This window comes from Burkholderia sp. BCC1208, assembly GCF_902833095.1.
Taxonomy (GTDB): domain Bacteria; phylum Pseudomonadota; class Gammaproteobacteria; order Burkholderiales; family Burkholderiaceae; genus Burkholderia.
In genome coordinates, this window is the sequence record NZ_CADFDY010000018.1 from 1 (window position 1) to 56,130 (window position 56,130).

A 56,130-nucleotide genomic window follows, 5' to 3' on the forward strand; every position below is an offset into this window, starting at 1 on the left:
CATGGTCGGCTCCCGTGCTTGCTCAACGAGCCGTCCAGCATGCCAGCAGTCAAAAACACGACATCTGTAAATAGCCAGAACACGACATTAGGATATGGCTGCTACAACCAAAACCATCGATAATGTTGATTATGTCAAATTAGAAATTTACCGAGCAGCCGTCCTCGAATCGTCGCCATACAACACCTACTCGCCGCCTCACCAGCCGCCCGCGACCATCCATTTCCCCGGGCAACCGGCCCGCATCAGGACAACATCATCCCCTGCATCCTGTGCGAGAAATGCGCGCGCTCGGCGGTCTCCATCAGCATCAGGAATTCGTCCTGCGTCATGTGAATCAGCGCTTCGTGATCGCCGGCCTCGAAATAGACTTCCGGCTGCTGCGCGAGGCGTTCCTCGAGGAACGTCTTCATCCCGTACGCCATGCAGACCGGCGGCAGCGCGCCCATGTCGCAATCCTTGAACAGCTCGCGCAATTCGACCTCCCGGGCGAGCACGAGATGGCGTCCCGTCTTCACCCAGAGATCCGACAGGCGCACGGCGTGCGTCGTCGGTAATACGGCGGCGACGTAACCTTCAGCGTCCTCGAGGAGCACCGTTTTCGCGAGCCGATCGCCGGGAATGTGCGCGGCGGCGGCCGTCTCCATGCTCGTATGGCTATAGGGGTGGTACACGACTTCGTACCGCGATGACTTCTGGCGCAGGCAATCCTGCAGGGTGGCTGAGACTGGCATGGCGCACCTCGTCTGGGCGAATCGGGCGAACGGAGTTCGCTCCGGATTCGTTCAGCATAGGTCGCATTCCGGCCCAATGGAAACGCCCTCGCGCGACGCCGATCCAGATGCGCCGGCAACCGGCTCCCGGCATTTTTCATTCGGCCGCCTGCTCTCGCTGGCGTGCGGGATCCAGCCCCGCAATATGCTTGAAAAGCCCCTCATTTCTGTAGACGAATTTCAGGAAGTGCCTACGTAGAAGCGAATGAGCTTCCAATTTGCCGATGTAGAGAAACTAGACCGTTAGTTGCATTTTTAGGAAAACGGCAGGACTCCCTCGAGGATGAGTTATTCAAAAAAGCGAACCCTCGAATGCCCGCCGTCACGCGGGCAAACCCCGCCGCCAAAGCCTTTCCCGGTGCCCTATACTGAGCCGGCCGCCCACCATCACGCGGCGGAAACCGACTCCCGGAGCGATCATGCATTACCAGTTGATCTACGAACTCGTCGACGATTACCTGTCGCGGCGCGAGCCGTTCCGTGCGCAACATCTCGCACTCGCGCAGGCCGCGACCGAGCGCGGCGAACTCATGCTCGCCGGCGCGCTGGCGGACCCGGCCGACCAGGCCGTGCTCGTGTTCGAAGGCGATTCGCCGGAAGCGGCCGAATCGTTCGCGCGCGCCGATCCGTACGTGCAGAACGGCCTCGTGAAATCATGGCGCGTGCGGCCTTGGCGCGTCGTGGTCGGCAAGCACGCGCCGCGTCCCGCGTGAAATCGGGCTACAGCCACCCTGCCCGCTTGAAACGCCACCACAGCGCGAGATCGGCGATGGCCATCACCGCGATGCAGCCGTAGAACCCGTATTTCAGGTGCAGCTCGGGCATGTTCGCGAAGTTCATCCCGTAGATGCCGGCGATCATCGTCGGTATCGCGAACAGCGCGGCGAACGAGCCGAGCCGCTTGGTCACCTCGTTCTCCGCGAGCGAAATCATCCCGAGATTGACCTGGATCGCCGTGACGACCATCTCGCGGCGCCCTTCGATCGTCTTCACGATCCGCTGCAGATGGTCGTACACATCGCGGAAGTAGGCGGCCATCCCGCTGCAGACCTGCGGAACGCGTCCGCCGGTGAGCTTCGCGAGCGGCTCCATCAACGGCGCCGTGTGCTGGTACAGCAGCACGAGCCGGCGTTTCAGCGAATAGAGATCCTCGATGATCGCGCGCGACGACGCGGGCGTCGCCTTCGCGAAGATGCGATCCTCGAGTTCCTCGAGCTCGGTGCCGAGCGTTTCGAGGATCGGGAAATACCGGTCGACGACCTGGTCCATCAACGCGTAGAACACGAACGCCGAACCCTCTCGCAGCAGATGCGGCTCGCGCTCGCAACGCTTGCGCACATCGCGAAAATCCTGCTCGGTATGGTTGCGGATCGAGAGCACGTAATTCGGGCCGACGAACACGTTCAGTTCGCCGACCTTGAATTCGCCGTCCTCGTCGAGTTCGACCGTATGCAGCACCGCGAACAGCGAATCGCCGTATTCCTCGATCTTCGGCCGCTGATGGCCCTTGCGGGCATCCTCGAGCGCCAGCTCGTGCAATCCGAACTCCTCGCCCATCAGATCGATTTCCTCGGGCGTCGGATCCTTCAGCGCGACCCACACGAAGCATTCGGGCTTCGACACGTAATCGCTGATGGCGTCGATGTCGATATCGGCCAGCTTGCGGCCGTCTTGGTAAGCAGCACAGTTGATCAGCATGTTGTCCCACGATGTTGCGGTTTGCGCATCAGTTTACCGGTTTGCTGCACGGACGGCCCGGCTTGCGCGGTACGTCGATATTGGTCATGATCGGGCTGAGTGCGCCGCAGCACGCAGCCTCGGGGCACGTCGACAAGCCCGCCGGGCCTGCGTTGCGCGCCGCGCAACGGCCGTGCGGCCCCATCGTCAAGGAGACGGACCTATGTGGTATTTCTCGTGGATACTCGGCATCGGCGTGGCACTCGGCTTCGGCATCATCAACGCGATGTGGCTGGAAGCGGAAGTGTTCTCGCGCGGCGACACGTCGCGCCAGAAGGCGGGGAGCCGGTATTCGTGACGCATCTCGTGTTCTTCTGCGGTCACGCCGGCACCGGCAAGACCACGCTCGCGAAGCGGCTCATCGGGCCGCTGATGCGCGCGACCGGCGAAGCGTTCTGCCTGCTCGACAAGGACACGCTGTACGGCCGCTACAGCGCCGCCGCGATGGGCGCGCTCACGGACGATCCGAACGACCGCGACAGCCCGCTCTACCTCAAACATCTTCGCGATCCCGAATACCAGGGCCTACTCGACACGGCCCGTGAGAATCTCTCGCTCGGCATCGGCGCGCTCGTCGTCGGCCCGCTGTCGCGTGAAGTGCGCGACCGGCGCATCCTCGACCGCGTGTGGCTCGGCATCGCGCCCGACGTCACGCTGACGGTCGTCTGGGTCCACACGTCGGAAGACGTCGCGCACCAGCGGATCGTCGCGCGCGCCAACCCGAACGATGCATACAAGCTCGCGCACTGGGACGAATACCGGCAGCGCCGCTTCGTGCCGACCGGCCGCGAATGCGACGGCATCGTGATGTTCGACAACACCGCACCGTCCGATGCGGACATCGACGCGCTGCTGTACCGCATCGTGCCGCCGCCGCAACCAGCGACGATCGTCCCGCCGCTGCCGGCCTGATCGCGGCGCCGGGCGCCCTTCCCGCTTCCTCGACTCGACAAAAGACAACGCCGGAAGCGCTGCTGCGCTTCCGGCGTCGTACGGCCCTCGTGCCCCTCGTGCCAGAGGCTGGCGAATGCTGACAACCGCGCTCAGGCAACCGCGTGCATGCGCTCCATCGTGCCGCCGTCGTACAGCTTGCCGAAACGGTTTGACAGGAACGCCTTCAGCGACACCTTTTCCTGCGGGATGAAACCGCTCTGCGGCAGCTTCTTTTCGCGGAACAGATCCAGCACCGCGCACATCGCGCCGGCCGTCGTGATCTGGATTGCGCTCATGTGCATCCCGCACACGTCCTTCGCGAAGATCTTGCGCGTGAACACGTCCTGCACCAGTTGGCCGTCCTTCACGCCCGTCACCGTGACGAACACGAGCACGACGTCCTGCTTCGTCGACGGCACCGCACGGCGCATGATCGACTTCAGCGTATCGCGGTCGCTCGACAGGCGCAGGTCTTCCAGCAGGAACTGGACGAGCTCGCGGTGGCCCGGGTAGCGCACCGACTTGTAGTCGAGCGTCTCGACCTTGCCCGACAGCGTTTCGCACAGCGTGCCGAGGCCGCCCGACGTGTTGAACGCTTCGTATTCGGTGCCGTCGAGCGAGAAGTGTTCGAGGCCTTCGAGCGGCTGCACCCACTGCTTGCGGCCGTCGCGGATCGCTTCGCACGGCTGGCAGTATTCGTTGATCAGGCCGTCGACGCTCCACGTCAGGTTGTATTTCAGCGCGTTGGTCGGATATTCGGGCAGCGCACCGACGCGCATCTTCACGTCGCGCACTTCGCTGAAGCCGTTCACGAGTTCGTGCGCGGCGATGCCGATGAAGCCCGGCGCGAGGCCGCACTGCGGCATGAACGCGCGATCGGAGCCATCGGCCAGTTCGCGGATCGCGTGCGTGGCGCGCACGTCTTCGGTCAGGTCGAAGTAGTGAACGCCGGCAGCCTTCGCGGCGGCGGCCACGTTGACCGCGAGGTAGTAAGGCAGCGCGTTGACGAGCGCATCGAAGCCCTTCACTGCTTCGCGAATCGCATTCGCGTCGGCCGAATCGACCCGCTGCGTCACGATGCCTTCGCGCGACAGCTTCGCGAGCGCATCCGCGTCGCGGTCGAACGCGACGACTTCGTAGTCGCCCGTTTCGCGCAGCATGTGAGCAATGGTGTGGCCGATCAGACCTGCGCCGACGATGGCGATTTTCATGCGCTTATCTCCTGATGATGGGTTGGTGTTGTGGACGGCGTTGAGCCATGAACACAGTGTAGGGACGCTCAAAATCAGTTCCAAGACGAAGAATGATGCGAAACGACCAATAATTTCGACGTTCTGACGTTACATTTCGCCGAAATGACCTATTCGTCTAAAAATCGCGTAGAGAAGCTGTCGCAAAGCGGTCGTTGGCGGTCGCGCATCGCAACGACGAAAACGAGGACGCACGGCGCGTCGCCGGACGCACGAACTGCCCATGCATCAGGTGCGGCACGCCGGTCGAAACGGAATAGGAAAGGAGATTCGGGAGAGATGCGCGAAGTGCGCGGGAGGACGATGGCGAATGCCCCGTGCCGATCACGATGTACGACGAAGGCCAATACGAATGCGTGCGGGCATGCACGCGGCGCCAATCCGGGCGCCGGTGACGCACCGAAGTCCGCGCCGCGCATGCGCATGCGCCGTCATGCGCGGCGCAGCGTGCAAAGGTCAGCCGCCGATCGTCCCGCGATCGATCTTGCGCGACAAGATGATCGACGTCGTCGTGCGCTCGACGCCTTCGAGCGTGCCGATCTGGTCGAGCAGATCGTTGAGCCGTTCGGGCGAATCGGCGCGCAGCCACGCGACGTAGTCGTACTCGCCGCTCACCGCGCACAGCAGCTGGACTTCCGGCATCCGGTCGAGCTTGCGCAAGACGTCCTTGCCGAACTTCGGCGTGAGGATGATGCCGACGTACGCATAGATGCTGGCGTCGAGCACGTCCTGTCCGAGTCGCACGCTGTACCCGGCGATCACGTTGGTGCGCTCGAGCCGCGCGATGCGTGCGACGACCGTCGTGCGCGCCACGTCGAGCTGGCGCGCGAGATCCGCGACGCTGGCGCGCGCATCGGCTTGCAGCAGCGCGACGAGTTGCCGGTCGAGATCGTCGAGTTGGTCGAGGCGGGGTGGACGCATGACGCTGGGCCGGTACGCACGTGCCGGCGGAGTGGAAAGTGACGCGATGATAGCGCCGAACGCCGGCGCGCCCAACCGGCATGGCCCGGATTCGAACCTTTCGATTTCGATTCGTATCGGATGTAAGCAAGTGTCGCATTCACTGCCGCGCCGCATGCGACGTGCTACTAATAGCGTGCGACGCGAGATGCGCACTGGCGGCAATGGCCGCCGCGCCCGCTCGCAAGACACCACCCCGGAGAGCCAATCATGAAGAAAATCTCGCTCACCCTCGCTACGCTCGTCGTTGCAGCCAGCGCATTCGCGCAAACCCCGGCACAGCCGCAAGCGCCCTCCCAGGCGCCGGCCACGACGGCCGGGGCATCGGCCCCGAGCGCCGAGCAGCGCGCGGCACGCCACGAAGCGCGCATCGAGCAGCGCATCAAGTACCTGCACGACCAGTTGAAGATCACGTCGGCGCAGGAGCCGCAATGGAAGACGTTCGCCGATACGATGCGCGACAATGGCGCGACGATGGGCCGCCTCTACAGCGAACGGATGGCCAAGCACGACGTGTCCGCTCTCGACGACATGAAGCAGTACGCGGAACTGTCGCAGGCGAACGCCGACGGCGCGAAGAAACTCGCCGACGCCTTCGCGCCGCTCTACGAGAGCTTCCCGGCCGAACAGAAGACCTTGGCCGACACGACCTTCCGCAGCTGGCTGCACCACGGCGGCGAGCACCGCGGCAAGGGCAAGACGAAGAGCAAGGAAGGCACGGCAGCAGCCGCGCCGGCCGCGAGCGCACCCGCGCAGCCCTGACGCCTTCCCCGCCGGCGCCGTGCTGCCCGTCGGGCCGAACGGCGCCGCGCCGCGAGCGGCGACCGGCGCGTCACACGGCGCGCCGAATTCGGGATAAGCTCCCGGCTTTTCCCGCTTTCCCGCCCTTCCCCGCCATGCTCGAACTCAAGCAACTCGATCTGCGTACCGATCCGCAGGCCCGTCGCGTCGTCAAGGACGAAACCGTCACCGTCTCCTTCGCGGAGGCCGACGGCGAACTGATGAGCCTCGAAGGCCCGAACCGTTATGGTGCGGGCGACGCGCTGATCACCGGCTCGACCGGCGACCGCTGGGTCGTGTCGCGCGCGCGTTTCGACGCCAAATACCTGCCCGCCGATCCCGCGCTCGCGCACGGCGCGCCGGGCGCTTACCGCAACCGGCCGGCCGTCGTGCTCGCGCGCCGGATGGACGAACCGTTTACGATCGCCCGCTCGGAAAACGGCGACACGCTGCGCGGCGTCGCCGGCGACTGGGTGATGCAATACGCGCCCGGCGACTACGGCGTCGTGCAGGCGCAGCGCTTCGCGCAGGTCTATCGCGACGCGTAACGCACCGCGACCACGCCGGCCCAAAGCCGGCGCCGCTGCTCACGCAAAGTCTTCGTCGAGTTCGAGTTCCGCGTCGCGCTCGACGGCCTCGCCGGCCGCGTGCCGCTCCTCGAGCGACCCGAGCATCGCTTCCGTATACGCATGCAGCACCGCGTGGCTGCGCGCGCGCTGCATCGGCTTGAGCGCCAGGTAGCGCGCGAGCGCGGCCGGCACGATCCGGATGTCGAGCGTCATCCGCTTCGGCGTCGCGCCGAAACGCATCGCCAGCCAGTGCACGGACAGGAAGCGCCCGCGCGTGTCGCTGCTTTCTGCGAAGCGCGTCTGCTCCGGAAACAGATCGCAGATCACGCGCGCGAGCGCGTCGAATTCCGCGCTCTGGCATTCGATCAGATAGTCGTCCATTCCGTCTCTCCCGTCAGGCCGCCGCACGCGACGGCCGGCACGTCTTCACCAGCACGGCCACCAGGATCGCGGCCAGCACGAAATACGCGACCTCGACCCACGCGGCCGGCAGCACGCGCACCTGGTACAACAGCGTCGGCGTCGCCGCGAGCGCGTGCAGCACGATCGCGAGCGGCAGCACGGCCATTCGGCCGGCCCGCACGCCGCGCCACACCAGCACCGACAGCGCCAGTTGCACCGCGAACGCCGCGCAGCGTTCGAGCAGCAACAGCAGGATCGACTGGGGCGACAGCGTCGCGAGCATCATGTGCAGCCGCACGACGGTATCGACCGGCAGGCCGGACAACTGCGTCTCGAGCTGGCCGCGGCTCGCGAGCCACGCGAGATACGACCACTGGCCCCACACGAGCACGCCGACGAACCACGCTTCGGCGCCTGCGTGGCCGATTCCGTAGCCGATCCCGCGATCGTCACCGGCCGATGCGCCATAGCGGCGGTTCAGGACACGCATCCCGAGATAGCGGCCGACTTCCTCGAACACGGCGGTCGCGAGCGCGCCGTACGCGACGAAGGCGAGCGGCTGCGTCAGCCAGCCGTCTTCGGGCGTGTGGCTCAGCACGAGCCCGTGGAACGCGCGCTCGAGGATCATCGCGAACAGCGTGAAGACGGCGACGCCGACGATCGTGTCGCGGCGATTGAGCGCAAGCGGCTTGCGCAGGATGCGATAGAGGACGAGCGGCAGCAGCGCGATGATCAGCGTGGCGGCGATCAGCGCCGCCAGCGTGACGGGAGCGACAGTCATGTATTTCCTTGGTTCGAGGCAACGCACGTGGCGCGCTGCGTGCCCCGAATGATACTCAGCTTGCGGTCGACGCGCGCGCAATCAACTCGCCGGGCAGCATCGCGACGCGCACGTCGCCCGCCGCGCCGTCGATCCGCTCGTGCACGAATTCGACGGCCTTGTAGCCGATTTCGTAGGTGGGCTGACGGATCGTCGTGATGCCGATCAGCTCGGCCCACTCCGGATCGTCGATCGACAGCAGCGCCGCCTGTTGCTGCCATGCGGCGCCGAAACGCGCGCGCAAGTGGCGCGCGATCGCCAGCGCGACCGGCGCATTCGCGGCGAACAGCGCCGCGCGCACGCCGCGCCGGGCCGCGTCGTCGATGCGGGCATCGACGTCGGCGAGCGCCGCCGCGGCGGCATCGGGTTCGTTCAGGTCGAGCACGACCGTCGACGGCACCGCCAGCCCGCGCGCCGCCAGCGCCGCGCGGAACGCGGCCTCGCGCACGCGCCGCGAGCTGACGCGCTCGAACGGCTGCACGACGAAATGGATCGCGTCGAAACCGTGTTCGACCAGGTGCGCGAGCGCCGTCTCGATCGCGTCGTCGTTGTCGAGGCCGATCAGGTCGGCCTCGAAGCCCTCGACCGTGCGGTCGACGAGCACGGCCGGAATGCCCGCGCCGCGCAGCGGGCGCAGCACGTCTTCGTCGGCGCCGAGCGCGTTGACGATCAGCCCTTCGACGCGGTAGGTCGTGAGCAGTTGCAGGAAGCGGCGCTCCATCTCGACTTCGTTCGCCGCGTGACAGATGAGCGGCATGTAGCCGAGCGCATGGCACGCGGCCTCGACGCCCTGCAGCACTTCGACGGTGTAAGGATTGGTCAGGTCGGCCGCGAGCATGCCGAGCAGCCGGTTGCGGCCGCGCTTGAGCCCGCGCGCCATCTGGTTCGGCCGGTAGTTGAGCCGCGCGATGGCCGCTTCGATCCGCTGGCGCAGATCGACGGACAGCACGTGCGTCTCGCCGTTCAGATAGCGCGAAACGCTGGTCTTGCCCGTGCCGGCCTCGCGCGCGACATCGCTGATCGTCGCCGGACGCGTCGTGGAAGGTTGCGAATCGGTCACTGTCGTGCCTCGCGACGTACGATCCGCGCCGCTTCGTGAGCAGACGGACCATTGTTGTTGGAAACGTAAGCCAACCGGCGGCCTCCCCTGTCCTGGCGCGTCGGCGCCTGCGCTGGCCCGGTGCTGCGCGCTCGAGCAGCGCCCGCCAGTCGCGTGCTACGGCAGTCGGCCGCACCGGAGCCGGCGCGGATGCCCTTCGCCCGACGCCGCCGGCTGAGTGGCCGGCCGTCGATGCGACGAGAGCGGGCGATCATAACGCAGCCGGCCCGCCGGCACCAAGACCATCGACTCTAACGGCGCCGGCGCCGCGCCAGCCGGTTGCCGCAGGCGGCTCAGGCGTGCGCCAGCGCATCCGGATTGACGAGATTCGTGCGCAGCGTGCCGGCCAGCGCGCCGACCAGGTTTTCCGCGGCGCAGCGCGCCATCGCATGGCGCGTCTCGTGCGTCGCCGAGCCGATATGCGGCAGCGCGACGACGTTCTTCATCTGCAGCAGCGGCGAATCCGCCGGCAGCGGCTCCTTCTCGAACACGTCAAGCCCCGCGCCCCGGATCGTCCCCGCGCGCAGCGCGTCGACCAGCGCGGCTTCGTCGACGACGGGCCCGCGCGACGCATTGATCAGGATCGCGCTGCGCTTCATCTTCGCGAATTCGGGCGCGCCGATCAGGTGGCGCGTGTCGGGCGATAGCGGCACCTGCAGACACACGAAATCCGACTGCGCGAGCAGCGCGTCGAGCGTCACGCGCCGGGCGCCGTACTGCGTCTCGGCCTCGGCATGCGCGGACCGGTTCGCGTACAGCACCTGCATCCGGAAGCCGAGCGCCGCGCGCCGCGCGACCGCGCCGCCGATCCGCCCGAGCCCGACGATGCCGAGCGTCTTGCCCTGCACGTCGGTGCCGTACAGGTCCGGGCCGATGCTGCGATCCCAGTGGCCGGCCTTCACCCATTCGGCCAGTTCGACCACGCGCCGTGCGGACGCCAGGATCAGCGAGAACACCGTATCGGCCGTCGACTCGGTCAGCACGTCCGGCGTATGCGCGAGCACGATGCCGCGCCGCGTGAGATCGGCGACGTCGAAGTTGTCGTAGCCGACCGAGATCGTCGACCACGCCTTCAGCCGCGGGGCGCGGTCGAGCATCTGCGGCGTGACCTTCAGGCTCGCGCCGATCGCGCCGTCCGCGTCGCCGAGCGCAGCGGCGAGCGCGTCGGCGCCGTCGGCCCGCACGACCTCCGCATGCTCGCGCAGGTACGCGAGAACGTCATCGGGCAGCGGCTTGTACGCGACGATACGGGGCTTCATCGTTTCATTTTCCTTGCAGCGGCGCGGCGAGCGGATGCGCATCGCGCGCCTGGGGTTTGACGGACAGCGTGAGGATCACCGCGGCGACCAGCGCGGCGCTCATGAATGCGTACGACGCGACGGGCGACCCGGTCGCACCGTTCAGATAGCCGACGAAATACGAGCCGACGAACGAGCCGAGCGCGCCCATGCTGTTGATCAGCGCCATCGCGCCGCCGGCGACGTTCTTCGGCAGCAGCTCCGGCACGATCGCGAAGAACGGGCCGTACGGTGCGTACATCGCGGCGCCCGCGACGACCAGCAGCGCATACGAGATCCAGAAGTGCGACGAGCCGAGCGCGTACGACGCGGCGAACGCGGCCGCGCCGACCAGCAGGAACGGCCACACGAAGCCGCGGCGCGAACCGACCTTGTCGGACGCCCACGACGCGGCGAGCATCGCGATCGTCGCCGCGAGGTACGGCAGCGCGGACAGCCAGCCGGTGGCGACCATCCCGAGCTCGGAACCGTTCTTCACGATCGACGGCAGCCACAGCACGAAGCCGTACACGCCGATGCTCCAGCAGAAATACTGCGCGCACAGCTTGATCACGGCCGGCGAGCGGAACGCCTCGCCATAGTTGCGTACCGGCTTGATCGCCGCCTGCTCGGCCGCGAGCGCGGCGTCGAGGTCGCGCTTTTCCTGCGCGCTGAGCCACGGCGAATCGGCCGGCTTGTCCTGCACGAGGAACCACCAGCACACGGCCCAGACGACGGCCGGGACGCCTTCGGCGATGAACATGTGGCGCCAGCCGAATTCATGCACGAGATAACCGGACACGATCGACATCCACAGCACGGTGACCGGGTTGCCGAGGATCAGGAACGTATTCGCGCGCGAGCGCTCGTTCTTCGTGAACCAGTTGCTGATGTAGATCAGCATCGCCGGCATCACGGCCGCCTCGACGATGCCCAGCACGAAGCGGATCGCCATCAGCGAGGGGATGTTGCTGACCACGCCGGTCAGTGCCGCGCAGCCGCCCCACAGCACGAGGCTGACGAACACGAGCTTCTTCACGCTGCGGCGTTCCGCGTAGATCGCGCCGGGGATCTGGAAGAAGAAGTAGCCGAGGAAGAACAGCGCGCCGATCAGCGACGACAGGCCCTTGCTGATCCCGAGATCCTGGTTGATGCCGGCCGCCGCCGCGAACCCGTAGTTCGCGCGATCGAGGTAAGCGAGGCTGTACGTGATGAAGACGATCGGCATGATCGTCCACCAGCGACGGGCTGCGAGATTGGCTGCCATGAGAGTGTCTCCGTATATGGACCGGAGGGGGCGCGCTAGCGCCTGGCCGGCCTCGAACAAAACTACCGTGCGTCGCGCACGAAATGGATCCGCGGATTGTGCCGTGTCCGGCCTCTCATTGCGCGGTGACGGTTTCCTCTAAGCGATCGGCGCGATTGCTGACACTTTCGAGCCGGTCGAGCGCGTCGCGCGTCGGCAGCCCTTCCGAATCGCCGATCACTTGGATCGCGAGCGCACCGATCCGGTTGCCGCGCGCGACCGCCTGCTCGACGCTCCGGCCTTCGAGCAGCGCGCTGACCACGCCGACCGCGAAGCCGTCGCCGGCGCCGACCGTATCGACGACGCGCTCGACGCGCTCGCCGGCGACCGTGCCTTCGCGGCCGTCGGCCGTGCGGAAATACGCACCTTGCTCGCCGAGCTTGATCACGACGCCGCGCGCGCCCTGCGCAAGATAGAAGCCCGCGATGTCGGCCGGCGTGTCGTGCCCGGTGAGTTGCCGACCTTCGGCGAGGCCCGGCAGCACCCAGTCGGCGAGCGCCGCGAGTGCATTCAGGGTCTTCGCCATCGCCTCGGCGGACGGCCACAGCGTCGGGCGCAGGTTCGGGTCGAACGAGATCGTCTTGCCGGCCGCACGCATCTCGCGCGCGAGCCGGAACGCGAGTTCGCACGACGTCGCCGAAATCGCCGGCGCGACGCCCGTCAGGTGCAGGTGGCGCGCGCCGAGCACGTAGTCGGCCACGTAGTCGTCACATGACAGGTGGCTCGCCGCCGAGCCCTTGCGGAAATATTCGACGGTCGGGTCGCTGCCGTCGTCGTTGCGCGACTTCAGCTGGAAGCCGGTCGGGTAGCGCGGATCGACGGTCACGCACGACGCGTCGATTCCCTCGCGCGCCAGCGTGTCGAGCACGTAGCGGCCGAACGAATCGCGGCCGACGCGGCTCATCCAGCCGACCCGGAAGCCGAGCCGCGACAGGCCGATCGCGACATTGAGATCGGCACCCGCAATCCGCTTCGCGAATTGCCCGGCGTGGGCGAGATGGCCCGGCTCCGTCGCGACGAACATCGCCATCGCTTCGCCATAGGTCACGACATCGAGTGCTGCTTTCATGACTGAACTCCTCAGGATCCTTCTGCGATCACGCGGTCGCAAGCCACGCGACGCGCCGGCAGGCATCGCCGGCCAGGTCGGCCGCGTCGAACGGGAACTCGATGCCGCGCGGCGCATGCCGCGGCAGCGCGGCGAGTACGCCGGTCACGAGCGGATCGTTCGGCGCCGGCGCGGCGGTGAAACGACGCGCGCCCTCGCCTTCGATGATCTTGCAATGAATGTATTCCACATGCGGCGCGAGCACCTGCGCGCAGTCGAGCGGCGCTTCGCCGCGCCACTGCCAGTTGCCGATGTCGAACGTCATGCCGAGTGCATCGGGCATGCCGGCGTCGGACAGCGCGTCGAACAGCCCGCGGAACTGCGCGAACGCGCCGCCCGCCTCGAGCTGACCGTTCTCGACCACCACCCGGGCCCGCGCGCCGCGCGACAGCGCGACGATCTCGGCCGCGTGCGCGTCGCCGGCGAAGCCGCCGAGCTGGAATTTCACGAAGCGCGCGCCGAGCGCGTCGGCTTGCGCGAGCGCGTCGCGCAGTGCGTCGGCATCGAGCGCACCCGCTTCCATGTACAGCGAGTCCGGGGTCGAATAGACCGACCACAGTCCGTGGCCGCTGATCTGCACCCCGAGCGCAGCCAGCGCGCCGGGCGCCGTGTCGTCGTCCGACGCGAACAACTCGCGCCGTACCTCGAAACCGGCCGCGCCGGATTCCGCCACGGTGGTGATGAATGCACTGTGGCCCTCCTGGCGCACCCGGTCCATCCCGAATGCGCTCGCCACGATCACGATGTCTGCCATGTTGCCCTTTTCAACCGGAATGGAACCGGTTCCATTTGCTTGAGACGGATGGTGCGCCTCGCTTCAGACCCACGCCATAGAGGAAATCCCTAAGGCCGATTTGTCGCACGAATACGCGCCCAATCGCATGCAATTCGTGTTCCCGGCGCGGCTGCTAGCGCCTACGCGAGATCCTGCGCGAGACTCATTTCGAGGAATTGCGCGGCGACCCGCGACGGTGCGCCGCCGTGCGGTACGAGAATGGAGAAATGCCGCGTGAGCGGCTCGGGCGCCAGCGAGCGCGGCACGAGCGCGGCATCCTCGTGACGCAGCGACATCGCGGAGACGAACCCGACGCCCATCCCTGCGCGCACGGCTTCCTTCACCGCCTCGACCCCCGCGATCTCGAACGCGACGCGCATCGGCGCGCCGCCATGCGCGAACGCGCGCTCGACGAGTTGCCGCACGGCGGAGCCCTCCTCGCGCAGCACGAGCGGATGCGCGGCGAGCGCGTCGAGCGTCAGGCCCGCGTCGTAGCCGGGTGCCGCGAGCGGATGGCCGGCCGGCACGATCGCGACGATCTCGTCGTCGTGCCACGCGTGGACGGCCGTGCCCGGCGGCAACGCCTCGCCGGGCGGCCCTTCGATCAGCGCGATGTCGAGCGACGGGAGCGCCGCGACCACGTCGGCCGTATTACCGCTCATCGTCTGGATCGACACGCGCGGGGCGTGCGGCTGGAACGCCGCGATCAGATACGGCAGCAGGTAGCTCGCCGGCGTCGTGCTCGCGCCGATGCGCAGCGTGCCGGCTTCCAGCCCGCGTACCGCGTCGCGAAACGCTCGCGCCTGCGCGAACGTGTCGCGCTGCGCCTTCGCGTACCGCGCAAGTTGTTCGCCGACCGGCGTGAGGCGAATGCCGCGGCCGTCGCGCTGGTACAGCGGCTCGCCGAACTCGTCCTGCAGCAGCCGCAACTGGCCCGACACGGCCGGCTGCGACAGATGCAGCGCCACGGCGGCGCGGCTGATGTTCAGATGCTCGGCGACGGCGGCGAAAGTTATCAGTTGATCCGGGGTCATGAGGATGAATTATCGGATTTCCGGATAGCTTACATCACAAATCACAATTTTTCATATCGATATAACGAAATTAGGATTACAGCATCGCCACACGCTCCATCACGGTGCTTCCATGTCCACTGCTCCGACTCCCCATCTCAGCCATGCCGCGCCGTCGATGCGCGGCCAGTTGAACGGCGTGCTGTTCGTCGCGCTGTTCGCCGCCGCCGTCACGAGCCTGTCCGAGCTTCCCGCAATCGCGGGGCTCGGCCTGTCGCCGCTGATCGTCGGCATCGTCGCCGGGGCGTTGTACGGCAACGGCCTGCGCGACGGCATGCCGGCCAGCTGGGCGGCCGGTGTCAATTTCTCCGCACGCAGGCTGCTGCGCATCGCGGTCGCGTTCTTCGGGTTGCGCGTGAGCCTGCAGGAAATCGCGCAGGTCGGGCTGCCGGGCCTCGCGGTGTCGGTGCTGGTCGTCGTCAGCACGCTCGCGATCGGCACCTGGGTCGGCATGAAGCTGATGAAGCTCGACCGCGACGCCGCGCTGCTGACCGCCGCCGGCAGCGCGATCTGCGGCGCGGCCGCCGTGCTCGCGTTCGAGTCGACGCTGCAGTCGAAGCCGCACCAGAGCGCGATGGCGGTGGGCAGCGTCGTGCTGTTCGGCACGCTGTCGATGTTCCTGTATCCGGTCGCCTATCACGCCGGGCTGCTGAACCTCGACCCGGCCGGCCTCGGCCTGTTCTTCGGCGGCACGATCCACGAAGTCGCGCAGGTGGTCGGCGCGGCGAGCGACATCAGCCCGCAGGTCGCGCACGTCGCGACGATCGTGAAGATGACGCGCGTGATGCTGCTGGTGCCGGTGCTGCTCGTGCTCGGCTGGTGGCTCGCCCGTTCGGCGCGCACGGCTCACGACGCGGCCGGCGGCGCGCAAGGCAAGCGCAAGGTGGCGGTTCCCTGGTTCGCGCTCGGCTTCCTCGCCTTCGTGATCGTCAATTCGCTGAACGTGCTGCCCGCGGACGTCACGCATACGCTGAACGTGCTCGACACCTTCGCGCTGACGATGGCCATGACCGCACTCGGCATCGAAACGCGTGTCGCGCAGATCCGCGCAGCCGGCCCGCGTGCGCTGATGACCGGCCTGATCCTGTACGTATGGCTGATCGCCGGCGGCTACGGAATCACCTGGGCCGTGCAGCACTGTCTTGGCTGAGCCGCATGTCCGTGGCGGTTCTCGCGCCGCGCCCGACGGGAAGGTCCCGCGGGCGCGGCGCAGTGCTATGCTTCGCGTCGTTTTCCATCGCCCCCTTTCAGCCGTGCTCTCGTTCCTGCTGAAGCTGCGCACTCGCGCCCAAACGCTGTTCCGCCTGTCGGACGCCCACACGATGCTGATCTGGTCGGCCATCGTCGGCGTCGGCGGCGCCTTTGCCACGATGGCGTTCCGCGAGGGCATCGATCTGATGCAGCGGCTGATCTCGGGGCACAGCGGCAGCTTCGTGCAGATGGCGAAGAGCCTGCCGTGGTACCTGCGGTTCTGGATGCCGGCCGCGGGCGGCTTCCTCGCCGGTTGCGTGCTGCTGCTCGCGACGCGCGGGGACCAGCAGGCCGCCAAGACCGACTACATGGAATCGGTCGCGCTCGGCAACGGTATCGTACCGGTGCGGCAGAGCCTGTGGCGCAGCGTGTCGTCGCTGCTGACGATCGGCAGCGGCGGCTCGATCGGCCGCGAAGGCCCGATGGTGCAGCTCGCGGCGCTCGCGGCGTCGCTCGTCGGCCGCTTCGTGCACTTCGACCCGCCGCGCCTGCGCCTGCTGGTCGCCTGCGGGGCGGCGGCCGGTATCACGTCCGCGTACAACGCGCCGATCGCCGGCGCCTTTTTCGTGTCGGAGATCGTGCTCGGCACGATCGCGATGGAGAGCTTCGGGCCGATGGTCGTCGCGTCGGTCGTCGCGAACATCGTGATGCGCGAATTCGCCGGTTACCGGCCGCCGTACGAGATGCCGGTGTTTCCGGCCGTGACGGGCCCCGAAGTGCTGCTGTTCGTCGTGCTCGGCGCGCTGTGCGGCGTGCTCGCCCCCCAGTTCCTGCATCTGCTCGACGCGTCGAAGGCGCAGTTCAAGCGGCTGCCTGTACCGCTGCCCGTGCGGCTCGCGCTCGGCGGCCTCGTCGTCGGCGTGATCTCGGTGTGGATTCCGGACGTGTGGGGCAACGGCTACAGCGTCGTGAACCACATCCTCCATTCGCCGTGGACGTGGCAGGCGCTCGTCGCGGTACTCGTGTTCAAGGTGATCGCGACCGCCGCGACGGCCGGCTCGGGCGCGATCGGCGGCGTGTTCACGCCGACGCTGTTCGTCGGCGCCGTGTTCGGCTCGCTGTTCGGGCTCGCGATGGACGCGCTGTGGCCGGGCCATACGTCCGCGTATTTCGCGTACGCGATCGTCGGGATGGGCGCGTTCATGGCGGGCGCCACGCAGGCGCCGCTGATGGCGATCCTGATGATCTTCGAGATGACGCTGAGCTATCAGGTCGTGCTGCCGCTGCTGGTGTCGTGCGTGTTCGCGTATTTCGTCGCGCGCGCGACGGGCACGACGTCGATGTACGAGATCACGCTGCACCACTACCAGGACGCGCAGGAGCGGCAGCGGTTGCGCACCACGCAGATGCGCGAGCTGATCCAGCCCGCGCAGACAGTCGTGCCGCTCACCGCGAGCGTCGCCGACATGACGCGCGTGTTTCTCGAATATCCGGTGAAGTACCTGTACGTGACCGACGACGCCGGGCGCTTTCGCGGCGCGGTCGCGCTGAAGGACATCACGTCGGACCTGCTCGACAAGCGTGACACGACCGACAAGACGGCCGCGCATTACGCGCATACGCCGTTTCCGCTGCTCACGCCCGACATGCCGCTCGCGACCGCGCTCGAACGCTTCATGGCGTTCCAGGGCGAACGATTGCCGGTGATCGAGAGCGAAGCCGAGCCGACGCTCGCGGGCGTCGTCTACAAGACGTCGCTGCTCGACGCCTATCGGCGGATGACCGGCGAGCGCTGACGCGCGCGGCCGCGCCCCGCTCCTTCATCCCGCGCAACGCTTCCCGCCTCTTCCCGTTCGCTTCGGCCGGCGCGCACCGACGTCGCGCCGCCTCTCCCGCTGCACGTGTTTCAAAATATTTGCACAAGCGGAATTTCCGTTTTCTCGTCCGGAAAATCCCCGCATGGAAAATCAACACTCCATTATTTCATTTCATCGAAATCAATAGAGTCGATTGCCTAGAAAATAAAAAATAAATTACCTACCCTTCGTCGTTGCAGCGTTTGAAAACCAGTCAGACATTTAAAAATTACAAAAACCAAACTTCCGCTGCAAAACAATCGCTTCAAAACCGCTACGAGGGAAAAATGGAAATCGGTTCCAGCTATTCAAGCATGCCCGCAATCTATGTGATTCCGGGCCAGGGAGATAGTCCGTCCGCCGCGTTGAAATCGCTTTACGAGCGAAGTCCGCCGGCCCGCGAATGCATCGACGGGACGCTCGACGACATCGAAGCCACGCTGCGCGAGGAGCCCTACGATCACGAGCCGCGGTTGCTGCGCGACGTGCTGCTCGGAAATGCCCCGGCCGCCGTTCCCGTCGGCATCCCGCAACTGTCGGCATTCGCCACCGCGGTCTGCGTGCACCGCTTCCTCGAACGCCAGCAGGTGCGGCCTGTCGCGATCGTCGGCCAGAGCCTCGGCGAAATCGCATCGCTCGTCTGCTCGGGCGTGTGGTCCGTAGCCGACGGCGTGCGTGCCGTCCTCGCGCTCAACGATGCGTTCCGGCCGTTCGCGGGACGCGGCGGCATGACGGCGATCGCGGCGTCGGAAACCGACACGCTGGCGCTCCTCGACGAAATTGCCCATGAGCGGCTGGTGCTTGCGTGCGTCAACGCGCCGCGACAGACGGTCGTCAGCGGCCCGCATACGGCGCTCGACACCTTGGCCGCATTCGCGAGCCGCCGCGGTATCAAGCTGCACGCGCTGCCGATTCCGTATCCGGCTCACCATCCCGCGCTGTGGACGGCCGCGGATCGGTTCCACGATGCGATCGCGCGATTGCCGCGCAACCGTTTCCGCATACCCGTCTATTCGGCCGTCTCGTGCCGGCGCTACACGGATACCGACGATATCGCCCGCTCGTTGGCGGATTGTTTCACCAAACCGTATTACATGCCGACCGTTCTCAAGCACAGCCAGGTCGGGCAGGATTCGATCTATATCGACCTGAGCATGACAGGCATCATGAATCGCAGCATTAAAGCAGTGCTGCCGGATGCACGAACTTATTCGCCGACTCGCGAAACGGATTCCTTTCCATTCAATTTAAATCTTACGGGGGCCCTGCAATGAATGCATACCAGATGGAAAATGGCGGAATATCCGGATCATCGCCGGCCCGACCGACTATTGCCCCCGAAATCGATGAAATCCGCGATACGCTTTCCGGCCTCGCGAAACCGGACCATCGCCGTCTGCTGATCCAGTTGCTGTCGAGCGCGGACTTCGACAAGCCGCTCGATCGGCATTCGGTCGACCTGCATCGCTCGACCTACGATCGCCTCGTCAAACTCGCCGGCCGGTTGCCGGCCGCGGCCGGCAACCTGTCCGACCCGTCGCTGCTGTCGGCGATCGCCGAATGGACCGCCGTCAACGATCCGTCGCTATGCATCGCCGCGCTGATCCACTACGGGCTCTGCATCGGTTCGCTCGTCGAACTCGGCAAGGACAACGCCCGCGCGCAGGAATACGCGGGCTAACTGGCTGCGGGCCGCAAGGTCGGCGCGTTCATGATCACCGAAATCGGCGGCGGCAACAGCCAGCTCGCGACCCGCACCGAAGCGCGCTTCGACGCGGCCAGCAAGACCTTCGTGCTGCATACGCCGGATGATGGCGCGCTGAAGTTCACCAACGTCGGCGTCAACGATCTCGACAAGCTCGGCATCGTCTGCGCGCGCGTCATCGTCGACGAACGCGACTGCGGCGTTTTCGCGTTCGCCGTCGACTTGTCCACCCGCGAGGGCCCGCTGCCGGGCGTGCGCCTGTCCGCGCCCGCCGAAATCCCGCTGGTGCCGTTCGATTACGGCCTCGCCGGCTTCGATCGCGTGACGGTCCCGTTCGATGCGTGGCTGTCCGACGGCGCGTCGATCGACACCGACGGACGGTTCCACGATCCGCTCGGCGACCCGAACGGCCGCCTGGTACGCACGCTGACCGCGCCGGAAAACGTGTGGGCGATGGGCGCGATCGGGCTGGCCGCCGTATCGCGCACCTGCGTCGCCCAGGCGCTGCACTACTCGACGCATCGCTCGAGCATGGCCCGCATCGCGCCCGAAACGTCGCTCATGCGCTACAGCACGCAGCAGCGTGCGCTGTTACGCGCGCTCGCGACGTCGTACGTGATGACCTGCTTCGCGAACGAAGCCGCGCGCGAATGGGCGCAGGCGCTGCATGGTCGCGCACAGCCGGACCGTACGGTCTCGTCGTTCATGATGTGGGCGCCTTGGAGTTCCACCAATCGCAAGCTCGCGCTCGTCAAGGCTCTGACCGCGTGGGCCGCTGAGGAAGTGGCAGCCGAATGCCGGCTGCGTTGCGGGGTGGCCGGCGATCTTCTCGTCAACCGGTATCTCGACTATCAGGGGCTCGGCCACGTGTTCAACGATGCGGGCGGCAACAACTTCCTGATTCTGCTCGACACGGCGCGCACGCTCGCAGCGGCGCCTGCCGCGTCGGCCGGACCGGATGAAGCCGGAAGCAACTGGCCCGAGGCAGCGCGCGATGCAATCGCCGCACTGCGGGCGCGCGAACGCCGACTGATCCGCTCGCTCGCCGATCAGGTCGACGACCGGACGGCAAGCGGTGTCGATTCGCTGGACGTCTGGAATCCGCTGTTGCCGAGTGCGCGCGATGCGGCGGAGGCATACGGATTGAATCTCGCGCTGGATGCCGCGCTGGCCGCGGCCGATGCGGTCGCGAGCGAGCCGGCGCGCGCCTTGCTGCGGGATCTCGCTGCGCTGTTCGCGCTCGATCGTGCGCAGCGGCACGGCGGCTGGCTGATCAGCGAAGGCGTGCTGGACCCGTCAGGCTACCGGCAACTCGATGCGGCAACCGACGCGTTGTGCGCGCGCCTCGTTCCGCACGTCGACACCTTCGTCGAAGCATTCGGGCATCCGCACCCGGTCGTCCGGTCGCCGATCTCGGACCGGGCGCACGACTATGCGGCGTCGCTGGCCCGCATGCTGCGCGTACCGCCCGGCGATGCACGCTGAACGCAGCGCAGCGACGAAGGAAACGCGTGCGCCGGCCGTCAGTCCGGCGCACGCCCCAGCACGACCCGCGCGAAGAACCCCCCGAGCACCGCTTCGGCCGAGTCGGCCGACACGTGCTGCGGATCGGCCGTGTAGTACGACTGCACGCCGTCGCACAGGCACATCAGCCCGAACGCGAGCGTATCGGCCGGCAACAGCAGCGGCGTGCCGGCCCGCTCGGAGAAGCGCTCGATGAATTCGGCCATCTGCACGCGCTTGCCGTGCAGGAACTGGTTGAAGCGCACGCGGAACTTCGCGTCGCGCGCGGCCTGCAGTTTCGCCTCGCCCCACAGCAGCGAGTATTCGTCGTCGCGAAACAGCGTCCGGTAATACGCGAGCGCCATCGATTCCATCTGCTCGCGCGTGCCGCCGCCTTCGAAAATCGCCTCGAGGTCGGCCTCCACCTCTGCGTGATCGCGCTCCAGCAATGCCAGCAGCAGATCGGACTTACTGCGGAAATTCGAGTAGAACGCACCGCGCGTATAGCCGGCCGCCGCCGCGATGTCCTCGACGCTCGCGGCCACATAGCCTTTCTTCAGAAAAATTCGATGCGCGGCTTTCAGCAGACGTTCGCGCGTCTGGTCCCTGCTCTGCTCGCGAGTTAAGCGCTGTGGTTTCATGACGCGCAGTCTAGCATCCCCTCCCCTTCGGATTCATCTTTGCATTCAGATACAGGTGTGTATTAGAATTCGCCACAGTTTCCGAAGATGTCGTCCGTCTGTCCGTGTGCGCCGGTACCGGCGCCGCTTGGGGCAAGCGCCCGCCGCGCTTGCCGGCTTCGTTCCGCTCCACCTCACCTGGGGGTTTCGTGAATCGCTCCGGTTCCCGCGCCGCGCTGCTGATCGGCGCCGCGCTCGTCCTTGCCGCCTGTCATCCGAAAGAATCCGCGCCGCCCGCCCCGCGCCCCGTCGTCGCGCTGCCCGCACGGGCCGACAGCCTCGCGGCCGCGCGCACGCTGCCCGGCGACATCCAGCCGCGCTACGCCACCCCGCTGTCGTTCCGCATCGCCGGCAAGATCATCGAGCGCCGGGTGCGGCTCGGCGATACGGTGAAGGTCGGCCAGGTCGTCGCGCTGCTCGATCCGTCCGACGTCGAGAAGAACGCCGCGAGCGCGCAGGCGCAACTCGATGCCGCGACGCACAGCCTCGCGTTCGCGAAACAGCAGCTCGACCGCGATCGCGCGCAGGCCCGCGAAAACCTGATCGCGACCGCGCAGCTCGAACAGACCCAGAACAGCTACACGTCGGCGCTCGCGCAGCGCGACCAGGCGCAGCAGCAACTCGCGCTCGCGAAGAACCAGCTCCGCTACGCGACGCTCGTCGCCGATCATGCGGGCACCATCACCGCCGAGCAGGCCGATACGGGCCAGAACGTGTCGGCCGGCCAGCCGGTCTACCAGCTCGCGTGGTCGGGCGACGTCGACGTGGTCAGCGACGTGCCCGAGGCCGCGCTCGCATCGCTCGCGCCCGGTCATGCGGCCACCGTCACGCTGCCGTCGCTGCCGGGCCGCCGGTTCGCCGCGAAGGTGCGCGAAATCGCGCCGGCCGCCGATCCGCAAAGCCGCACCTACCGCGTGAAGCTCACGCTCGGCGCGCCCGATCCGGCGATCCGGCTCGGGATGACCGCGGACGTCGCGTTCGACGGCGCGCCGGCCGCCGGCGACACGCAGCCGATCACGCTGCCTGCGACCGCGCTGTTCCACGACGGCGCGCAACCGGCCGTATGGGTCGTGCGCACGAAGGACGACACGCTCGAACTGCGCCGCGTCGACGTCGCGCGCTTCAACGAGCGCACCGTGACGGTGTCGCACGGGCTGCAGCCGGGCGAGCGCGTCGTGCTGCAGGGCGTGCATACGGTCAGCGCGGGCGAGAAGGTGCGCGCGATCGCGCCGCTGCATCCGGAGGACTTCGCATCGTGAGCGTCTCCCACGAAGAAGGCCGGTTCAACCTATCCGCATGGGCGCTGCGCCACCAGGCGCTGGTCGTCTACCTGATCGCGCTCGCGACGCTCGCGGGCATCCTCGCGTACACGCGGCTCGCGCAATCCGAAGACCCGCCGTTCACGTTCCGCGTGATGGTGATCCGTACCTTCTGGCCCGGCGCGAGCGCGCGGCAGGTACAGGAACAGGTGACCGACCGGATCGGCCGCAAGCTGCAGGAAACTCCCGCCATCGACTTCCTGCGCAGCTATTCGCGCCCCGGCGAATCGCTGATCTTCTTCACGATGAAGGATTCGGCGCCGGTGAAGGACGTGCCCGAGACCTGGTACCAGATCCGCAAGAAAGTGGGCGACATCGGCTATACGCTGCCGCCCGGCGTGCAGGGCCCGTTCTTCAACGACGAATTCGGCGACGTCTACACCAACATCTGGACGCTAGAGGGCGACGGCTTCACGCCCGCGCAACTGCACGACTACGCGGATCAATTGCGCACCGTGCTGCTGCGCGTACCGGGCGTCGGCAAGGTCGACTATTTCGGCGACCCCGACCAGCGGATCTTCATCGAGGTCAACAATGCGCAGCTCACGCGCCTCGGCATCTCGCCGCAGCAGCTCGGGCAGGCGATCAACGCGCAGAACGACATTTCGTCGGCCGGCGTGCTGACGACCGCCGACGATCGCGTGTTCGTGCGGCCGAGCGGCCAGTTCGACAACGTCGGCGCGATCGCCGATACGCTGCTGCGCATCAACGGCCGCACGTTCCGGCTCGGCGATCTCGCCACGGTCAGGCGCGGCTACGACGATCCGGCCGTCACGCAAATGCGGAGCAACGGGAAGGCCGTGCTCGGCATCGGCGTCACGATGCAGCCGGGCGGCGACGTGATCCGGCTCGGCAAGGCGCTCGACGCCGAATCGAAGGATCTGCAGGCGCAACTGCCGGCCGGCCTCAAGCTGACGCTGGTGTCGAGCATGCCGCACGCGGTCTCGCATTCGGTCGACGACTTCCTCGAAGCCGTCGCCGAAGCCATCGCGATCGTGCTGGTCGTGAGCCTCGTGTCGCTTGGCCTGCGCACCGGGATGGTCGTCGTGATCTCGATTCCGGTCGTGCTCGCGGTCACCGCGCTCTTCATGTACATGTTCGACATCGGGTTGCACAAGGTGTCGCTCGGCACGCTCGTGCTCGCGCTCGGGCTGCTCGTCGACGACGCGATCATCGCGGTCGAGATGATGGCCGTGAAGCTCGAACAGGGCTACAGCCGCGCGCGCGCCGCCGCGTTCGCGTACACCAGCACCGCATTCCCGATGCTGACGGGCACGCTCGTCACGGTATCGGGCTTCCTGCCGATCGCACTCGCGAAATCGAGTACCGGCGAATACACGCGCTCGATCTTCGAGGTGTCGGCGATCGCGCTGATCGCGTCGTGGTTCGCCGCCGTCGTGCTGATCCCGCTGCTGGGCTTCCACATGCTGCCCGAGCGCAAGCGGCACGCACACGAAGCGCATCTGCCCGACGATCACGAGCACGACATCTACGACACCCGCTTCTACCGGCGGCTGCGCGGCTGGATCGACTGGTGCATCGAGCGGCGCTTCGTCGTGCTGCTGATCACGGGCGTCCTCTTCGTCGTGGCGATGATGGGCTTCTCGCTGGTGCCGCAGCAGTTCTTCCCGAGCTCCGACCGGCCCGAGCTGCTGGTCGACCTGCGGTTGCCCGAAGGCGCGTCGTTCGCGGCGACGCTGCGCGAGACCGAGCGTCTCGAGAAAGCGATCGACAAGCGTCCCGAGATCGATCATTCGGTGAACTTCGTCGGCAGCGGCGCGCCGCGCTTCTACCTGCCGCTCGACCAGCAGCTGCAACTGCCGAACTTCGCGCAGTTCGTGATCACCGCGAAATCGGTCGAGGATCGCGAGAAGCTCGCGATCTGGCTCGAAACCACGCTGCGCGACAAGTTTCCTGCCGTGCGCTGGCGGCTGTCGCGGCTCGAGAACGGGCCGCCGGTCGGCTATCCGGTGCAGTTCCGCGTGAGCGGCGACAGTATCGCGACGGTCCGCTCGATCGCCGAGAAGGTCGCGGCGACGATGCGCGGCGATGCGCGCACGGTCAACGTACAGTTCGACTGGGACGAGCCGGCGGAACGCTCGGTGCGCTTCGAGCTCGACCAGAAGAAGGCACGCGAGCTGAACGTCACGTCGCAGGACGTGTCGAGCTTCCTCGCGATGACGCTGTCCGGCACGACCGTCACGCAGTATCGCGAACGCGACAAGCTGATCGCCGTCGACCTGCGCGCGCCGCAGGCCGACCGCGTCGATCCGGCGAAACTCGCGGGCCTCGCGCTGCCGACGCCGAACGGCCCCGTGCCGCTCGGCTCGCTCGGCCGCTTCACGCCGACGCTCGAATACGGCGTCGTGTGGGAACGCGACCGCCAGCCGACCATCACCGTGCAGTCGGACGTGCGCGCCGGCGCACAGGGCATCGACGTCACGCATGCGGTCGACGCGAAGCTGAACGCGCTGCGCGCGCAGTTGCCGGTCGGCTATCAGATCAACATCGGCGGTTCGGTCGAGGAAAGCGCGAAGGCGCAGACGTCGATCAACGCGCAGATGCCGCTGATGGCGATCGCCGTGTTCACGCTGCTGATGATCCAGCTGCAGAGCTTCTCGCGCGTGCTGATGGTCGTGCTGACCGCACCGCTCGGGCTGATCGGCGTGGTCGCGACGCTGCTGCTGTTCGGCCAGCCGTTCGGCTTCGTCGCGACGCTCGGCGTGATCGCGATGTTCGGGATCATCATGCGCAACTCGGTGATCCTGGTCGATCAGATCGAGCAGGACATCGCGGTCGGTCACGGCCGCATCGACGCGATCATCGGCGCGACCGTGCGGCGTTTCCGGCCGATCACGCTGACGGCCGCGGCCGCCGTGCTCGCGCTGATCCCGCTGTTGCGCTCGAACTTCTTCGGGCCGATGGCGACCGCGCTGATGGGCGGCATCACGAGCGCAACCGTGCTGACGCTGTTCTATCTGCCTGCGCTGTACGCGACGTGGTTCCGCGTGAAGCGCGACGAACGCGACCCGCAGGACGGTCCGCCGCCAGGCGGCAGCACGCCGGCCGCGGCGTCGGGAGCCTGACCATGGATCGATCGATGACCCTGAAAACGAAAGCCGTGCGGGCGCTCGCGATCGCGAGCGTCGCCGGCCCGCTCGCGGGCTGCGCATGGTTCGCGCCGAGCGGCGAGCCGCCCGCGATGCCGTCGCCCGCGCATTACGGCGCCGCGCCGCAAGTCGAGCAGACCGTGTCCGCGCAAGGCGTCGCGCAGCAGTTCGAGGTCGGCGCGCAGCCGGTGCCGGACTGGTGGAAGCAGTACCGGTCCGATGCGCTGAACGCGCTCGTCGACGAAGGGCTGCACAACAGCCCGACGCTGAGTGCGGCGTCGCATTCGCTGGATGCCGCGCGCGAACAGCTGCGCGGGCAGATCGGCAGTTCGATGCTGCCGTCGATCGACGCGGTCGGTCAGGCCACGCGCCAGCGCGCGCTCGGCGTACCGATTCCCGCGCTCGGCGCGCCGACGCTGCTGTACGACACGTTCGTCGGGCAACTGCAGGCGAGCTACACGGTCGACCTGTTCGGCGTGTCGCGCTTCGCGAACCGCGCGCTCGCGAAACGCGTCGACGTCAGCGCATTCCAGCTCGAATCCGCGCGGCGCGCGCTGGCCGCGAACATCGTGACCGCGTCGATCACCGTGTCGGTGCTCAATGCGCAGATCGAGACGACCGAGCGGCTCGTCGCGCTCGCGAACGACCAGGCGCACGACGCCGAGCGCCGCCATGCGCTCGGTTCGGCATCGCGCGGCGACGCGCTGAATGCGCGGCAAAGCGCCGACACGTTCGCGGCGAGCCTGCCCGCGCTGCGCCAGCAGCGCGACTCGGCGCGCCATGCGCTCGCGGTGCTGGTCGGCCGCACGCCCGACCGGCCGCCGGCCGATCTCGCGCTCACCGATCTGCACCTGCCCGAGCAGGTGCCCGTCGTCGTGCCGTCGGACCTGCTGCAAAGCCGCCCGGACATCCAGGCCGCCGACGCGGGGCTGAAGGCCGCCGCCGCCGAAGTGGGCCTCGCGACCGCGCAGATGTTTCCGCAACTGTCGCTGTCGGCGGCGATGGGCAAAGGCGGCTTCAGCTGGCCGACGATGCTGTCGGGCGCCGGCGCGATCTGGAACGTCGGCGCGTCGCTGAGCCAGCCGATCTTCCACGGCGGCGCGCTGCTCGCCCAGCGCCGCGCGGCGAAGGCGACCTACGAGGCCGCGGTCGACCAGTACAAGCAGGCGGTACTCGGCGCGTTCCAGAACGTCGCCGATTCGCTCGCGGCGCTCGAGCACGACGCAGAGGCGCTCGATGCGTCGTCGCGCGCCGCGCTGTCCGCGCGTGGCGCATACGACGACGCGGCCGCCCGCGTGCGGCTCGGCGCGCTGCCGCCGTCGGCCGCGCGCGCGAGCGAGTTGCAGTACCGCAATGCGCGGCTCGACGAGATTCGCGCGACCGGCGCACGGTTCGCGGATACCGCACGGCTTTACCAGGCGATGGGCACACCGCCGGCCGACAACGGCGACAAGTCCGGTAAAACCGCCGGCGCTGCCGGCAAGGACGCGCGCGCCGCCGCCACGCCCGAGTCCGCCCCTTCGACGCAATAAGCCTCCTTCGATCGGACGCGCGTGCGGCCTCCCGCAACGCCCGTCCGATCGCCGATCTTCCGCTTGACCCTCACGTAGCGTAACGTTCGAGACTCCAGTGTGCGCACCGAACGGAGGAACGAATGCGGCTGAAAGTGGGAGAACTGGCGAAACGCACCGGGCTGACCGTCCGCACGCTTCATCACTATCACGCAATCGGTCTGCTGACGCCTTCGGCGCGCGCCGACAACGGCTACCGGCTGTACGACCGCGACGATATCGCCCGGCTTCACCAGATCCAGGCCCTGCGTCGCTTCGGACTGTCGCTCGCCGAAATCGGCGAATACCTGAACCAGCCCGGTACCCCGCTCGTCGATCTCGTCGCCAGACAGATCGCGTCGCTCGACCGCCAGCTCGCGCAAACCGCGCAGCTGCGCGAGCGGCTCGCGAGCCTGCATGCGCAGCTCGCGGCGGGCACCGAGCCGGAACTGGCCGATTGGCTCACCACACTGGAGTTGATGACCGTGTACGACAAATATTTCTCCGAGGAAGAACTCGCTCGCCTGCCGATGTACCAGAAGAGCCAGGCCGGCGACGCGGAATGGACCACGCTCGTCGACGAGGTCCGCGCGCTGCACGACGCGGGCGTGCCCGCCGAAGACGAGCGCGTCCGTGCGCTCGCCGCGCGCTGGATGGCGCTGCTGGTACGCGACACGAACAACGATCCGCGCTTGCTGGCGAAGCTGAACCTGATGCACGAGCACGAACCGTCGATGCAGTCGAAGATCGGCATTTCGACCGCGTTGCGCGACTATGTGCTGCGTGCTTCATCGGAAACGAAGATGCGGCTGTTCGAGCAGTACCTCGCGCCGGACGAGATCCGCTTCATGCGGGCGCACTACGGCGAACGCGCGATGGAATGGCCGCAACTGATGGCCGACGTGCGCGACGCGATCGATTCGGGCATCCAGCCCGATTCGCCGCAAGGCCGCGTGCTCGCGCAGCGCTGGCTCGAGCTGTTCTGCAGCTACGCGGGCCATGATCCGGCCACGCACGCGAAATTCCGCGCGGCGCTGATGAACGAGCCGGCGCTGACGAAGGATTCGTGGACCGACGAGACGCTGATCGGTTTCGTGCGCGAGGCGATGGCGCAACTGGCGCCCGTGCGCTGATCGCATGACGGGCGGGCGGCAAGCGGGTTTCCCGCGTGCCGCCAGTTTCACCATCGGCAGCCGGTATCCAGCATCGATCGGCCCTTCTCGCACGCGCCGCCCGGGCGCCGGCCTAGTCGTTGCGCCCGCTGATCCCGCGCCAGCGCTTCGTCATGTAGCGCAGAAACGCGGGCTGCGCCTTCAGGTCCGCATTCGGTACGGGCGCCGCGCCGCCGTCGACGAACTTGCCGTTGACCGTGACGGTTTCCTCGCCGCGCAGCACGTATTTCGTGCCGGCGTCGATCAGGAAGTACTTGACCTGATCGGCGCTCACGTCGCCGCGGCAACCGATCTTGTACGCGAACAGGAACTGCTTGCGGCCGTTGCCGATCAGATCGCGCATTTCGATCGACTTCGGTACGACGTCGAGGATCACGTCGACCGGGCAGGCTTTCACATAGTCGCGCACCGTCCAGTCGGGGTGGCCGTCGAGCGTCGCGGACACCTTGAGTTCGACGTCGTCGCCGGACGCGGTTCTGGCGAGCGTCACCGCGTGTGCGCCGGCCGCATCGGTCCACGTGTAGTCGGCGGCGTGCGCCGGGCTGGCCAGCGCCGCGAAGGTGAGCAACAGGCAACGCGAGAGGGCAGGTTTTTTCATCGGCGATGGCGGGCGCGCTGGAATCGGAAGCGCCATTATCGGCAAAGCCACGTGCCGCCGCCAGCCGCGCGCGACATGCCCGTTCAGCGCTCGCGCGAGCCGAGGCCGAGCGCCTTCATCCGCCGGTACAGCGTCCGTTCGCTCAATCCGAGCTGCTCGGCCAGCGCCTTGCGCGTGCCGTCGAACGCGCGCGCGATACGGACCAGCTCCGCATCGGACACGCCGCGCGCGGCCACCGCCTGCGCGTGCGGCGCCGCCGCTGCCGCGACGAGCTCGGCCGGCAGATGTTCGACGCGAATCGTCCCGTCGTCCGCGAACAGGCACGCGCGTTCGAGCACGTTGCGCAGCTCGCGGATGTTGCCGGGCCACGCATACGCGTCGAGGCACGCCCGCGCGCGCTCGGTCAGCACGAACGGTCGGGCCGCGAACGGTCGGGCATTCGCGTCGCCCGCGTTGCCGCGCGCGTTCGCGATCCGCCGCAGGATCGATTCGGCCAGCAGCGCGATGTCGCCGCGCCGCTCGCGCAACGCCGGCAGCGGAATCGGGAACGCGTTGATCCGGTAGTAAAGGTCCTGCCGGAACCGGCCGTCGTCGATCATCTCGCGCAGCGGCTTGTGCGTGGCCGCGACGAGCCGAAAATCGGCGCGCAGCGCCTCGACGCCGCCGACACGCCGGAACGTGCCCGATTCGATCAACCGCAGCAGCTTCACCTGCATCGGCAGCGGCACGTCGCCGATCTCGTCGAGAAACAGCGTGCCGCCCTGCGCGGTTTCGACGAGGCCCGGCTTGCGCTGGTTCGCGCCCGTGAACGCGCCCTTCTCGTAGCCGAACAGTTCGCTCTCGAACAGCGTCTCGGCGATCCCCGAGCAATCGACGACGACGAACGGCCCCATCGCGCGATCGCTCGCTTCGTGCAGCGCGCGGGCGAACAGCTCCTTGCCGGTGCCCGATTCGCCGAGCAGCAGCACCGGCAACGTCGACGGCGCGACGCGCTGCAGCGCGCCGAGCGCCGCGTTGAACGCGTCGGCGCCGCCGACGAGCCCTTCCGCGCTCGGCTGCGCGGACGCACTGCGCACCGTCGTCAGCCGCTCGACATACGCGATCACGTTGCCGTCCGCATCGAAGATCGGCCGCAGCTCGACGTCGACATGCTCGGGGCCGCGCGGCGTGTGGTGGATGTGCAGCACGCGGTTCAGCCCGCGCGATTCGAGCGCCTGCTTCATCGGGCAATGCTCGCCGGCCTGGTCGCACGGCACGTCGTAGTGATGCGAGACCTGGAAACAGTGCCGGCCCACATGCTCGACGCCGGCCACACCGAACTGGCGCCGGTACGCATCGTTCGCCGCGAGGATGCGGTAGTCGGGGTCGACCACGATCATCGGCTGCGGGTCCTGCTCGAGATACGCGACGAGCGCGCGTACGTCGGGCATCGCGTCGCGGCGCGGTGCGGGGACGATCGGAATGGTGTCGTGCGGATTCATGCGGAGGCTCGCTCGGCGAAGGGGCGCCCGGACGGACTGCCAGGCTGACTGCCAATTCTGCCACGACACTGCCAGTCGTGGCAGTTCTCGTTCGCCACCGGATGTCGCCGCCGTCCTCATGGGGCCGCCCGCGCACCGAAAACCCGAGCCGAATCAAGTCCCTGGCGTATCGGTCGGTGCCGCGCCGCAGGCTGGCACGCTTCTTGAAATAAAGATCGCGATTGCAGATGAAGAACCCGATCGAGGACACCCCGTGAGCAATGCCCCCGCCCTGTCGGTCGAAGGCTTTTTCGACCCGGCGACCCACACCGTGAGCTATCTCCTGCTCGAGACGGCGAGCCGCGCGTGCGCGCTGATCGACAGCGTGCTCGACTACGACCCGAAATCCGGCCGCACGCGCACCGCCAGCGCCGACCGGCTGATCGCGCGCGTCGCCGAACTCGGCGCGACCGTGCACTGGCTGCTGGAGACGCACGTGCACGCCGACCACCTGTCGGCCGCACCGTACCTGAAAACGCAGGTCGGCGGCCGGATCGCGATCGGCTCGCACGTGCGCCGCGTGCAGCACGTGTTCGGCACGCTGTTCAACGCGGGCCCCGGCTTCGCGGAAGACGGCCGTCAGTTCGACCGGCTCGTCGACGACGGCGACACGCTCGCGCTCGGCGCATTGACGATCCGCGCGCTGCACACGCCGGGCCACACGCCCGCGTGCATGACCTACTGCGTGGCCGACGCGACGCAGCGCGCGGCGTTCGTCGGCGACACGCTGTTCATGCCCGACTACGGCACGGCCCGCTGTGATTTCCCGGGCGGCGACGCGCGCACGCTGTACCGCTCGATCGCGCGCGTGCTCGCGCTGCCTGCCGACACGCGCCTGTACCTGTGCCACGACTACCAGCCGGGCGGCCGCGACGTGCAGTTCGTGACGACCGTCGCCGAGCAGCGCCGCGCGAACGTGCACGTGAAGGACGGCGTGAGCGAGGACGATTTCGTCGCGATGCGCACCGCGCGCGACGCGACGCTCGACATGCCCGTGCTGATGCTGCCGTCCGTGCAGGTCAACATGCGCGCCGGCCACCTGCCCGAACCCGAGAACAACGGCGTGCGCTACCTGAAGATCCCGCTCGACGCGATCTGAGCCGCGCGCCCCGCCCCATCCGGAGAACCCGACATGACCATCCGCAAGCTGACCGACGCGCTGTCGGTCTCGCCGCAGATCGCGGCGGCCGACCTGCCCGCGCTTCACGCGGCGGGCATCCGCGCGATCATCTGCAACCGGCCCGACGGAGAAGGCGCCGACCAGCCGACCGTCACCGAGATCCGCGCGGCCGCCGCGCCGCTCGGCATCGACGTGCATTACCTGCCGGTCGATACCGGCAAGGTCACCGACGACCAGGCCGCGCAATTCGGCGCGCTCGTCGCGTCGCTCGAAGGCCCCGTGCTCGCCTACTGCCGCAGCGGCACGCGTTCGGCCGCGCTGTGGGCGCTGTCGCAGGCGCGGCTGCGCCCGCTGGACGACCTCGTCGCCACCGCCGGCGCGGCCGGCTACGACCTGAGCGCGCTCGCATCGCGTATCGCGCAGGGCGACCGCCAGGCGGCGCCCGCCGTGGACGCGCGGCACGACATCGTGATCGTCGGCGCCGGTGCGGCCGGCATCGCGGTCGCGTCGAGCCTGCTCGCGCGCGACGCATCGCTCGACATCGCGGTGATCGATCCCGCCGACGTCCATTATTACCAGCCCGGCTGGACGATGGTCGGCGCGGGCGTGTTCCAGCCCGGCACCACCGCGCGGCCGATGACCGACGTGCTGCCGCACGGCGTGCAGCGGATCCGGGCCGCCGTCGCGGGCTTCGAGCCCGACGCGCACGCGATCGTGCTCGACGGCTGCCGACGCATCGGTTATCGCAAGCTCGTCGTGTGCCCGGGGCTCAAGCTCGACTGGCACGCGATCGACGGCCTCGCCGGCACGCTCGGCCGCAACGGCGTCACGTCGAACTACCGCTACGATCTCGCGCCGTACACGTGGGAACTCGTGCGCGCGTTCCGCGGCGGCCGCGCGCTCTTCACGCAGCCGCCGATGCCGATCAAGTGCGCGGGCGCGCCGCAAAAGGCGATGTACCTGTCGTGCGACCACTGGCGGCGCACGGGGCGCCTCGACGCCGCGAACGTCGAATTCCTGAATGCGGGCGGCGCGCTGTTCGGCGTCCCCGATTACGTGCCCGCGCTGATGGAGTACGTGAAAAGCTACGACATCGCGCTGTCGTTCGGCCACAACCTCGTCGCGATCGACGGGCCCGCGCGCCGTGCGACGTTCTCGCGCGCGCTGCCGGACGGCGGCAAGGAAACCGTCGAGCGTTCGTTCGACATGATCCACGTCGTGCCGCCGCAGACGGCGCCCGACTTCGTGCGCGCGAGCCCGCTCGCCGACGCGGCCGGCTGGATCGACGTCGATCCGGCGACGCTGCGGCACAAGCAGTTTCCGGACATCTACGCGCTCGGCGACGTCACCAACACGACCAATGCGAAAACGGCCGCGGCCGCCCGCAAGCAGGCGCCCGTCGTGGCGCACAACCTGCTCGCGTCGCTCGGCCGCGCACAGGGCGACGCCTCGTACGACGGCTACGGCTCGTGCCCGCTCACCGTCGAGCGCGGCAAGATCGTGCTCGCCGAATTCCTGTACGGCGGCAAGGTCGCCCCGACCTTCCCCGCCTGGCTGATCGACGGCAAGCGGCCGTCGCGGCTCGCGTGGCTGCTCAAGGAGCGCGTGCTGCCGCCGCTCTACTGGAAGGCGATGCTCAAGGGCCGCGAATGGCTCGCGAAGCCCGCGATCGCACGTTGACTGGAGCGCGATGACGCCATGCTGATTTCCCTCGTACTGGGCGGCTTCGTCGGCGCCGTGCTCGGCCTGACCGGCGCCGGCGGCGGCATTCTCGCGGTGCCCGCGCTCGTCGTCGGGATGAGCTGGCCGATGCAGCAGGCCACCCCCGTCGCACTCGTCGCGGTAGCGGGCAGCGCCGCGCTCGGCGCGCTCGAAGGCTTCCGCCGCGGGCTCGTGCGCTATCGCGCGGCGCTGCTGATGGCCGTGGCCGGCGTGCCGCTGACCACGCTCGGCGTGCGGCTCGCGCACGTGCTGCCGCAGCGCCTGCTGCTCACGCTGTTCGCGCTGACGATGCTGGTCGTCGCCGGCCGCCTGCTGCGACAGGCGCTGCGGCGGCAGGCGGCCGATGCGGACGCGTCGCCGCTGTGCGTCGGCCGCGTGAATCCCGATACGGGCCGGCTCGTGTGGTCGTGGCCCGTCGGCATCGCGTTGGCGTCGACCGGCGCGGTCACGGGCCTGATGACGGGATTGCTCGGCGTCGGCGGCGGCTTCGTGATCGTGCCGATGCTGCGCAAGTTCACGAACGTGTCGATGCATGGGGTGGTCGCGACGTCGCTGATGGTGATCGCGCTGGTCGGCACCGGCGGCGTGCTCGCGACGCTCGTGTCGGGCACGCGCGCGCCGCTCGACGTGACGCTGTGGTTCACCGTCGCGACCGCGCTCGGCATGGCCGCCGGCCGCGGCGCGTCGCGCCATCTCGCCGCGCGGCACGTGCAGGCCGGCTTCGCGGCCGTGCTCGTGTGCGTCGCGCTGGGGCTGCTGGCGAAGGCGGCGTTCGGCGCGTGAACGCCGGCGACGGGCCGGCGATCGTCACGCACCGCCAAAACGAAACGCCCGGCCCGACTCGTCGTCGGCACCGGGCGTTTTTCATGACGGCCGCAACCGGCGTGTCAGGCCGCGAACCCCGCCAGCCGCTTGCGTTCCTGACGCAGCATCACGAAGTTCGCGATCACGACGCCGGCCGTCACCGCGACGATGAACAGCGTCGCGAGCGCGTTCATTTCCGGATTCAGGCCGAGACGCACACGCGAGAACACGACGAGCGGCAGCGTCGTCGAGCCGGGGCCCGACAGGAACGCCGACAGCACGAGATCGTCGATCGACAGCGTGAACGACAGCAGCCAGCCCGCGATCAGCGCCTGCGAGATCAGCGGCAGCGTGATCGTGAAGAACACCTTCAGCGGCGTCGCGCCGAGATCGAGCGCGGCTTCTTCCAGCGACGGATTCAACTCGCGCACGCGCGACTGCACGATGATCGCGACGTACGAGATGCACAGCATCACGTGGCCGAGCCAGATCGTGAACACGCCGCGCTCGGCCGGCCAGCCGATCCACTTCGCCAGTTCGATGAACAGCAGCAGCAACGAGATCCCCTGGATCACCTCGGGAATCACGAGCGGTGCGTTGATCATCCCGCTGAACAGCGCGAAGCCGCGAAAGCGCCCCATCCGCGCGAGCACGAAGCCGGCCCACGTGCCGATGAACACCGACGCGAACGCGGTCAGCACGCCGATCTTCAGCGACAGCCACGCGGCCGTCAGCAGTTCGTCGTCCTCGACGAGCGCCGCGTACCAGCGGAACGAAAAACCCGACCACACGGTGACGAGCTTCGACTCGTTGAACGAATAGACGATCAGGCTGATGATCGGGATGTACAGGAACGCGAAGCCGACGAACAGCGCCGCGAACTGCAGATAGCGGTTCGGCTTCATCGGCGGCCTCCCTGTTCCTTCGCCTGGAAGTGCTGGAACATCGCCATCGGCACGAGCAGCAGCAACACCATCGCACACGTCACGGCCGATGCCATCGGCCAGTCCGCGTTGTTGAAGAACTCGTTCCACATCACGCGGCCGATCATCAGCGTATTCGCGCCGCCGAGCAGCTCCGGAATCACGTATTCGCCGACCGCCGGGATGAACACCAGCAGGCAGCCCGCGATGATCCCGTTCTTCGACAGCGGCAGCGTGATCTGCACGAATGCCTTCCACGGCTTCGCGCCGAGGTCGTACGCAGCCTCGAGCAGGCGCAGGTCCATCTTCACGAGGTGCGCGTAGAGCGGCATCACGAGGAACGGCAGGTACGAATACACCATCCCGATGTACACCGCGTAGTTCGTCCGGTACAGCTCGATCGGCGTATGGGTGAGCCCGATCCACATCAGGAAGTTGTTCAGCAGCCCGTTGTTCTTCAGGATCCCGATCCATGCGTACACGCGGATCAGGAACGACGTCCAGAACGGCAGCATCACGCCCATCATCAGCAGGTTGCGGGTGGCCGGGTTCGAACGCGCGATGTAGTACGCCATCGGATAACCGAGCAGCAGACACAGCAACGTCGTGATCGCGGCGACCCATACCGAGTTCACGTAGGTCGCGAAATACAGGCTGTCCGTGAACAGGAACGCGTAGTGCGACAGGTTCAGCGCGATGTGCACGACGCCGTCCGCGTACGACGCGAGCTCCGTATACGGCGGGATGCCGAGCTGCAGCTCCGCGAAACTGATCTTCACGACCAGCACGAACGGCACGAGGAAGAACAGCACGAGCCACGTGAACGGCCCGGCGACGACCGCCGTGGCGCCCGTCAGGTTGAAGCGCCGCACCGGCCACTCCAGCAGGGACTTGAACGCATTCATGACGTCAGCACCACGCCGGCGGTCGCGCTCCAGCGCACGTAGATCTCGTCGCCGAGCGACGGCGTGTCGAGCTCGGAAATCGCGAGGCTCGACACGTTCGCGATCACCGTCTTGCCCGCGTCGAGCTTGACGTGATACAGCGAATAGCCGCCCATGTACGCGACGTTGCTGATCCTGCCGCGCGCCCAGTTGAACGCGCCTTCGGGCGGCTTGCGCGTGAGCGCGATCCGCTCGGGGCGCACCGACACCGTGACCGGCATCCCGAGCGGGCCCGAGATTCCGTGGCTCACGTACAGCCGGCTCGGCAGTTCCGGCGATTCGATGTACACGTGATCGGGTTCGTCCTCGACGGTCACGCCGTCGAACAGGTTCGTCGAGCCGATGAATTCGGCCGAGAAGCGGCTGTTCGGGTATTCGTACACCTCGTTCGGCGAGCCGATCTGCACGATCTGGCCTTCGCTCATCACCGCGATGCGGTTCGCCATCGTCATCGCCTCTTCCTGGTCGTGCGTGACCATGATGCAGGTGACGCCGACCTTGTTCAGGATGTTGACGAGCTCGATCTGCGTGCGCTGGCGAATCTGCTTGTCGAGCGCGGACATCGGCTCGTCGAGCAGCAGCAGTTTCGGACGCTTGACCAGCGAACGCGCGAGCGCGACGCGCTGCTGCTGGCCGCCGGACAGCTGGTGCGGCTTGCGCTTCGCGTACTTGCCCATCTGCACGAGTTCGAGCGCGGAAGCGACGCGCGCCTTCAGCTCGGCCTTCGGCGTGCCTTCCTGCTTCAGCCCGAACGCGACGTTCGACTCGACCGACATGTGCGGGAACAGCGCATACGACTGGAACATCATGTTCACGGGCCGCTTGTACGGCGGCATCTGCGCGAGGTCCTCGCCGTCGATCAGGATCTTGCCCGACGTGACCGTCTCGAGGCCCGCGAGCATCCGCAGCAACGTCGACTTGCCGCAGCCCGAGCTGCCGAGCAGCGCGAACAGCTCGCCCTGGCGCACGGTCAGATTGACGCTGCGCACGGCTTCGGTGTCGCCGAATTTCTTGACGACGTCGACGATCTGGACAAAGTTCTCGGCGCGCGCATCGGCGCCGGAGGAGGAAACGGAGAACGGCGCGCCCGCGACCGGCGCGCCCGACTGGCTATTCATGATGTGCTGCTTCTCTCCTGCGTTAGACGAACAAAGCCCCCGGGGGCACCAGGGGCTTCATGACTGCGGGTTCACTTCGGCTCGTGTCAGCGGCCCGACTTCAGCTCGGTCCACAGACGCGTCTGCAGACGCTGGATTTCAGGCGGCAGCGGCTTGAGCAGGAACAGCGTCTTCACGACGTCGGCCGGCGGGTAGACCGCCGGGTCGTTCGCGACGTCGGGGCGCACGTACTTGCGTGCCTCGGCGTTGGCGCTCGGGTAGTACACCGCGTTGGTGATCGCCGCGTGCACCTTCGGATCCTCGATGTAGTTGATCCACTGCAGCGCGGCTTCCTTGTTCTTCGCATCCTTCGGGATCGCCATCACGTCGAACCACACCGGCGCGCCGCCCTTCGGAATGTAGTACTCGATCTTGTACGGCTTCTTCGCCTCGATCGCGCGATGCTTCGCGATCACGACGTCGCCCGACCAGCCGTACGCGAAGCAGATGTCGCCGCCGACCAGGTCGTTGATGTAACCCGACGAGTTGAATTGCGTGATGTACGGACGGATCTTCTTCAGCACTTCCATCGCGGCCTTGTAGTCGGCCGGGTTCGTGCTCATCGGATCCTTGCCGATGTAGTGCAGCGTGGCCGCGAACATCTGGTCGGGCGCATCGAGCACCGACACGCCGCAGGCCTTCAGCTTCGAGAGGTTTTCCGGCTTGAACAGGATGTCCCAGTTGTCCAGCGGCACCTTGCCGAGCGCCTGCTGCGCCTTCGTCAGGTTGTACGCGAGACCGGTCGTGCCGTACGCCCAGGGCACCGAGTACTTGTTGCCCGGATCCGCGCCGGCGACGAGCGCCATCAGTTGCGGATCGAGGTACTTGAGGTTCGGCAGCTTCGACTTGTCGAGCGGCGCGAAGATGCCGGCGGCGATCTGCTTGCCCGCGTAGTTGCTGGTCGGCACGACGATGTCGTAGCCCGAGCTGCCCGTCAGCAGCTTCGCCTGCAGCGTGTCGTCGCTGTCGTAGTTGTCGTAGCGGACCTTGACACCCGCCTGCTTCTCGAAGTTCGGGATCGTGTCCTTCGCAAGGTAGTCCGACCAGTTGTAGACATTGAGCTGCGTATCCTTCGCTGCTGCCGCCGATGCACCCACGCACAGCGCGAGCGCCGCGAACCGGCCCACTACCTTTGCTTTCATCCCGTTCTCCCTCCGGCCGGACGCATTGCCCGGCTGCCGTCTGCTTCGTCATGGCGGCGCATTCTGGCGCGCCGCCCCTCGAAAACCCCGAAAACTACCATCATTCGCGCCCCGTCACAAAAAAATCATGCCGGTGTCGCGCAAACGGAACAGATTCCCGCTGCCGGCCGCTCGGGCCGCCCGTGCGGCGGGGCGTTCCGGGGGAATTCTATCGGGTAATCGGCGGCTGTCCACCGGGAAAAACGGACGGTGACGAACCTGCGTTCGCATGCCGGGTGCGCCCGCTCGGCGAGCGAGCCCGACGCCCGCCCGAACCGTCCCGCTCCCGCGCCGGGACAACACGCCGGTGCCGGCGGCCGGCCGGGCCGCCGCGATGCATTAAAATGGCGGCTGACGATTCAACTGCGCGAACCTTCCCGATGGCCTCCAATCTTCACGACCTCCCCGACAGCCCCTGCATCGGCGTGTGCTCGACGCTCTTCGACGAAGTCTGCAAGGGCTGCGGCCGCACGGCCGGCGAAGTCTCGAACTGGGTGTTCCTGAGCGACGACGAAAAGCGCGCGGTGTGGGAGCGCATCACGCGCGAAGGCACCGCGATGCGCTTCCAGTACGACAAGCTGTAAATCGGCCGCGCAAAAAAAGAGCGGCATGCCGACCGCCATGCCGCCAACCCCAACTCTGTTCTTTTTCCGTCGCGTCTAGAACTTCATCCCGACGCCCACGCCGACGATCAGCGGATCGATGTGCAGCGTGCCGATGCCCTTGTCGCCGAGCGTCGCATCGGTGCTCATCCAGATCTTCTTCACGTCGACGTTCATGAACACCTTCTTCGTCAACTGCACGTCCACGCCGAACTGCAACGCGGGGCCGAAGCTGCTCTTGTCGATCGATACGCCCTGCCCGCCGACGTTGAGCCCGTTGTTGTAGAAGTACGTGTAGTTCAACCCGGCGCCGACGTACGGCCGCACCTTGCCCGCATGGTTGAAGTGATACTGCAGCAGCAGCGTCGGCGGCAGCACGCCCACGCCGCCGAGATTGCCGAGGCTCGACGTCAGTTGATGCCGCGACGTGCCGAGGATCAGCTCGACGCCGAGGTAGTCGCGGATCATGTACGTGAAGTCGAGCTCGGGCACGATCGCGTTGTTCACGCCCGTGTTGATGGCGCCGAGCGTATCGCTCGCGCGCTCGTTCGGCTGGATGCTGATCGCGCGCAGCCGGACCAGGACGTCGCCCTGGTTGATGCCGTCGCCCGGCGACGCCGCATGCGACAGCGACGGCATCGCGACGATGCCGGCCGCGACGGCGGCTGCGGTGACACAAGTTCGAATCGTTTCATGCATGGTACGGACCCCCAAAGAATGGTTTCCATTCTCCCTGTAGGGTCTTTTCGTCATCTTGATATCCGTCAAGCCAGCGTAAACGCAGGACGGTTTGTCGCAGGCTCGGTCGCACTGCCCGTCAGCAACAGGTCGAGCAGATCGCGCACGCTGCGGATCGCGCGGCCGAACGGCAACGCTTCGCGGCCGCGGAAGAACAGTCCGTTCGCGACGTCGCCGCGCAGCGCGGCCGCGAGCCGCGTATCGATGCAGAAGTGGCCGAATTTCTCGATGCCGTCGCGCAGCCCGCATACGCTCAGGCATTCGAGCGCGGTCGGACAGCGCTGCTTCAGCGCGCCGAGCTTGTTGCGAATGCGCGTCTCGTTGCGCAGGTAACGATCGAGCCAGGGCGTCTTCACCGCGCGTGCCGGCAGCCCCGTCACGCTGACGAATTCGACGATGTCGTCGGGCGTCGCCTCGGCGAGCACGCGCTTGAATTGCGGATGCGCATCGCCTTCTTCCGTCACCGCGAACGGCGTCCCGACCTGCACGCCGTTCGCGCCGGCCGCGAACGCCGCGCGCACCGTATCGTGACTGTTGATCCCGCCGGCCACGATCAGCGGGATCGTTTCGCGGGCGAGACCGAGCGACGCCATCACCTGCGCGGTTTCGTCGAGCACGCGCGCGAAATCGAAACGGCCGTCGTGCATGTCGTCGATCTGCGTGACGCCGAGGTGCCCGCCCGCGTGCGCCGGATGCTCGATCACGATCGCATCGGGCAGGCGCCCCTTCTTCATCCATTTCTTCAGCACCAGCGCGATCCCGCGGCTGTCCGACAGGATCGGGATCAGCGCGATGTCGTCCCCTTGCGTGAGGTCGGGCAGATCGAGCGGCAGGCCCGCGCCCATCACGATCGCGTCCGCGCCCTCGTCGCACGCGACCCGCACGTAGTCCGCATGCGCGCTCACCGCCTTCATCACGTTGACCGCGATCATCCCGCGCCCTTCGCTGTAGGTCTTCGCGAGACGGATCTCGCGCGCGAGCGCGTCGAGGTTCGCCGCTTCGAGCGTCGCGCGATCGGGTTGCGCGCGGCAACGCGCGAGCAGATCCGCATGATGGTGGCGCAGGTCGATGCTCGCGATCGTACCGACCGCGCCCTCGCGCGCGACGCTGCCCGCCAGCCGGTGCGCGGAGATGCCGACGCCCATGCCGCCCTGCACGACGGGCAGCAAGGTGCGGCCGCGAATCGTCAGCGGCGGAAAGGAAGTGCGTACGGTCATCTGAAACCTCGTCGGAACATCGGAACCGCGATGATCGACGATCCAGCGCCGCGCACCTTGACGGCCGTCAATAAAAAAACGGCACGCGAACGTGCCGTTTCCGGTTCGGGCCGCGAGCGGCGTTCAGGCCGGCTTCGCCGGCTTCAGCTGCATCGACTTGTATTCGAGATACTCTTCGAGCCCGTACACGCCATTCTCGCGGCCGTGTCCCGACTGCTTGAAGCCGCCGAACGGCGCCGCGCCGTTCCACGTACCGCCGTTGATGTCGACCTGCCCCGTGCGGATGCGGCGCGCGACGCGCATCGCACGTTCGTCGCTGCCGGCCCACACCGCGCCGCCGAGCCCGTACGGCGAATCGTTCGCGATCCGCACGGCCTCGTCTTCATCGCGATACGTGATGATCGACAGCACCGGCCCGAAGATCTCTTCCTGCGCGATCGTCGATTTCGGATCGACGCGGCCGAACACGGTCGGCTTCACGAAGAAGCCCTTCGCGAGCCCTTTCGGCAAACCGATGCCGCCCGTCACGAGTTCGGCGCCTTCGTCGATCCCGCGCTGGATGTACGCCTGCACGCGCTGCTGCTGCGCGGCCGACGCAAGCGCGCCGAGGCGCGTCGCGTCCTGCCGCGGGTCGCCCGCGACGTACGTTTCGGCCGTGGCCTTCGCGATTTCGCGCGCTTCGTCGTAGCGGGCTTCCGGTACCAGCATCCGCGTATGCGCCGAGCAGGTCTGGCCGGCGTTCAGGTAGCACGCGTTGACCGTGCCCTTCACCGCCGTCGCGAAATCGGCATCGTCGAGAATCACCGACGCCGACTTGCCGCCCAGCTCCAGCGCGACGCGCTTGACGCCCGCGGCCGCCAGCTCGGCCACGCGCTTGCCCGCACGCGTCGAGCCGGTGAACGACACCATGTCGACGTCCGGGTCGGTCGCCAGCACCTCGCCGACGACCGGACCATACCCGCACACGAGGTTGAACACGCCGGCCGGCAGCCCGGCCGCGTGGATCGCTTCGGCGAGCATGAACGCGTTGAGCGGGGCGACCTCGGACGGCTTCAGCACGACCGTGCAGCCGGCCGCGAGCGCCGGCGCAACCTTCAGCGTGATCTGGTTGAGCGGGTAGTTCCACGGCGTGATCGCCGCGACGACGCCGACCGGCTCGCGCACCACCAGCGAATTACCGACGCGCGCCTCGAATTCGAACGATTCGGCGAGCTTTGCGTACGCCTTCCAGTTGTAGATCGGGCCGCCGACCTGGATCGCGCGCGACAGCTTGATCGGCATGCCGACTTCGCCGGTGATCGACTGCGCGAGTTCCTCGCTGCGCGCCTGCAGATGCTCGACGATCTTGCGCAGGTAACCCGCGCGCGTCGCGGCCGGCGTGGCCGCCCATGCGTCGAAGGCCGCGCGGGCCGCACGGATCGCGTCCTGCGCGTCGGACGCGACGCCCTCGGGAATCCGGCCGATCACGGCTTCGGTGCCCGAATCGATCACGTCGATCGTGCCGGTGCCGGCCGGTTTGCGCCATGCGCCGTCGATGTAGAACTGGTCGTAGATTTTCATCGTTTTCCGCCTCCAGGGAAGCCGACATTCTAGCGAGCGTTTCGGTGGCTGGTGTGACGAATGACAGCCATTCGAAAGAACCGGAGCGCCCTCGCGCCGGTGCTCCGCCGGCCGCCGCGCATGGCCGGCAATACATTCGTCGGGCCGCCGCCACGTCGGCATCGACCCGGTTGCGCGGCCGGGCCTGCATCGTGCTATGTTTTTATTATCGGCACCGGCCCGTTGCGGCCGGCGCCGCCCGGAATCGACGCACTTCGTGAGCGCTGCCATGTCCGACGCATCCCATACCCTCGGCTCGCAAGACCGCCTGGAGCTGCTTTGCTGGCTCACCTGCGGCAACCTCGGCGCGTTTTATCTCAACGAATCATGGCCGGACGCCGCGTTCCAGGTCCAGGCCGCGCACCGCTGGCTCGACCGTCATCACCGCCAGGCCGACTGGCTCGCAGTCGCCAGGCTCGCGGCGCTTGCGCAGGACATCGCGAAGCGGCATGCGGGGTTCGTCGACGCGTCGTGGGCACGCGACGCGGTCGAGGAAATCGTCGATACCGACGATCTCGACTACCGGGCCAAACTCGTGCAATGGGTGTACGAAGACTGCTGCAAGGCGCTCGCGGACAAGCGGCTGGCCGATTGAGCCGTCCGGGGCCCGCCTGTGCACGGGTCGCGGCATCGCCGAGCGCGACGCGCTTTTCGCCGTGACGAACGTAACGGCCGGAATGATCGACGGGGTACGGTGCGTATGCACCGCCCCCAGCAACAGCACGCGCGATGCGTGCCGATGCGTTTACAGCAGCGACTTGGCCTGCGTCAGCACCTTGTCGCAAACCTGTTTGGTCACCTGCTGCTTCAGGCCGCCGCCGCTCAGGTCGAGCTTGCTGCCGTTGCCTGCGTCGAGGATCCCGCTCGCGCCGCTCGTATAGCCGCTGTCGGACGACGCGTTGCCGCCGAGCTTACCCATCAGCGCATCCTTCACCGACGACGCGCCGCCGCCGGTTGCGCCGCCGAGATAGTTGTTCTGGATGCAGAACTGCAGCAGGCCCGCGACGTTGCCGGTGCTACCCGGCGTCAGCGACGCACCGCCGCCGCCCGTCAGCGCGCCGCCGAGTCCGCCGAGGTTGCCCAGCGCTCCGCCCGCGCTGCCGCCTGAATCGCCGCCACCGCCGACTTGCTTCAGGACGTCGCCCAGTTGCGCATGGGCGACCGAAAACGGCGCGAGCAATCCGATCAGCGCGCCGGCAACGGTCGCGCGATAAAGACGTGCATTCATGTAAAGCCTCCCGGTTGTGACTGCGTGAATACCGCGAATCGCATCCAAGGATACTCAATCGACCGGCGCGTGACAGCCTTCGGAGCCGCATGAAACGTCAGGCATCGTGATATCGCGGCGATTTGACAATGCTTGACCGGCGATTCCGCGCGGCATCGCCGGCGCGACACGCGGGCGACCGCCATTCCGTATCGCCGGCCCGCGCGAAGCGTCATAGAATCGTCGTCGCCGGCCGTTCGGCCGCTGCGGCCCGACATCAATCTCGAACATGAAGGACACTCGCGTGGCGCTTGCCCATCGACTTCTGCTGATCGCCGGCGCATCGACCGCGCTGATGGCCGGCGCCGGTACCGCCGGTGCCGCTGGTGCCGCCGGTGCCGCGCCCGCAGCCACGGCGGCCGCGGCCTGCGCGTCGCCTTCGTTCGACCGCTATCCGGCACCGGCCGCCGCCCGCGCGCCGCGCAAACCGGCCGCGTCGCCTCGGCTCACCAGCAGCGAAGCGCGCCTGTATCGCACCGTCATTCGTGGCGAATTCGCGCAACCGGCCAATTTTGCCGGTCACTACCGCGTCGCGATCTGGGGTTGCGGAACGGATTGCCGAAATTTCGCGATCGTCGACAAGGACACGGGCGCGACGTACACGATGCCCGGCGTGAAATCCGTCTCGGGCGTGATGGGCAACGACGACGAGCGCGTCGACTTCCGTGCCGGCAGCAAGCTGCTGATCGTCGCCGGCTGCTTCAACGACGATTGCGGCGACGGCAACGCGAAAGCGGCACGGTTCTTCTACGAATGGACGGGCACCCGGCTGCGTCCGGTCGGCACGTGCCCGCTGGCCATCGAGCCGGTTCAGTGAGCGGCCCGGACGACTCATGACATCCATCCACCTCAGTTTCGACGACGGTCCCGGCCCGTCCACGCCCGCGCTGCTCGACGTGCTGCGCGATGCATCGTGCACGGCGACCTTCTTCGTGCTCGGCAAGCACCTGGCGGGCGCGCTCGACGTCGCAACGAGAATCGCGCGCGAAGGCCATCGGCTCGGCAATCACACCCATTCGCATGCGAGGCCGGGTGCGCTCGCGGACGTCGCACTGATCGACGAAATCCACACGACCGATACGCTGATTCGCGACATCTACCGCCGCGCCGGCCTTGCCGCGCCGGACGCGATCCCGCTGCGTCTTCCGTACGGATTGATGCCGCAGGACGATCGCGCTGCCGTGCTCGCGCGCCTGCAACGCGAACACACGGGCTGGACCGCGATACTGGACGACTGGCAGCGGCCGGCGCCATCGCCGCAGGCGCTGTTCGACGCGATGTGCGCGCACGCCGATGCCTGCGCGGCGCAGCATCGCGACGCGCTGTTCTGCCTGCACGACGGATCGCGGCACGGCGACGCGCGGCCCAACACGGTCGAAGCCGTGCGGCTGTTCCTGAACCGGCAGCGCTGACGCGACGGCCGGCTAACCCGCGGGCAGCGCCCCGTCCAGCAACTGACGCCAGCCGCCGAGGAAGCCGATGCCGGGCCCCGGCATCCACAGTCCGCGCTGCGCGGCTTCGAGATGGATCAGCGTCTGGTCCGCGCAGAACAGCGCCATCAACGGCTCGTGCTTGTCGCGCAGCCATTCGGGCGCCGCATCGGGCCGCGTCGCCGCATAAGCGTGCAGGCAGGCCGCCCATCGCCCACGGTCGAAGACGAAGCAGTCGTCCCGGCCCGCATCGCGCGACAGCGCGAACGACGCAAAGGCCGCCTCGAGCCATTGCGCCCCCTGCCCCACATCGTCGAAATCCAGCACGCCGTTCACCGCGTTGCCGACATACAGCAGGTTGCCCGCGTGATAGTCGCCGTGCAGCCAATGCGCCTGCCCCGTGAGCCACGCCGACGCCGCGTCGAGATGCGCGCCGATCCGTCGGATCACCGTGTCGTAAGCGCCGCGCAGGTCGCCCGGCAGCGACGGCATCGCGCGCGCCGCGACGCGCGCATGGCGTGCGGACAACCACGCCAGCGGCGCCGCTTCGCTTGCGGGTATCGCGGCCAGTGCCGCATGCAGATGCGCGAGCGTGCGCATCGCATCGGTCGCCCCCTTGTGTGCGTCGTCCGGCAAGCCGGGATGGCCGTCGATATGCTCGAACAGATGCAGCCAGCTTCCGTCGGACGTCTGCACGCCGGTTTGCGCATCGACGGTCAGCCTCAGCCGAGGCAGCGCGGGCAGCGTCGACGCTGTGCGCGCATCCCCGAGACGGCCGAGGATCAACGCCTCGCGCCGCATTTGCCCGAGCGGCTTGCCGGCCCACGACACACGCAGCACCGTGCGCCCCGCATCACACTCGACGAGATACGTTTTGTTAGTATGGCCCGACGCCAGCGCCTGCAGGCGCGCCGGCCCGATGTTCCAGTACCGGTGCAGCCACGGTTCCAGCGTTTTCACGTCACTCCTACTCGTTCCATTGACCATGTCAGAGCGTCCTTCGGCCCGCATGCGGGACATCAACATCGAATGGCTGACGCAAGCCGCCGAATTCGGCCATCTGTTCCAGACGCGCTGGCTCGGCGAGCGCTTCTTCCATTTGCCCGGCGACATGCTCGCGCTGCAGGAACTGATCTGGCGCGAGCGCCCCGACTGCATCGTCCAGACCGGCATCGCGGCGGGCGGCGGCGTGGTGTTCACCGCGTCGATGCTCGAGCTGGCGGGCAACCCCGGCCGCGTCGTCGCGATCGAACCGCGCCTGCGCGACGAGGTCAGGCAGCGCCTGCACGCGCACCGGCTCGCGCATCGCATGGTGCTGATCGAAGGCGAATCGTGCGCGGCCGACACACTCGCATCGGTGCGCGCGCAGATCGGCGACGGCGCACGCGTGATGGCGATCCTCGATCTCACGCATACGCACGCGCACGTGCTGCGCGAACTCGAATGCTATGCGCCCTTCGTGACGCCCGGCAGCTACGCGATCGTGATGGACACCATCATGGAGCACCTGCCCGAGTCGATGTTCGACGGCAAGCCGTACGGTCGAGGCAACAACCCGGCCACGGCAGCACGCGAATTTCTTGCCCGCGACGATCGATTCGAAGTCGACCACGACATCGAGGACCGCGTACTCATGACGCTGTCGCCAGGCGGTTTCCTGAAGCGAGTGCGCTGATCAGGCGGCCGGCTTGCGCGGAGCCGTCGCGCGCGGCATAGCTGTCGCGAATCCGTGCCGCCTGCTCGCGCAACGGTCCGGCACGCAGCAGGCGTTCGAGCGCGTCGGCGATGTCCGCGACGCCGGCCTGCTGCAGATCGAGCACGCAGCCCGCGCCGGCCCGCTCGACGAAGTGCGCCGAATGGAACTGGTCGTTGCAGAACGGCGACAGCAGCATCGGCACGCCGCACGCGAGCGACTCCATCACCGAATTCGCGCCGCCGTGGCTGACGAACGCGTGCGTGCGCCGCAGCAGCGCCAGTTGCGGCGCGTACCGTACCGCGATCACGCGTTCGTCGCCGGCCGGCAGCAGATCCGAATCGAGCAGTTCGCCGACCGACAGCACCAGTTGCGCGGACGTCGCGCGCGTCGCGTCGATCACCTTCGCGAACACCTCCGGATGGTAGTAAAGCTGGCTGCCGAGCGACATATAGACGAGCGGGCGATCCGCATCGAGGCGTTCCCACGGGAACGCCGTCTCGTCGCCGCGCGGGCCCGACGGCATCGCGGGGCCGACCAGTTCGACACCGGGCGGCGGCGCGCCGACCAGCGCGTCGGTCGTAAACGCGAGCGTCAGGTGCGGCGACAGCACGTCGCAACCGCGAAAGCGTGCGTCGAGGCCGTAGCGCGCGAACAGCCGCGTGCGTTCCGGTTCGAGCCATCGCACCGTGCGCAGCAGTTCCGAATCGAGATCGTCCGGCAACACCGGATTCAGCGAATTGGACATCGAAACCCACGGCAGCCCTTCCAGTTCGGCGGCGATCGCCGCGGCATAGAGCAGCGGATCGATCACGACGACGTCGGGCTGCCATTCGCGCAGCACCGCGCGGACGCCGTCCACCTGCGCCGGCGCGAGGTCGATCAGCAGCGTGCGGATCCAGTGCCGCAGCCAGTCGGCGTCGCGAATGTTCGCGGCGAAGCTCGCGCCGCGCGACAGGTCGTGGCGCTCGGGCGTCTCGCGCGGCCCGACGAACGTGAAGCCGCCGGCGCCGTCGAGCTGTTCGCTGATGTCGGCCGGCGCATAGAACGCGACGTCGCAACCGGCGGCGCGCAGATGCTGGGCCGGGCCGATGCAAGGATTGACGTGGCCCTTCTCGGGCACCACGCAGAACAGGATGCGTTTCATGAGCGGCTCAGGTTGGGCGATGCGCGGCATCGGGATGAAGGCGATCGAGATGATCGAGAATCAGTGTCAGCGTCGTCCACAGCACGCGTTCGGTATCCGTCTGCAAAGCGGGCGCGGCCAGGCCGAGCATGTCGGCCAGCGCATGCGTGCGGTCGCGATCGAGCAGCGTCGCGAGATCCATCGCCGGCGCGAGTCGCCCGCGCTTGGGGCCGTGCACGAGACGGTCCGGCAGGTTCAGGCGCGCACCGAGATCGCGCAGGCACTGCTTGTCCGGGTCGGGCGCGAGGCTCGTCAGATGCGCGACGACGGCGGTATCGACGAACGGCGGATGCAGCTCGACCGATGCGGCGTCGAACAACGCGTGGCACAGCGGCAGATAGTTGGCCGACCGGTCGCGGCGCAACACCTGATCCGCGCCGTCGCCGGTGATCGCCACCTCGACGCCGTCCGCCGCCATCGCGTCGGCAAGCAGCAGCTTCGCGACCGGATGCAGGTTGAACATCGGCTCCTCGACCGCATGGGTCGTCCTCGGCAGCGCCGCGATGAAATCCGCCTCGTTCGCGCGCACGATCTTCACGTTCGCCTGCATCAGCGTGGCGAGTTCGAGCGCCGCGTCGAGTTCGCAGTAATCGGGCATGTCGGTCGCGAGGATGTAGGCCGTCACGTGCCGCAATGCGCCGAGCTCGCGCAGCAACGCGAGCAGCAGCGCCGAATCGAGCCCGCCGCTCAGCGCCAGCGCGACGCGCTTGCCGCTGTCGAGCGCGCACTGCAGCGACGCGCGCAGCACGGTGTCGAGGTCGGCTTGCTGCGGGCGATTAAGCGCCGGCTGCACCGTCAGCCCTTGCGGCGACCGGATCAGTGCATGACCGGGCGGCACCGCGAGCACGTCGCGCAGCACGGTGCGGCCGACGAGGCGCTCGCCGCTCAGGTAGCCCGCGATGGCGGCCGCGTCCGGCGCGCCGGCCGGTTGCCCCGACGCCCGCAATACGGCGCGGATGCCGGACGCCGACACGCCGCTGGGCGAATGGTAGTGCAGACGATCGAAACCGAACGGGTCGCGCGTGCCGGCGATCATGGATAACGAGCCTTCAAGGTGTCCACTTCAATGCGTTTGAGGATGCGATGCGGCGCCACCGGCGCGCTGCCGCCCTGGCAATGCAGGCACGCTTCGAGCGGCGTCTCGCGTTGCAGATAGGCGAGCATCGCGTCGAGCATGCCCGCGTCGTCGCGCAACGGCAGGCCGTCGGCCTGGAAATCCTTCTCGCCTCGGTACAGCGTATGGAAATGCGCGGGACGCGTGCACGTGTAGAACATGCCGTCGCGAATCATATGGCAGCGCTCGCGAATCCAGCAATCGTGATAGATGCGTCGGGCTTCGTCGCGATCCGTGCCCGGCTGGGCGCGGTTCATCGTCGTGAATACGTCCTGCACCTTCCAGTTCAGACGCACGTCGAAGCGCGCGGCCTGATGCTCGACATGCGCGACCAGGTCGGCGGAAAGCGCCGGCTTGGGATAGCGCGAGATCGTCAGCGCATCCACCGCTTGCCAGAACGCGTCGGGCATCTCGCCGAGTTTCAGGCCGTTCGTCGTGACCGAGATCACGGGCGCGATGCCGGTGCCGCGCACGCGTTCGACCAGTTCGACGAGTGACGGATGCAGCAGCGGTTCGCCGCCGACCAGCTTGAACATGCGCGGGCGCAACACCTTCGCGGCCTTGCGCAGATCGGCTTCGATCGATTCGGGGCTGGCATGCCACTCGGGCAAAAGCGGCGACAGCGAGCAGCATTCCGCGCAGGTCAGGTTGCAGTGATCGACGATATGCGCTTCCAGCGAGCGCGTCTGGATGCGCCCGTCCTCGACGCGGTAATCGCGATCCAGCGGCGGCGGAAACACGTGCTGCCGCTCGCCGGGTCGCGGCGGATTCGGGATCTTGTTCGGATTCGCACTCACATCAGCTTCCTGCTTCCATGCAACGGGAAAAGAAATCGACCAGATGGCCACGCGCGTCCACCATCGCGGACGCCATCGTCACCGCGCCGTTCAGGTGCGACGCGAAGCGCGATGGATCGTCGAGCCAGCCTTGCACGATCCACAGCTTGAGCGCGTGCTGCAAGCATGCGGCATCGACCGCCCATGCGATGTTGGCCAGGTTCACCGGCCGCACGCGCCGGTAGGCGCGCACGAACGCTTGCGCGAGGTGCGGCGCTTCCAGCGGCAAATGATTCAGGCATCGCACCAGCTCGTATTCGCGAGGCGCGCCGATCGACGCTTCCCAGTCGAGGATCAGCGGCGGCAGCGTGCCCGTGAACAGATAGTTGAACTGGTTGTAGTCGTTGTGGATCGGGTGCTGCGGATCGTCGGCCGGAAACGCCTCGATACTGCCCGGATAGTAGCGATCGAGCATGCGCAGCGCGAGATCGACATAGCGGCGCAGGTTCGCGGCGGCGGTGGCGTTCGCATCGGCTCGATCGAGTGCATCCAGCAGACTGGCGCGTACCGCATCCGCGTCGATCGAGGCCAGCCGCGCGCGGATCGTATCGAGCGACGGCAGATGCAGGGGTTCGAGGCTCAGGTGCAACGCGGCCAGACTCGCGCCGAGCGCCTCCCATTCGGTTGGCGAGAACGTATCGTAGGTTCTGAATTGCCCGGCTTCCCACCGCGTCAGCATCGCGTGCGAATGCTGCCCCGACCACAGCGATTCGCCGGACGCCGTACGCTCGAGCGTCTGCACATGGAAACGGCTGTCGCCATGCGTTTCCAGATGCGCGAGGACGGCGGTTTCCTTGACTGCGCGCGCGTGGTGTTCGAACGCATAGAGCTTGACCGCCACATCTGTACCGCCGGCAGCCGGCAGATGCCACACCCGTTCGCTGACCTGCGTCGGCGGGCCGCTGCGATGGAGCCCATAGGCGTCGCGAATCTCGTCGAAGGTGACGGCGAGCGAATCCATTCAGATGTGCTCGGCCGGCCCGTGCCGATACGGATGACCGGTCAGGAACGTGTTGTGTCCGACGTAGCGCAGCTTGTACATCGCAGGCCGGAACAACACCGACGGATCGTTGTTCGCGATGCCGAGCAGCGGGTACAGGTCGCGCCGCACGAAGAATGCGTTGTTGCCCATGTCGTCGCAGCAGACGAGCTCATAGCCCTTCTGCCGGCCGAGATGAACGAGCGATTCGAGGCTCGCGCCGTAATAGGTCGAGCCGTCCCATTCGTGGTCGGGATTGAAGCACATGACCCAGCGCTCGGGCGGCGTGTAGTACGGGTTGTATTCGATCACGACGATGCGCGGCTCAAACGCTTGCAGGCCGCGCCACACCCAGTAATCGTTGCCGTCGATGTCGATCGACAGCAGGTCGAAGTCGGTCGGTACGTTCGCGTCGGCGAGCAACTGGTCAACCGTGTCGGGCTGCACGCGATCGTGATGCAGGCGGACGCGCTCCACGCCCGCGTAGTGCGCGGCAAGCTTGCCGAACCGGTATGCGCTGCCTTCCACGAGTACGCCGGCCCAATCCTGCTCGCGCAGCAACCGCGCGGTATTGCTGTTGCGCAGGCCGTCGCTCGCGCCGATATCGACGCAGAAGCGGTTGGTCGGCGCGATCCGCTCCATCAGGCGCGACAGGATGCCCTCCTCGGTGCCCTGCGCGTACAGGCTGGGCGCGAGGCCGGACAGGTCGAGCGGGAGAGGATGATCCTGCATCGAGGGCGGCTCCGGGGCGAAATGGGGAATGATGGGTGGCGTTGGATGGGTAATTTACCCGAAGTCGATTGAGCAGAGGAAACTGGAATGGGCGCGTGGCCGGGTTTTGCCGCGGCAGATATGAAAAAGCCCGCATCGACATGGCTGTCGATGCGGGCCTGTAGCGCTTCCGGCTGTTCGCCCCGGGGCGGTGATGGCTAACCTGGACCCACGACCGGACAAAACCTCAGGACACTTACTCCTGCCCCTGACTCGTCAGGAACTCCTCGTAATTCCCGCCGAAGTCGAACAGCGTGCCGTCCGTGCGCACTTCGATGATCCGGTTCGCCAGCCCGCTCACGAACTCGCGGTCGTGCGACACGAGACCACTTTCATGTTCTTAATCAATCACTTGGAGAACGTGAATGGCCACAATCACCCTGCGTGGGACAAAATGGCAGGTCAAAATCCGCCGTAAGGGGCAGCCTAGCCTGTCCGCAACCTTCGCCAGCGAGGAAGCCGCTACGCGCTGGGCTGCGGAACACGAGCCCGGACACACGGCCAAGCCCGTTGATACCGGCCCCACTGTCGGAGACCTGTTCCGGAAGTACATCGAGCATCCCATACCTGGAAAGCGGTCAAGTGAGTGGGACCGCCGCACGCTGCAACGTCTGCTCAAGAAGGAAAAGAAACTTTGCTCCGTTCCTGCTGCCCAGCTCAACAAGTCCCATCTTGCCGAGTGGCGCGACCGGCGCATAACGGAAGTGCTCGGTAGCTCCGTAGGTCGCGAGCTGGACGCCATCTCAGCCGTCTACCGAATCGCGATAGACGAATGGGAGATGGGGCTCACGGTCAATCCTGTGCGTGGCTTCCGGCGACCCAAGCTCCCCCCTCCGCGTGACGTGCGGCTAATGGCCGGTGACGACGAGCGGCTGATAGAGAAGGCTCTTGACTTCAACCGCGAGATTGCCCCGGCAATCATCCTTGCCATTGAGACAGCCATGCGCCAAGGTGAGATAGCAAAGCTGCGGTGGGAACACATCGACCTTGAAGCGCGCACCGCCCTTCTTCCCATGACAAAGAATGGAACTCCCCGAAAGGTCCCGTTATCCAGTCGAGCTATCGAGGCGCTGACGTGGTGCCCACCACCTCACAAAGGCCGAGTCTTCAAGCTGACTCAGTCCGCCATGAAGTACGCTTTCTGCCGTGTCCGCGATGAATGTGGGCTGGGCACACTTCATTTCCACGACCTGCGGCACGAAGCAGCAAGCCGTCTGTTTGAGAAAGGGTTGAATGTGATGGAGGTGGCGGCCATCACTGGCCATAAGAATCTCAAGCACCTTCAGCGCTATACACACCTTCGCGCTGAAGACCTGGCGCTCAAACTGGGCTAACGGATGGCGGGCTATTTGCCCGCCTTTTCTCTTCCCGCGCTACACTTAAAATATCCGAAACTGCGACGCTGACAGCGCATCAGCCACCGTTGCAGGCTGGCTACGGGCGAACAAATGGGAACACACGGCGCACGAATTCCGCCATACGATAGCTGACCACCTACGCGATGTTGGATACCCCACAGGGGTTCGCCTTTCGATTGGCGGATGGCCAACCAAGCGCCAAGCTGCGGGGTACGACGAGGGGCGCAGTCTTCCCATCAAGCGCGAGTAGCCAGGTAAGGCTGTTGGCTAGGCCTTCAGCTTATTGATAAAGGGCAACGAGACCAGTGAGACCACGATTTTCTGACCGTATCGGCGCAACCCAGACGCCGGAGATGCTTCAGATTGATAGCATAGACGCCCCGCTTAGAGCATCCCTGTGGAACATCATCCATTCACTGTGTGAGACACAGGGCAACAACGACAAGTGGGTACTCTTGGCGCGCGCGATGTCCACCCACGTGACCAAGACGCCGATAGATGACCTCCCTATTTATGGAATCCAAAAGAAGCAGTGGGTTAGAGCGTGGTATGACAGCCAGGAATGGCACGAGGTGTACAACTTCATTGAGTTCCTGGTTGACAATGCCAACCAGATTCTCCGTGGTGTAAGCGGTCAAAACACGCGTCTGATGGATGCGTTCAACCATGTGCTGGAACGCGAACGCTCGGGTTACCGCTTTGTCGCTGGTGTGCTTTCTCCCATTACAAACAGAGAAGAGTTAGAGTCAGTTGAGGATGCTGTCCGATCAACTGAAAGAGCCGCGTTAGCAGGCGCGAATGAGCACCTTCGAACCGCCCTCGCTTTGCTTGCTCAGAAGCCCGAGCCGGACTATCGGAACGCAACCAAGGAGGCTATCAGTGCCATCGAATCGGTAACCAAGGTTCTTGGCGAGTCATCGGCACAGGGGCTTTCAGGCGCACTCGCTGACCTGAATAAGAAGGTAGAAATTCATCCATCGTTGCGCAATGCGTTCGTCAAGCTCTATGGATACGCGAGCAACGAGGAAGGGGTGAGGCACTCACTAGGCGATGAAGCAACAAACGTGGGTTTCGATGAAGCCAAGTACATGATTGTGGCTTGCTCGGCATTTATGAACTACCTCATCTCGAAAGCCAACGTCGCTGGCCTGCTGACAGGGAAGTAACTAGCACGGCTTCACCGCCTGATCCGTCTGCGATTCGCTAGGGAATCACAACCCCTAGTGGATTGCCGCATCAACTCAAGCGGTTTTCCACTATACCCCAGGGGCTTACGCAAGCCCCTATCCCGTTGCTATCGTGCATCCCTGACAATCCATCAGAGGGGCTGCAATGGAGCACATCATCAAACTCCCTAGCGAGCGATTGCCGGCCTGGCCGGAACTTGACGAGCTCTTGAGGTTCGCGGCCAGTCTTGCCGAGCTAGATATATCTGCCGGCCTGGATGCAGATGCCGTTAAGCATCTCGTGAATGCCGCAATCGACCTCCTCAAGGCTGCGTGTAGCGGCTCACCACATGCTGCCATGCTGGGTCTGCTCCAGGCAAACGAGCTTCCAGAGGTGGAACGCCTTAGTGACTCCCTGAAGTTCGTGCGCGCCCGTCCAGCCATCTGAGCAATCGCACGGGTACAGCCCATATGCCGACCTACAGAAAGAGAGGGAATGGCCGCATTCAGGTGATGATTCGGCTCAAGAATGCTGCCCCTGAATCTCGCACCTTTGATGGCATCCAGGATGCTACTTCCTGGGCCACGGCGCGTGAGCTGGAACTGGGACGGAAACCTACGCACGGGAGGCAGCTTGCTTCCCGCCTTGGCCCAACGCTAAGGGAGGCCCTTGAGAGGTATGCCAGTGAGGTAACGCCGCGCAAGAAAAGCTTCCGTACAGAGTTGGGCGTTATCAGCCGATGGCTCAAGAATCCATTGGTCGACCTGCCCATCTACGGAATCCGTGGTGCTGATTTGACCGCGTACATGAATCAGCGTTTGGCCCGAGGAATAGCCATCGCCACCATACGCACCGAGATTGCGCTGATTTCCCACCTATACGAAGTTGCGCGCACCGACTGGGGCTATGAAGATGTCCTGAACCCCAGGAAGGCCATGCGGAGAATCCAGCAGGGAAACGTTAGAGACCGCCGACTCCGACCGGGGGAGTTCGACAAAATCATCGGATGGTGCGAACGTGTCGGAGATTACTGGCTCAAAGCTTCCGTTATCGTCGCAGTTGAAACAGCGATGAGAAGCGGTGAAATAGCGTCGCTCACCTGGCCAAACCTGGACCTTGATGGGCAGCTCGCGTATCTCCCTGATACAAAGAACGGCTCGCCTCGCATAGTCCCCCTGTCACGTGCAGCAGTGGCAGCCCTTCGGACTCTTCCCATGCGACCTGGCCGGCCCGTCTTCGATATTCGAAAGGGCAGC

Annotated in this window: 55 protein-coding genes and 1 pseudogene (1 of these 56 only partly in view); 26 read left to right on the plus strand and 30 right to left on the minus strand. The window is 66.9% G+C overall.

What is annotated here, in order from left to right; genetic code table 11:
* Positions 1-245: 245 nt before the first annotated feature.
* Positions 246-734 (minus strand): YbaK/EbsC family protein, encoded by a 489-nt coding sequence (locus tag HWX09_RS32580; RefSeq protein WP_027784485.1) that lies wholly within the window; start codon positions 732-734, stop codon positions 246-248.
* 458 nt (positions 735-1,192) lie between these two features.
* Between HWX09_RS32580 and HWX09_RS32585 the strand changes: the two genes are divergently transcribed.
* Complete coding sequence (locus HWX09_RS32585) at positions 1,193-1,486, plus strand: YciI-like protein (protein WP_027784486.1); 294 nt, start codon at positions 1,193-1,195, stop codon at positions 1,484-1,486.
* 7 nt (positions 1,487-1,493) lie between these two features.
* On the opposite strand, the gene corA is transcribed toward HWX09_RS32585, so the two are convergent.
* Positions 1,494-2,471, minus strand: a complete 978-nt coding sequence (gene corA / locus HWX09_RS32590; protein ID WP_027784487.1) for a magnesium/cobalt transporter CorA — start codon at positions 2,469-2,471, stop codon at positions 1,494-1,496.
* Between the two features lie 202 nt (positions 2,472-2,673).
* On the opposite strand from corA, the gene cydX reads away from it, so the two are divergent.
* Together cydX and HWX09_RS32600 are read left to right on the plus strand one after the other, a co-directional pair.
* Entirely contained in the window at positions 2,674-2,808 is a 135-nt protein-coding gene (gene cydX, locus HWX09_RS32595) for a cytochrome bd-I oxidase subunit CydX (RefSeq protein WP_027784488.1), read from the plus strand.
* Entirely contained in the window at positions 2,805-3,422 is a 618-nt protein-coding gene (locus HWX09_RS32600) for an ATP-binding protein (RefSeq protein WP_027784489.1), read from the plus strand. Before cydX ends, HWX09_RS32600 begins: the two co-directional genes overlap by 4 nt.
* Before the next feature lie 131 nt (positions 3,423-3,553).
* Here HWX09_RS32600 and HWX09_RS32605 read toward each other — a convergent pair whose 3' ends face one another.
* Both HWX09_RS32605 and HWX09_RS32610 read right to left on the minus strand, forming a co-directional pair.
* A complete protein-coding gene (locus HWX09_RS32605) occupies positions 3,554-4,654 on the minus strand; it encodes a saccharopine dehydrogenase C-terminal domain-containing protein (protein WP_027784490.1) in 1,101 nt (366 codons plus the stop codon).
* 495 nt (positions 4,655-5,149) lie between these two features.
* The gene (locus tag HWX09_RS32610; RefSeq protein WP_006481526.1) at positions 5,150-5,614 is read right to left on the minus strand and encodes an Lrp/AsnC family transcriptional regulator; all 465 of its coding nucleotides are present in this window, start codon (positions 5,612-5,614) and stop codon (positions 5,150-5,152) included.
* Positions 5,615-5,863: 249 nt separating this feature from the next.
* On the opposite strand from HWX09_RS32610, the gene HWX09_RS32615 reads away from it, so the two are divergent.
* Positions 5,864-6,415, plus strand: a complete 552-nt coding sequence (locus HWX09_RS32615; protein WP_027784491.1) for a Spy/CpxP family protein refolding chaperone — start codon at positions 5,864-5,866, stop codon at positions 6,413-6,415.
* A 134-nt stretch (positions 6,416-6,549) separates the two neighbouring features.
* Entirely contained in the window at positions 6,550-6,981 is a 432-nt protein-coding gene (locus HWX09_RS32620; protein WP_027784492.1) for a PGDYG domain-containing protein, read from the plus strand.
* Positions 6,982-7,020: 39 nt separating this feature from the next.
* Here the strand turns inward: HWX09_RS32620 and HWX09_RS32625 are convergent, their stop codons facing one another.
* From HWX09_RS32625 to HWX09_RS32660, 8 genes are all read right to left on the minus strand, one after another.
* Positions 7,021-7,383: a DUF3022 domain-containing protein gene (locus HWX09_RS32625; RefSeq protein WP_027784493.1), complete on the minus strand. Its 363-nt coding sequence runs from the start codon at positions 7,381-7,383 to the stop codon at positions 7,021-7,023.
* A gap of 13 nt (positions 7,384-7,396) precedes the next feature.
* Entirely contained in the window at positions 7,397-8,185 is a 789-nt protein-coding gene (locus HWX09_RS32630) for a YhfC family intramembrane metalloprotease (RefSeq protein WP_027784494.1), read from the minus strand.
* A 55-nt stretch (positions 8,186-8,240) separates the two neighbouring features.
* Positions 8,241-9,284, minus strand: coding sequence for a LacI family DNA-binding transcriptional regulator (locus HWX09_RS32635; RefSeq protein ID WP_027784495.1), 1,044 nt, complete (start codon positions 9,282-9,284; stop codon positions 8,241-8,243).
* A gap of 332 nt (positions 9,285-9,616) precedes the next feature.
* Entirely contained in the window at positions 9,617-10,582 is a 966-nt protein-coding gene (locus HWX09_RS32640; protein ID WP_027784496.1) for an NAD(P)-dependent oxidoreductase, read from the minus strand.
* A 4-nt stretch (positions 10,583-10,586) separates the two neighbouring features.
* Positions 10,587-11,867 (minus strand): MFS transporter, encoded by a 1,281-nt coding sequence (locus tag HWX09_RS32645; RefSeq protein ID WP_027784497.1) that lies wholly within the window; start codon positions 11,865-11,867, stop codon positions 10,587-10,589.
* 115 nt (positions 11,868-11,982) lie between these two features.
* Positions 11,983-12,975 carry a sugar kinase gene (locus tag HWX09_RS32650; RefSeq protein ID WP_027784498.1) on the minus strand — a complete coding sequence of 331 codons (993 nt, stop codon included), beginning with the start codon at positions 12,973-12,975 and terminating at the stop codon, positions 11,983-11,985.
* 28 nt (positions 12,976-13,003) lie between these two features.
* Positions 13,004-13,768 carry a TIM barrel protein gene (locus tag HWX09_RS32655; protein WP_027784499.1) on the minus strand — a complete coding sequence of 255 codons (765 nt, stop codon included), beginning with the start codon at positions 13,766-13,768 and terminating at the stop codon, positions 13,004-13,006.
* A gap of 161 nt (positions 13,769-13,929) precedes the next feature.
* Positions 13,930-14,823 carry a LysR family transcriptional regulator gene (locus tag HWX09_RS32660; RefSeq protein WP_027784500.1) on the minus strand — a complete coding sequence of 298 codons (894 nt, stop codon included), beginning with the start codon at positions 14,821-14,823 and terminating at the stop codon, positions 13,930-13,932.
* A gap of 112 nt (positions 14,824-14,935) precedes the next feature.
* Between HWX09_RS32660 and HWX09_RS32665 the strand changes: the two genes are divergently transcribed.
* From HWX09_RS32665 to HWX09_RS32685, 5 genes are all read left to right on the plus strand, one after another.
* Positions 14,936-16,012 (plus strand): YeiH family protein, encoded by a 1,077-nt coding sequence (locus HWX09_RS32665; RefSeq protein WP_027784501.1) that lies wholly within the window; start codon positions 14,936-14,938, stop codon positions 16,010-16,012.
* 103 nt (positions 16,013-16,115) lie between these two features.
* Positions 16,116-17,849 (plus strand): ClcB-like voltage-gated chloride channel protein, encoded by a 1,734-nt coding sequence (locus HWX09_RS32670; RefSeq protein WP_027784502.1) that lies wholly within the window; start codon positions 16,116-16,118, stop codon positions 17,847-17,849.
* Between the two features lie 347 nt (positions 17,850-18,196).
* Entirely contained in the window at positions 18,197-19,183 is a 987-nt protein-coding gene (locus HWX09_RS32675; RefSeq protein WP_080681341.1) for an acyltransferase domain-containing protein, read from the plus strand.
* Positions 19,180-19,590, plus strand: a complete 411-nt coding sequence (locus tag HWX09_RS32680; protein ID WP_155257361.1) for a hypothetical protein — start codon at positions 19,180-19,182, stop codon at positions 19,588-19,590. Before HWX09_RS32675 ends, HWX09_RS32680 begins: the two co-directional genes overlap by 4 nt.
* A 30-nt stretch (positions 19,591-19,620) precedes the next feature.
* Entirely contained in the window at positions 19,621-21,099 is a 1,479-nt protein-coding gene (locus HWX09_RS32685) for an acyl-CoA dehydrogenase (RefSeq protein ID WP_051421398.1), read from the plus strand.
* A gap of 38 nt (positions 21,100-21,137) precedes the next feature.
* On the opposite strand, the gene HWX09_RS32690 is transcribed toward HWX09_RS32685, so the two are convergent.
* Positions 21,138-21,758 (minus strand): TetR/AcrR family transcriptional regulator, encoded by a 621-nt coding sequence (locus HWX09_RS32690; protein ID WP_027784503.1) that lies wholly within the window; start codon positions 21,756-21,758, stop codon positions 21,138-21,140.
* 188 nt (positions 21,759-21,946) lie between these two features.
* Between HWX09_RS32690 and HWX09_RS32695 the strand changes: the two genes are divergently transcribed.
* From HWX09_RS32695 to HWX09_RS32710, 4 genes are all read left to right on the plus strand, one after another.
* Positions 21,947-23,056: an efflux RND transporter periplasmic adaptor subunit gene (locus tag HWX09_RS32695; RefSeq protein ID WP_027784504.1), complete on the plus strand. Its 1,110-nt coding sequence runs from the start codon at positions 21,947-21,949 to the stop codon at positions 23,054-23,056.
* Complete coding sequence (locus tag HWX09_RS32700; protein ID WP_027784505.1) at positions 23,053-26,202, plus strand: efflux RND transporter permease subunit; 3,150 nt, start codon at positions 23,053-23,055, stop codon at positions 26,200-26,202. Before HWX09_RS32695 ends, HWX09_RS32700 begins: the two co-directional genes overlap by 4 nt.
* Before the next feature lie 2 nt (positions 26,203-26,204).
* Positions 26,205-27,758 (plus strand): efflux transporter outer membrane subunit, encoded by a 1,554-nt coding sequence (locus HWX09_RS32705; RefSeq protein ID WP_027784506.1) that lies wholly within the window; start codon positions 26,205-26,207, stop codon positions 27,756-27,758.
* A gap of 122 nt (positions 27,759-27,880) precedes the next feature.
* A complete protein-coding gene (locus HWX09_RS32710) occupies positions 27,881-28,909 on the plus strand; it encodes a MerR family transcriptional regulator (protein ID WP_027784507.1) in 1,029 nt (342 codons plus the stop codon).
* A gap of 112 nt (positions 28,910-29,021) precedes the next feature.
* Here HWX09_RS32710 and HWX09_RS32715 read toward each other — a convergent pair whose 3' ends face one another.
* Both HWX09_RS32715 and HWX09_RS32720 read right to left on the minus strand, forming a co-directional pair.
* Positions 29,022-29,546, minus strand: a complete 525-nt coding sequence (locus tag HWX09_RS32715; protein ID WP_027784508.1) for a hypothetical protein — start codon at positions 29,544-29,546, stop codon at positions 29,022-29,024.
* An 83-nt stretch (positions 29,547-29,629) separates the two neighbouring features.
* Positions 29,630-31,027 (minus strand): sigma 54-interacting transcriptional regulator, encoded by a 1,398-nt coding sequence (locus HWX09_RS32720; protein ID WP_027784509.1) that lies wholly within the window; start codon positions 31,025-31,027, stop codon positions 29,630-29,632.
* A gap of 253 nt (positions 31,028-31,280) precedes the next feature.
* Between HWX09_RS32720 and HWX09_RS32725 the strand changes: the two genes are divergently transcribed.
* The 3 genes from HWX09_RS32725 to HWX09_RS32735 are packed head-to-tail and all read left to right on the plus strand — an operon-like array spanning position 31,281 to position 34,691.
* Positions 31,281-32,165, plus strand: coding sequence for an MBL fold metallo-hydrolase (locus HWX09_RS32725; RefSeq protein ID WP_027784510.1), 885 nt, complete (start codon positions 31,281-31,283; stop codon positions 32,163-32,165).
* 33 nt (positions 32,166-32,198) lie between these two features.
* Positions 32,199-33,866, plus strand: a complete 1,668-nt coding sequence (locus HWX09_RS32730) for a bifunctional protein tyrosine phosphatase family protein/NAD(P)/FAD-dependent oxidoreductase (RefSeq protein WP_027784511.1) — start codon at positions 32,199-32,201, stop codon at positions 33,864-33,866.
* An 18-nt stretch (positions 33,867-33,884) separates the two neighbouring features.
* Positions 33,885-34,691, plus strand: coding sequence for a sulfite exporter TauE/SafE family protein (locus HWX09_RS32735; RefSeq protein ID WP_027784512.1), 807 nt, complete (start codon positions 33,885-33,887; stop codon positions 34,689-34,691).
* A gap of 104 nt (positions 34,692-34,795) precedes the next feature.
* On the opposite strand, the gene HWX09_RS32740 is transcribed toward HWX09_RS32735, so the two are convergent.
* From HWX09_RS32740 to HWX09_RS32755, 4 genes are all read right to left on the minus strand, one after another.
* A complete protein-coding gene (locus HWX09_RS32740; RefSeq protein WP_027784513.1) occupies positions 34,796-35,617 on the minus strand; it encodes an ABC transporter permease subunit in 822 nt (273 codons plus the stop codon).
* Positions 35,614-36,540: an ABC transporter permease subunit gene (locus tag HWX09_RS32745; RefSeq protein WP_006488137.1), complete on the minus strand. Its 927-nt coding sequence runs from the start codon at positions 36,538-36,540 to the stop codon at positions 35,614-35,616. Before HWX09_RS32745 ends, HWX09_RS32740 begins: the two co-directional genes overlap by 4 nt.
* Positions 36,537-37,697, minus strand: a complete 1,161-nt coding sequence (gene potA, locus HWX09_RS32750) for a polyamine ABC transporter ATP-binding protein (protein WP_027784514.1) — start codon at positions 37,695-37,697, stop codon at positions 36,537-36,539. Before potA ends, HWX09_RS32745 begins: the two co-directional genes overlap by 4 nt.
* 86 nt (positions 37,698-37,783) lie before the next feature.
* Entirely contained in the window at positions 37,784-38,878 is a 1,095-nt protein-coding gene (locus HWX09_RS32755) for a polyamine ABC transporter substrate-binding protein (protein ID WP_027784515.1), read from the minus strand.
* Between the two features lie 419 nt (positions 38,879-39,297).
* Here HWX09_RS32755 and HWX09_RS32760 point away from each other — a divergent pair, with 419 nt between their 5' ends.
* Entirely contained in the window at positions 39,298-39,501 is a 204-nt protein-coding gene (locus tag HWX09_RS32760; RefSeq protein WP_027784516.1) for a DUF1289 domain-containing protein, read from the plus strand.
* A 75-nt stretch (positions 39,502-39,576) separates the two neighbouring features.
* Here HWX09_RS32760 and HWX09_RS32765 read toward each other — a convergent pair whose 3' ends face one another.
* The 3 genes from HWX09_RS32765 to HWX09_RS32775 all read right to left on the minus strand — a co-directional run bounded on the left by HWX09_RS32765 (position 39,577) and on the right by HWX09_RS32775 (position 43,034).
* Positions 39,577-40,218 carry an OmpW family outer membrane protein gene (locus tag HWX09_RS32765; RefSeq protein ID WP_027784517.1) on the minus strand — a complete coding sequence of 214 codons (642 nt, stop codon included), beginning with the start codon at positions 40,216-40,218 and terminating at the stop codon, positions 39,577-39,579.
* 65 nt (positions 40,219-40,283) lie between these two features.
* A complete protein-coding gene (locus HWX09_RS32770) occupies positions 40,284-41,474 on the minus strand; it encodes a nitronate monooxygenase family protein (protein WP_027784518.1) in 1,191 nt (396 codons plus the stop codon).
* Between the two features lie 123 nt (positions 41,475-41,597).
* Positions 41,598-43,034: an aldehyde dehydrogenase family protein gene (locus tag HWX09_RS32775; protein WP_027784519.1), complete on the minus strand. Its 1,437-nt coding sequence runs from the start codon at positions 43,032-43,034 to the stop codon at positions 41,598-41,600.
* Between the two features lie 268 nt (positions 43,035-43,302).
* Here HWX09_RS32775 and HWX09_RS32780 point away from each other — a divergent pair, with 268 nt between their 5' ends.
* The gene (locus HWX09_RS32780) at positions 43,303-43,668 is read left to right on the plus strand and encodes a hypothetical protein (RefSeq protein WP_027784520.1); all 366 of its coding nucleotides are present in this window, start codon (positions 43,303-43,305) and stop codon (positions 43,666-43,668) included.
* A gap of 150 nt (positions 43,669-43,818) precedes the next feature.
* Here HWX09_RS32780 and HWX09_RS32785 read toward each other — a convergent pair whose 3' ends face one another.
* Positions 43,819-44,301, minus strand: coding sequence for a DUF2501 domain-containing protein (locus HWX09_RS32785; protein ID WP_027784521.1), 483 nt, complete (start codon positions 44,299-44,301; stop codon positions 43,819-43,821).
* A gap of 283 nt (positions 44,302-44,584) precedes the next feature.
* Between HWX09_RS32785 and HWX09_RS32790 the strand changes: the two genes are divergently transcribed.
* Entirely contained in the window at positions 44,585-45,157 is a 573-nt protein-coding gene (locus HWX09_RS32790) for a hypothetical protein (RefSeq protein ID WP_027784522.1), read from the plus strand.
* Positions 45,158-45,173: 16 nt separating this feature from the next.
* Positions 45,174-45,752 (plus strand): polysaccharide deacetylase family protein, encoded by a 579-nt coding sequence (locus HWX09_RS32795; protein WP_027784523.1) that lies wholly within the window; start codon positions 45,174-45,176, stop codon positions 45,750-45,752.
* 12 nt (positions 45,753-45,764) lie between these two features.
* Here the strand turns inward: HWX09_RS32795 and HWX09_RS32800 are convergent, their stop codons facing one another.
* Positions 45,765-46,730 (minus strand): phosphotransferase, encoded by a 966-nt coding sequence (locus HWX09_RS32800; protein WP_027784524.1) that lies wholly within the window; start codon positions 46,728-46,730, stop codon positions 45,765-45,767.
* 25 nt (positions 46,731-46,755) lie between these two features.
* Here HWX09_RS32800 and HWX09_RS32805 point away from each other — a divergent pair, with 25 nt between their 5' ends.
* Complete coding sequence (locus tag HWX09_RS32805) at positions 46,756-47,445, plus strand: CmcI family methyltransferase (RefSeq protein ID WP_027784525.1); 690 nt, start codon at positions 46,756-46,758, stop codon at positions 47,443-47,445.
* Here the strand turns inward: HWX09_RS32805 and HWX09_RS32810 are convergent.
* The 6 genes and pseudogenes from HWX09_RS32810 to HWX09_RS33925 all read right to left on the minus strand — a co-directional run.
* On the minus strand, positions 47,402-48,610 hold the full coding sequence (locus tag HWX09_RS32810; protein ID WP_027784526.1) for a glycosyltransferase: 1,209 nt from the start codon (positions 48,608-48,610) through the stop codon (positions 47,402-47,404). The genes HWX09_RS32805 and HWX09_RS32810 overlap by 44 nt on opposite strands.
* Before the next feature lie 7 nt (positions 48,611-48,617).
* Positions 48,618-49,685 (minus strand): asparagine synthase-related protein, encoded by a 1,068-nt coding sequence (locus HWX09_RS32815; RefSeq protein ID WP_027784527.1) that lies wholly within the window; start codon positions 49,683-49,685, stop codon positions 48,618-48,620.
* Positions 49,682-50,560 (minus strand): 4Fe-4S cluster-binding domain-containing protein, encoded by an 879-nt coding sequence (locus HWX09_RS32820; RefSeq protein ID WP_027784528.1) that lies wholly within the window; start codon positions 50,558-50,560, stop codon positions 49,682-49,684. The genes HWX09_RS32815 and HWX09_RS32820 overlap by 4 nt, the downstream gene beginning before the upstream one ends.
* Before the next feature lies 1 nt (position 50,561).
* Positions 50,562-51,560: a phosphotransferase gene (locus HWX09_RS32825; RefSeq protein ID WP_027784529.1), complete on the minus strand. Its 999-nt coding sequence runs from the start codon at positions 51,558-51,560 to the stop codon at positions 50,562-50,564.
* On the minus strand, positions 51,561-52,310 hold the full coding sequence (locus HWX09_RS32830) for an FkbM family methyltransferase (RefSeq protein WP_027784530.1): 750 nt from the start codon (positions 52,308-52,310) through the stop codon (positions 51,561-51,563).
* A 235-nt stretch (positions 52,311-52,545) separates the two neighbouring features.
* Positions 52,546-52,671: pseudogene (locus HWX09_RS33925) on the minus strand (hypothetical protein); the annotation flags it as partial.
* A 43-nt stretch (positions 52,672-52,714) separates the two neighbouring features.
* Between HWX09_RS33925 and HWX09_RS32835 the strand changes: the two are divergent.
* The 4 genes from HWX09_RS32835 to HWX09_RS32850 all read left to right on the plus strand — a co-directional run.
* The gene (locus HWX09_RS32835) at positions 52,715-53,683 is read left to right on the plus strand and encodes a site-specific integrase (protein WP_027784532.1); all 969 of its coding nucleotides are present in this window, start codon (positions 52,715-52,717) and stop codon (positions 53,681-53,683) included.
* 329 nt (positions 53,684-54,012) lie between these two features.
* Complete coding sequence (locus HWX09_RS32840; RefSeq protein WP_264835739.1) at positions 54,013-54,873, plus strand: hypothetical protein; 861 nt, start codon at positions 54,013-54,015, stop codon at positions 54,871-54,873.
* A gap of 166 nt (positions 54,874-55,039) precedes the next feature.
* Positions 55,040-55,321: a hypothetical protein gene (locus HWX09_RS32845; protein ID WP_027784534.1), complete on the plus strand. Its 282-nt coding sequence runs from the start codon at positions 55,040-55,042 to the stop codon at positions 55,319-55,321.
* 23 nt (positions 55,322-55,344) lie between these two features.
* Positions 55,345-56,130: the 5' portion of a site-specific integrase gene (locus HWX09_RS32850; RefSeq protein ID WP_027784535.1), read on the plus strand. 207 nt of this gene lie beyond the right edge of the window; 786 of the gene's 993 nt are visible here — the first part of the coding sequence; it begins with the start codon at positions 55,345-55,347; the stop codon falls past the right edge of the window.

What these genes read in the sequence shown, in the direction of transcription:
- HWX09_RS32630 (WP_027784494.1), bottom strand. Translation starts at nt 8,185, where the DNA reads ATGACTGTCGCTCCCGTCACGCTGGCGGCGCTGATCGCCGCCACGCTG.
- HWX09_RS32660 (WP_027784500.1), bottom strand. Translation starts at nt 14,823, where the DNA reads ATGACCCCGGATCAACTGATAACTTTCGCCGCCGTCGCCGAGCATCTG.
- HWX09_RS32615 (WP_027784491.1), top strand. Translation starts at nt 5,864, where the DNA reads ATGAAGAAAATCTCGCTCACCCTCGCTACGCTCGTCGTTGCAGCCAGC.
- HWX09_RS32665 (WP_027784501.1), top strand. Translation starts at nt 14,936, where the DNA reads ATGTCCACTGCTCCGACTCCCCATCTCAGCCATGCCGCGCCGTCGATG.
- HWX09_RS32640 (WP_027784496.1), bottom strand. Translation starts at nt 10,582, where the DNA reads ATGAAGCCCCGTATCGTCGCGTACAAGCCGCTGCCCGATGACGTTCTC.
- HWX09_RS32645 (WP_027784497.1), bottom strand. Translation starts at nt 11,867, where the DNA reads ATGGCAGCCAATCTCGCAGCCCGTCGCTGGTGGACGATCATGCCGATC.
- HWX09_RS32650 (WP_027784498.1), bottom strand. Translation starts at nt 12,975, where the DNA reads ATGAAAGCAGCACTCGATGTCGTGACCTATGGCGAAGCGATGGCGATG.
- HWX09_RS32795 (WP_027784523.1), top strand. Translation starts at nt 45,174, where the DNA reads ATGACATCCATCCACCTCAGTTTCGACGACGGTCCCGGCCCGTCCACG.
- HWX09_RS32740 (WP_027784513.1), bottom strand. Translation starts at nt 35,617, where the DNA reads ATGAAGCCGAACCGCTATCTGCAGTTCGCGGCGCTGTTCGTCGGCTTC.
- HWX09_RS32775 (WP_027784519.1), bottom strand. Translation starts at nt 43,034, where the DNA reads ATGAAAATCTACGACCAGTTCTACATCGACGGCGCATGGCGCAAACCG.
- HWX09_RS32755 (WP_027784515.1), bottom strand. Translation starts at nt 38,878, where the DNA reads ATGAAAGCAAAGGTAGTGGGCCGGTTCGCGGCGCTCGCGCTGTGCGTG.
- HWX09_RS32830 (WP_027784530.1), bottom strand. Translation starts at nt 52,310, where the DNA reads ATGCAGGATCATCCTCTCCCGCTCGACCTGTCCGGCCTCGCGCCCAGC.
- HWX09_RS32730 (WP_027784511.1), top strand. Translation starts at nt 32,199, where the DNA reads ATGACCATCCGCAAGCTGACCGACGCGCTGTCGGTCTCGCCGCAGATC.
- HWX09_RS32605 (WP_027784490.1), bottom strand. Translation starts at nt 4,654, where the DNA reads ATGAAAATCGCCATCGTCGGCGCAGGTCTGATCGGCCACACCATTGCT.
- corA (WP_027784487.1), bottom strand. Translation starts at nt 2,471, where the DNA reads ATGCTGATCAACTGTGCTGCTTACCAAGACGGCCGCAAGCTGGCCGAT.
- HWX09_RS32720 (WP_027784509.1), bottom strand. Translation starts at nt 31,027, where the DNA reads ATGAATCCGCACGACACCATTCCGATCGTCCCCGCACCGCGCCGCGAC.
- HWX09_RS32625 (WP_027784493.1), bottom strand. Translation starts at nt 7,383, where the DNA reads ATGGACGACTATCTGATCGAATGCCAGAGCGCGGAATTCGACGCGCTC.
- HWX09_RS32580 (WP_027784485.1), bottom strand. Translation starts at nt 734, where the DNA reads ATGCCAGTCTCAGCCACCCTGCAGGATTGCCTGCGCCAGAAGTCATCG.
- HWX09_RS32780 (WP_027784520.1), top strand. Translation starts at nt 43,303, where the DNA reads ATGTCCGACGCATCCCATACCCTCGGCTCGCAAGACCGCCTGGAGCTG.
- cydX (WP_027784488.1), top strand. Translation starts at nt 2,674, where the DNA reads ATGTGGTATTTCTCGTGGATACTCGGCATCGGCGTGGCACTCGGCTTC.
- HWX09_RS32770 (WP_027784518.1), bottom strand. Translation starts at nt 41,474, where the DNA reads ATGACCGTACGCACTTCCTTTCCGCCGCTGACGATTCGCGGCCGCACC.
- HWX09_RS32690 (WP_027784503.1), bottom strand. Translation starts at nt 21,758, where the DNA reads ATGAAACCACAGCGCTTAACTCGCGAGCAGAGCAGGGACCAGACGCGC.
- HWX09_RS32815 (WP_027784527.1), bottom strand. Translation starts at nt 49,685, where the DNA reads ATGATCGCCGGCACGCGCGACCCGTTCGGTTTCGATCGTCTGCACTAC.
- HWX09_RS32805 (WP_027784525.1), top strand. Translation starts at nt 46,756, where the DNA reads ATGTCAGAGCGTCCTTCGGCCCGCATGCGGGACATCAACATCGAATGG.
- HWX09_RS32835 (WP_027784532.1), top strand. Translation starts at nt 52,715, where the DNA reads ATGGCCACAATCACCCTGCGTGGGACAAAATGGCAGGTCAAAATCCGC.
- HWX09_RS32620 (WP_027784492.1), top strand. Translation starts at nt 6,550, where the DNA reads ATGCTCGAACTCAAGCAACTCGATCTGCGTACCGATCCGCAGGCCCGT.
- HWX09_RS32825 (WP_027784529.1), bottom strand. Translation starts at nt 51,560, where the DNA reads ATGGATTCGCTCGCCGTCACCTTCGACGAGATTCGCGACGCCTATGGG.
- HWX09_RS32715 (WP_027784508.1), bottom strand. Translation starts at nt 29,546, where the DNA reads ATGAAAAAACCTGCCCTCTCGCGTTGCCTGTTGCTCACCTTCGCGGCG.
- HWX09_RS32735 (WP_027784512.1), top strand. Translation starts at nt 33,885, where the DNA reads ATGCTGATTTCCCTCGTACTGGGCGGCTTCGTCGGCGCCGTGCTCGGC.
- HWX09_RS32585 (WP_027784486.1), top strand. Translation starts at nt 1,193, where the DNA reads ATGCATTACCAGTTGATCTACGAACTCGTCGACGATTACCTGTCGCGG.
- HWX09_RS32785 (WP_027784521.1), bottom strand. Translation starts at nt 44,301, where the DNA reads ATGAATGCACGTCTTTATCGCGCGACCGTTGCCGGCGCGCTGATCGGA.
- HWX09_RS32655 (WP_027784499.1), bottom strand. Translation starts at nt 13,768, where the DNA reads ATGGCAGACATCGTGATCGTGGCGAGCGCATTCGGGATGGACCGGGTG.
- HWX09_RS32680 (WP_155257361.1), top strand. Translation starts at nt 19,180, where the DNA reads ATGAATGCATACCAGATGGAAAATGGCGGAATATCCGGATCATCGCCG.
- HWX09_RS32685 (WP_051421398.1), top strand. Translation starts at nt 19,621, where the DNA reads ATGATCACCGAAATCGGCGGCGGCAACAGCCAGCTCGCGACCCGCACC.
- HWX09_RS32765 (WP_027784517.1), bottom strand. Translation starts at nt 40,218, where the DNA reads ATGCATGAAACGATTCGAACTTGTGTCACCGCAGCCGCCGTCGCGGCC.
- HWX09_RS32845 (WP_027784534.1), top strand. Translation starts at nt 55,040, where the DNA reads ATGGAGCACATCATCAAACTCCCTAGCGAGCGATTGCCGGCCTGGCCG.
- HWX09_RS32610 (WP_006481526.1), bottom strand. Translation starts at nt 5,614, where the DNA reads ATGCGTCCACCCCGCCTCGACCAACTCGACGATCTCGACCGGCAACTC.
- HWX09_RS32710 (WP_027784507.1), top strand. Translation starts at nt 27,881, where the DNA reads ATGCGGCTGAAAGTGGGAGAACTGGCGAAACGCACCGGGCTGACCGTC.
- HWX09_RS32705 (WP_027784506.1), top strand. Translation starts at nt 26,205, where the DNA reads ATGGATCGATCGATGACCCTGAAAACGAAAGCCGTGCGGGCGCTCGCG.
- HWX09_RS32745 (WP_006488137.1), bottom strand. Translation starts at nt 36,540, where the DNA reads ATGAATGCGTTCAAGTCCCTGCTGGAGTGGCCGGTGCGGCGCTTCAAC.
- HWX09_RS32810 (WP_027784526.1), bottom strand. Translation starts at nt 48,610, where the DNA reads ATGAAACGCATCCTGTTCTGCGTGGTGCCCGAGAAGGGCCACGTCAAT.
- HWX09_RS32675 (WP_080681341.1), top strand. Translation starts at nt 18,197, where the DNA reads ATGGAAATCGGTTCCAGCTATTCAAGCATGCCCGCAATCTATGTGATT.
- HWX09_RS32760 (WP_027784516.1), top strand. Translation starts at nt 39,298, where the DNA reads ATGGCCTCCAATCTTCACGACCTCCCCGACAGCCCCTGCATCGGCGTG.
- potA (WP_027784514.1), bottom strand. Translation starts at nt 37,697, where the DNA reads ATGAATAGCCAGTCGGGCGCGCCGGTCGCGGGCGCGCCGTTCTCCGTT.